This is a genomic window from Gimesia benthica, from assembly GCF_009720525.1.
Lineage (GTDB): Bacteria > Planctomycetota > Planctomycetia > Planctomycetales > Planctomycetaceae > Gimesia > Gimesia benthica.
Map to the genome: position 1 here is coordinate 173,015 of NZ_CP043930.1, position 57,671 is coordinate 230,685.

The following is a 57,671-nucleotide window of genomic DNA, read 5'->3' on the forward strand; positions in this document are numbered from 1 at the left end:
GCCGCAACCAGTCGACCGAACACTACTTCCTCGGCGATCGGAATTTCCCCGGTTGGGCCATCGGCCTCTCAATGCTGGGCACCTCCATCAGCTCGGTTACGTTCCTCGCCTTCCCGGCGGCCGCCTTCGCCCTCGACTGGCGACAGCTGATCTCCAACCTCACCTTACCCTTCGTCGCGGTACTGGCCATCATCGTCTTCATCCCTTTTTTTCGTCGGGGGAATACCACCAGTGCTTTCGAATACCTGGGCGACCGTTACGGCACCGTACCCCGTCTGTACGGCACCCTCAGTTTTATTCTGCTGCAACTGATCCGCCTCGGAAAAGTCCTCTTCCTGGTTTCGATTCCGGTCAGCCTGCTCACAGGCTGGGATATTCGTCTTGTGATTGTAGGCGTGGGCATCTTCATCTCTTTCTACACCATCGCCGGCGGAATCGAAGCCGTCATCTGGACCGACGTCATTCAGACCATCGTCCTCTGGCTGGGAGGCATCCTCTGTTTCACAATCATCGTCACGCGTCTGCCCGGCGGACTCTCCCAGGTTTTCGAAGTCGGTTCTGCCCAGGGTAAGTTCGGCATCGGCTCCTTTGACTTCAACCTGACCGAACGCACCTTCTGGACCGTCTCCCTGCTGGGCCTGCTCAACTGGCTGACGATTTACTCCAGCGACCAGAACGTTGTCCAGCGGTTCATCGCCGCCCGCAGCCTCCGCGAAGCCCGCAAGGCGACTACCCTCTATTCCGTCCTCGCCGTGTTGACCTGGTCCTTCTTCTTCCTGGTCGGCACCTGCGTCTTCGTCTTCTACCGCGTCTTCCCGGAATCCGCAGTCGCCAACCTCCAGGCCGATGAAGTCTTTCCCTGGTTCATCCTCACCCAGGTCCCCGCGGGTCTGGCCGGGCTCGTCATTTCAGGAGTCCTCGCGGCTGCCATGTCCAGCCTCGACTCCTCGATCAACTCCATCGCCACCGTCACCACGGTCGACCTGCTCAAACCCTGGCTCGCCCCGGGCAGGGACGACCGCTTCTACCTGCGGTTCGCCCGCCTGATCGCCGTTTTGGCCTCAGCTGCCATGATCGGCGGCGCCGTCTTCTTCAGTTCCGTCGAAAAGGAAAGCATGAACGACCTCAGCTGGATCATCGCCTCCGTCTTTGGCGGCTGTCTGCTCGGCCTGTTCATGCTCGGCTTTTTCACCCGCCGCGTTGATAACACCGCCGCCGTCATCGGACTGGCCGGGGCGATCCTGGTCAACCTCTATCTCGGCCTGAGCACCGGCGGCTGGCTGCCCGTAGCCTGGTCCATTCAAATTCACACCTACTGGGTCGGCCTGTTCGTCAATCTGGCCTTCATTTCACTGGCCCTGCTGATCAGCCTCTTCCGCAGCCCCAACCCCCGTGATCTCACCGGCCTGACCGTCTGGACGCAGGAGCAACAGCCATGAGCAGCACTCTGCAGACCGACATCGCCATCCTCGGGGGCACACCCGGCGGGATCGCCGTGGCCATCGTTGCTGCCCGCCTCGGACGCAGCGTCCTCTTGATCGAACCCCAGGCCCATCTCGGCGGCATGTCCACCAGCGGCCTGGGCAAAAGCGACGTCGAACGCCGCCATCTGATCGGCGGCCTGTTTCAGGAATTCACACAGCGGATCCACCAGTACTACCTCGATCGCTACGCCCCCGATTCAGAGGACATCGCTCTCTGCCAGGACGGCTATTACTTCGAACCCTCGGTCGCCGAAACCGTCTTCCACGACATGCTCCAGGCACAGCCGCAGATCACCATCCTCACCAGTCACACCCTGAACTCTGCGACCACCAGAGAAAACCGACTGAAGGCAATCGACATTCTCAGCCCTAAGCAACAACGCATCACCGTTCAGGCGCAGGTCTTCCTCGACGCCACCTATGACGGCGATCTCCTGGCTGCTGCGGGCGCCGACTTCCGACTGGGACGCGAAGCCCGCGACGAATTCGACGAACCCCACGCCGGCCAGATCTACTTCGACTACCAGCGGCAACAGTTCCTCCCCGGCAGCACCGGGGCGGGCGACGACCGACTCCCCGCCTACACGTACCGTCTCTGCCTGACCACCGATCCCGCGAACGCGGCTCCCTTAACAGAGCCGCCTCCCGACTATGACCGCCGCCACTACCTCGGCTACTTTGACGACTTGGCCGCCGGTCGTCTGGCCGGTCCGCTGCAGCTCAAACCGGGTCGGGGCTACGAACCGGCGCACTTTAACACTCTGGTCCGCGCCCTCAGTGTCACGCCGCTCCCCAATCACAAAACCGACGTCAACATCAACCCGCGTCCCCTCGGCTTCCCTTTTCCGGAACTGAACCGCGGCTATATCACCGGAGACGCCGCCACCCGCGCCGCTATCTCCACCCGCATCCGCAATCGCACACTCGGTCTGCTCTGGTTCCTGCAAAACGACACACAGATCCCAACGCAACATCGCCAGATCGCCCGACAATACCATCTCCCGCAGGACGAATTCACCGACAACCGGCATTTCCCCTGGCAGCTCTACATCCGCGAGGGTCGTCGCCTCCAGGGAGAATTCACCCTCACGGAACGGCACATCACCCATCAGCCGGAGCAGGGGATCTACCAGGCAGAAATCGAAACCTTCGCCGACACCATTGCCATCGGCGAATTCCCCATCGACAGCTTCCCCTGCCAGCCCAGACAACCGGGCGACACCATCGTCCTCGAAGGCTATCTCGGCATGCTGGATCAGATTACCCGCCCCTACGAGATCCCCTATCGGATCATGGTGCCGCAAACCATCGACGGACTCCTCGTCCCGGTCGCCGCCTCGACAACGCACGTCGCCTTTTCTTCGATTAGAATGGAACCGACCTGGATGGCCCTCGGGCAGGCCGCCGGCGTCGCCGCGCACCTGGCAATTCAGCAACAGTGTGCCCCCCGCAACATTTCGATTCACGAACTGCAACAGCAACTGGCCAGCGAAGGTCAGATCCTCAAACATCAACCTGAAATCAACCACGCTTCCACCAGGGAACCCCAGTCATGAAACAGCTGATTTATACGCTCACTCTTCTGGCATCGACCACCGCGGCCCTCGTTCCTACCGTCGCAGCAGAGAAACCAGACTCGCCGATTACCGTCCTGAACCTCCCCGGTTCCGGCACCGATCCCGCGGCCATCGATTACCAAAGTCTCCCGGTCCTCAAAGGCGAACATGCCATCATCAACCCAGCGGCCCTGGGCCCTTACCCGCGAAAATCAGACAAGATCGATCTCCACGACCTGCGACTGAACCTGCACAACTACCTCATCTATCATGACGGCAAGTTCTGGTGCATCTGGAGCGACGGCCCCCGCATCGAAGACGAACCGACCCAGGAAATCAAATACGCCACCAGCGTCGATGGTCTCCACTGGAGCCCGGCAAAATCGGTCACGGGCACTCCCGAAAAGCCCCACGCCTTCATCGCCCGCGGACTCTGGCTCCGCGATGGTCAACTGCTGGCATTAGCAGCGAAATACCAGGGACACGGCGCGTTCGGCCCTCCGGATAAAAAACACCTGGAACTGGTTGCCTACCGGTGGGAACCAAAGCAGGATAAGTGGGTCTTTGAAGGCAAGCTCTACGACAACGCCATCAACAACTTCCCCCCGCAGAAGCTCCCCTCCGACAACTGGATTCTCACCCGCCGCGATTCGCGGTTCAATGTCAGCGTACTGATCGGCGGCGTCAAAGCCCTCAACGACTGGCAGTCCTTTCCCGTCGTGGGCGTCAAACAGGTCTCCGGCTTCCGTCCAGACGAACCGATCTTCTGGGTCCTGCCCGATAACAGTCTGTATGCACTCTTCCGCGATAACGGCAAATCGCAGCGGCTCTTCTTCTCGACTTCCCAAGACGAAGGCCGCACCTGGGATACCCCGGTCCTCTCCAACTTCCCCAACGCCAAAAGCAAACTGTTTTCGCTGGCCACCAGCCACGGTTACCGTGTACTCGTCCTCAACGCGAATCCCCAGGTCAACCGCCGCGAACTCCACCTCGCAGTCAGCCCCGATAACAGAACTTTCACCCGTCTGGCGATGCTGGAGATCCCCTCTCCAGCCGAACTCCCCCCAGCGGTTGCCTCGCTGAAGAAGAAATTCAGCGAGGGCATCGCCAGTCTGCAATACCCGCACGTCATCGAGCACGACGGTTCCCTCTACATCGCCTTCTCGCGCAACAAACTGCAGACCGAAGTCTTCCGCGTAAAACTCGCCGACATCGATGCTCTGCTGAAATCAGACCACAACTAGACGGAACGCGTTCCGCAGGCCTCTAGTGAAATCACTTCAGGCCTGCGGTTTTGATCCGTTTCTGCCAGTCCGGGTGCTTGGCTTTATACTTTTGAAACGCCTCATATTCGCCGGCGACGATCTGTCCGTCGCTGTTCGTATCGATGATCTCGAACAGCCACTCATAGGGAGATTTCTTTTCATTCCATTCAGACTGGGAGACCGTCCCGTTGTCATCCGCATCACACTCCCGGAGCAGCCCCCGCATCGTATAGCGGCCCCCTGATTTTCCCATCCCCGAATCGGGTTGATCCGTCGCGGGATCCCACACCAGTTTCTGCCCGGCCCGCTCCAGGGCCCGTCGATAGGCTTTCGCATCGATGTCCTGCACGGCACAGTTTTCCGCCAGGGCCTGGCAGGCCGCGATCCCCGCCGACTCACCGCAGATCATAAACACCGGCTCCATTCGTGCCGAAGCGTATCCCAAGTGCGTCGCTGAAAAACAGACCGGCACCAGCAGATTTGTGCATTCGTCCTGCTGAGGTGTGATCGCCCGATAGGCAATCGGGTAGGGTTGATTCGTCGGTCCCCGGGAACCGCCGACAAACATCTTGCCCTCCAGGCCGACCAGGGTCTGTCCCTCCTGCTGTAACCAGATCCGCCGAACCGGGTACACGTCGATCCCGTACTGCGCCAGGCAGATCGGGTCCTCGATCTCTGTCTTGTTATACACATCGTGTGCCGTCACCGTATAACGCCCCGCCAGGCGGCGCGACACGCGCACATACAACTGATGCGGCCAGCCGGCCGTCTCGGGATGAGGGCGCCTATCCAGTCCAAGTTCAGCCACTTCCTGTCGATAAAAGTCAGGCACGCGGTCATCGGTACTCATGAAATGATGCAGCCCGCTCAAATAGTCTCGGTGTGCCTGCCAGATCTTCACGTGCGCGGCGACAGCACCGTCGGCATAAAACCGGCTGATACCCACCGGCGACATCGAAATCAGCGAACTCCGCTGATAGTTCCACTCGCCCGAGTTCTTCCAGCCCGGAAAGATCCCGATCAGCCGCTGCCGCAGGTTCTTCTCGCGGGGATGCTGCTGCTTCAGATACTCCACATACCGGCCCACCAGTTCGAAGTCTTCAGCCCGGTAATCCTCGGGCACACCAAACGGAGCCCGGTGTGCGGGATCGCTGGTCGTGTAATACCGAAAGTTGTACGCCTGCGTATAATCGTCCGCCGCCCCCAGCGGCTTCCCATGATCTTTTTCCACCCCGCGTAACGGGCCACTCTTCGGATCGCCAGGCGTCTTAAACGGATCCACGGAAGTCAACCCCACCGGAGGCTGCACACCGGCGAATTCCTCGCCAAACTCCTCCGACGATTCCCGCCCCACGCGATAGGACACGCCCGCTTTCGCCAGCAGATCCCCTTCGTAACTGGCATCAATAAAGATCCTCGCCGCGACGCGCAATGCTTCGCGGGCTGCGGGTTCCACAACCGGCGTCCCCAGTTCGTCAAAGGGAGCCCGATCGAACAGAGCCGCCTGAATCGCTGTTTTTTCTCCCGCCTGAGGCGTACAACCGGCAATGCGATGATCGAAGATCACCCTGATCTTGTGCGCCGCGAGCAGTTTCTGAAAGTCTTCGCGAATCGTCTTCGGACTGATCTCCGCCAGCACCCGGCGGTTCTCAGTTCGATCTTCGGTCCAGTTCGGCTGCCCCAGGCTTTTCAACAACCCCCGTGTCATCCCCCCGGTCGCCGCATAGTTGGGACAGTCCTGCATCGGCTTAAGCCCCGACCCCAGAATGCCCCCCACCCAGCGGCTCGGCTCCACAATCACCGCCGACCGCCCCGCACGCTGCACCGCGACCGCCGCCAGGATCCCCGACGGAGTCGCCCCGTAAATGCAGACATCCGCCTCCACGGTTTCAGGCTGTGCCACAGCAGTACTCGTTCCGGAAAAGGCGACCAGACATAGGATCGCCAGAAAAGACCATTGACGCAGGCAGGATAATATCATGATGGCAGACCAGGTTTGCAGGATCAGTTTTCAGCAGGAGTAAACAATCCTTATGGTTTACCGCCGGAGGCCAGACGAAGCAACACCATGCTTAACGTTCTTGAGAAATCGAACCGGGGTCAATCCTCATCTCCCTCTGCCTACTGGAGGTCCTCTTCATCCAGTGCCTCCCATAAAGCCTCATGCAATAACTCAGCATTCCGGACCTCTTTGCTCCAGGCAGGGGACTGATGCAGTCGCTGCTTGGCTTCCGCCAGCGTAAGGCCCCGACCGGCGCGTAGGGCCTTTATCGCTTCGATCGGTCCCGCACCGGCGCGATGCAGCTTCTCGAGAGCCACTTCCGTCGAAGAACTCTCACGCGCAATTTGCTCATACATGGTCTGCCTTCCACAATACGAAGCTGGAACTTTACCCACTCAACAAAACAGACAATGCCCGCCCAATAGACAATCGATCCCATCCGTCGCCAGATGCCACAGACAGCCTACCGCCACCGCGCGCCAGTGCCAGGAAGGAATACAGAGTAGCGCCGCATACACGGCCGCCGCCCACCAGGTATGCAGTGGATGAAACCCCAGGCTGCAGCGATGAGGATCAAAAATCGGATCGGCCAGCAGGTGATCGACGTCAATCAGCATCGTCGCCAGCATAATCAGCCCCGCCTGCACCCAGTGTTCCTTCCAGAACAGGCGCGCTATCAGAAAGGGAACCAGCAGGTGACACGCATAATGAATCAGATGCCGCACGACATCCGGAACAGCTTCCATGGAGTGGTGATTCCTTCGACCAGATCTTGCTACTTCGCCTCATACCCGGGCAGAAACTTCACCACGAATACGCCTTTGCCCTGTTCTTCGTGGCTCCAGGCCATGATCTCGGTCATGCATTCCATCAGCCGGTCGTAGTCGCCGACCGCATACGTTGACGTGGAGCCCGGGGTCACGCGGAGACCGGAATAGGTCTGCAGTTTCGCGATGAATTCCTTGATAAGCGGTTTGTATTCTTCCTGCAGGGGATAGAAACTGATTTCGGCAGTGCTGATCATGATGGGGCAGTCCTTTGATAATGAAGCGTCAACGAGGGCCGTTCCTGGGAGAACAGTCTTCTCAAATCGTACCAGACTCAAGGTGACTGTCAACAAACGGATCGAGCCACGACGAGTAACACAGACGCTAACCGATCCAGTATTCCCGACGGTTGAGTACCTGCGAAGATTCCACCTCCCCTGTAACGCGTCCCAGCACACCAGAACAGAGTTCCTGTACCATCCACGCTTCCGCGTATTCTGCCGGCAGAGGATGCGGTGCCTGCAAACCTCGCACGCCCGCCGGTTCAAAACCAAACCGTGAATAAAAAGCAGGGTCCCCCAGTACAAATACCAGTTCGACTCCCGTATCGCGCAACTGGGACAGACCGACTTCGATCAGCTGTCGCCCCACCCCCTGTTTCCGGGCAGAGGGAAGCACCGCCAGGGGTGCCAGAATCCGCGCGGTGACAGACTCGGTACCGTGAACAACCACGTTCGTAAACAGCACATGTCCCAACACATTTCCTGTCTCTTCAGCCAGGAGCGAGAGCAGCGGCGCTGCCGTCGGATCGGGGAACAGTTCATCCAGCAGCGCGACAATGATGGGGCCTTCTTCAGACCCGAATGTCTCGCGGTGGACCGCTTTGACCGTCTCAAGATCCGTTGCCGTCGTTGCCCTGATGTCCATCCTGGTCCTGTTTTCCTGAAGAGTGCGTCGCTAATCGGAGTTCACGGAGCATCGAACGTTTTTTGGTCTGATGCGCCTGCATCCGTCTTAAAATATCATCCAGCGTCTTGACCGCATGTAATACATGGGGTCCCTTGTTGAGCATCACGCATTCCGCCCGGTGCCCCATCGCGGCATCGGTGATTTCCGCGCGAGAGGGCATGCCTTCTTTGGCCAGCGTCTCCAGCACCTGTGTCGCCCAGATTACCGGAACGTGGGCGGCTTCACAGATCCAGAGAATCTCTTCCTGCACTTCCGCCATCCGTTCGAAACCGCACTCGACTGCCAGATCGCCGCGGGCAATCATAACGCCACAACAGGGGAACGCATCGCCGTCAACAGCATATCCGGCAGATTTTCAAAACCAAGCCGGGTTTCAATCTTCAGGACGATCGCCGGCTGCCGTCCGTCCAGCCGCTGCAGTTCGGCCTGCAACTGTTCGACATCACTCGCCCGATTGGCAAACGAGAGTTCCACCACATCCGCATGCTGCGCGACGAACGACAAGTCTTCCAGATCCTGTTGCGTCAGAGCGGGGAGACTGAGTTGACTCTCCGGCAGATTGATCCCTTTATCGGCCCTGAGCTTCGCCCCCTGCAGACGGGTCTGTGTGATCCGGACCTGCACCTGATCCGGTGCGACTTTTTCCACAACGCCGCCAATTTTACCATCATCAAACCAGATCGACTCACCTGACTGCACATCATTAAAGACACTGGGAATGGAACAGCCAATCCGGGCCGGCGTCAGAACCTGTCCGCCGCTATCCCGCACCTCGGGACGTCCCGGCGTCTGATCCCGGGTGACGATCAACTGATCTCCCGGATGCAGCAGCAGACAGTTTTCGCGGGGCGATACCGCGACGATTTCTGTCGCTCTCAGTTTCTTACCTTTATGACTCCGTAAGCGTAATGTCGTTCCGGGCACAATGTAAGTTGTCTTGTTCGCTTCGAGCCAGCAACCCTGATCCAGGCAATCGACCACGCGGAAACTCCGTCGCGAGTGGCGGGCATCGATCAGCCTGATTTTATCGCCCACTTCCAGGCGTTTCAGCCAGGACAACTCGACCGGCAGACAGGCATCCGCGGGGCAGGGGAGGTCGCTGGTTGCTCAGCCGGGTAGAGCCAGATGCGTGCGGGAGCGATCACCCGACCATACTCATCGCGGCGGGGACGCACCTTGACCACAGCAGCGCCCGGCTCAAGCGGACCGGTCCGCAGTTTAGGGCCTCCCAGGTCCATCACGACCCGGCACCGCTTTCCCAATGCATGCTCAGCCCGGCGGAGATGCGCAATCATCCGCGACCAGGCTTCCACATCATCGTGCGCGCAGTTAATCCGCATGCACTCCATGTCCTGTTGCAACAGGTGATAGATCAACTCGTAATCATTGGCGGCCTCGCTGGGCATCGTCACCATAATCCGCACGCCGCGTCCCGGGGCAGCAGGCCCTAACAGAGATTCTGCATGCGCCGCCAGCAGTCGTTCCCCTGTGTTGAAATCAATTAATGATTCGGTGGAGTCTGTGACATCTGTGGTCTTAGCAAGCAGTCTCTGCAGCATTTCCAGAACGGCATCGATGGTCGCCATGACATGCGATTCCGCCCGTCCCAGGGAAGAGAGTCCCAGAGCCGCCAGTCGTATCTGTAAAGGTCGCAGATCGCGGCGTCTGAGTGCCAGGTAGTACAACAGGTTCCGCGCACTCTCGCGATGTTGCACGTGAATCTGATCCAGCAGAGGCTGCGAGCAGACGACCTCTGACACCAGTCTGTCTCGCACGACAACCAGTTCCTCAAAGACCTGTTGATACTCCTGATGACCGGAAAGGAAATCGGAGTCACCTTGCTCTGCCGACAAATGACAACCTCGTGAAAAACCGTTGAGATCTCTGATTCAGAAACAACGACTAGGTCGCTGATATTACTCTGAACGATGAACACAGAATCGCAACGGATAGCAACAGGCAGTACGCCTGATTTCACTAAATCTTAACAGGACTGAACAGCGCGAGTCAGCCGCTCAACCCTCTACGATCATAGATCGCCAGGTAAAGCTGTCAACAGAATCTCGCACCGCGCAAAAGAAAAGGCAGATCAACACACCACAGTGGTTAATCTGCCTGGAACAGCCTTTATGTCAATGGGATCAATAAGCGTATTCGGGAATGTATTGATCGTAATAGCCGGTGCCAATCGGTCCGTTGTATCCCCAGTCGCTGTTGGCAGGAATAAACTGATCGAAGTAAGCGGTACCGATCGGACCGTCATACCCCCAGCTGCCATTGGCGGGGATGAACTGATCATAATACGCTTTCCCGATGGGACGGACGGCTCCCCAGCGGGCGTACTCGGGGATGAATTGATCAAAATAGGGCCCCAGCGGATTTCCCCCCGGCCGTGGCAACGGCGGTACTGTGTAGAAGGTCGGATCAGCCACTTTCCAGGCTCCGTCCTTATGGACCAGCCATTTGCCCTCTTCAGTCTGATACATCCAGTGGCCGTTCATGTATTGATAGCGAGCCCGGGTCGCGTCATCCAGATTCAGATGGGCTGTTCCCTCTGCCACAATCGGATCGAGTTTGACGTCAGAATCTGCAGTCACTTTCTGTGCGGACAGGAGCAGAGGACTGACTCCCAACGCCACAGTTACGGTCAATACTTTCAAACAAAGGTTTTTCATTTGAATTTCGTCCTTTTGTTTCTGGAACAAATTAAGTCCACCTGCCCGACCAGTTCACCACAAACAACACACATCGCCGGAACACCCCAGGCTACCCGAAGCAACACAGAAACTCGACTGTGAAATCATTATTTTCCCATCCGCGCACGAAAAAAGGCAGATCAGCTTCAGGGCTCGGCTGATCTGCCTTGAACATACTCCTTCATGGAATGATCAAACTAAGTTGACCAGATTCCTCCTTGTCGAATTAAGACTAGTCGGCAACTTCGGCACCGATTCCGGCACCAATGGCAGCTCCGGTTCGACCACCAAGTGAACCACCGATTGCGGCACCACGGCGGCGGTCAGACCAGCCACGGTATCCGGTTCCATGACGACCATTGTTCCAACCCTGGTTCCAACCACGATTGTTGTAACCACGGCCATAGTATCCGTCACCATAGTAGCCACCGTTGTAGTAACCGCGACCATTATAGAATCGACGTCCACGGTTGTTGTAATAGGGGCTTCCATAGTTACCACTATAGTACGAACCATTGTCGTAGTAGTAACCATTGTCGGATGAGTTGTCGTAATAGTAAGCACCTGAATCTACATCAACCTGGGCATTCCCGTCACTGTCGTTCTGAAACGTCTGTGGCGGTGCCATCTGCTGACGTGGGTTCCGGTAGGTCATGGGATCAAATGATTCCCAGCTTCCGTTATTGTCGAACAACCACTGACCGTTTTCGGTCTGATACCACCAGTGACCGTTGTGGTAACGGTACCGGGCACGGGTTGCTTCGTCGATATCGAGATGAGCAGTCCCTTCTCGAACCATGGGATCAATGTCTCCATTGACCTGTCCCTGCACGCTTCCTTCAGCATCCATATTGGGGCGGTTTGTCCGGCGACGCATAGGACCGTCGGCTTTCATCTTCCCCTGGATCCGGGCATCAGCATCGTTCTGCAGATTGACTCCATCATTCAGATCGGCGTCAGTCTTATTCTGCAGGTTTGCTTTCCCTAGCAGGTCAGCTTCACCAGGCGTCTGAACGTTCGCCTTGCCCTTCAGATTCGCATCTGATCCAGTCTCCAATTTAGGACGCGCCTGATCCAGCGCCTTACCGGGTGTCTTCGTTTTTGGCGGAGTAGGTGCGGCATCTCGGTTGGGCGTCTGCACGGCGCCTTTCGCACCGGCATCAGCACCAGCGGCAGCTTTGCTACCGGCTCCCTGAACAGCCTTGCCGGCTGCTTTGACCCCTGCGTCGAGTTGTGCACCTGTCTCTAACTGTGCGGACAGAAGCAGAGGACTGATCCCCAGCGCTGTCGCTGCTGTCAATACTCTTAAACTCAGGCCTTTCATTTGAAATCCTTCCTTTCAATTATTGTTATTAGTGGTATTTCCTGGCCACGCTTTTCGACAATCGCAACCGGCATACCAACTTGAGAAAAAGACCTGAAATCACCTTAAAAGCGACAGAATGTCGGAGTTTTGCCTCTCACAGACAGATCAGCAGCATTGAGCGGCGAACGATGAGCGGTCATGCCGGTCTGAAAACCGCCAGACTATTGTCCGTTGTAAGACCAGCCACCCGTTGATCTTGTCTGAACTCTGAACAACGAACCAGTAAGAGAGCGCAGGTGTCGGTTCCTCATTCGCAGATCAGATCCTCGCTGCGGCTCCCGGAGCAACGGTCAGTCTCCCCAGCCACACGTCCTGGATCCTTGCACTCCACTTCGCAGAAATGCACGGCAGACAGGATGAACTGACCATTGAGTTCATCCGCAGGGACACAGATTGAATCTCCTGTCAGAATCAGCGCAGCAAAAAAGGCAGATCAGCAACAAGCTGCTGGTCTGCCTTAAACACACTCCTGATTGTTATGACCGTCCGAAGTTCCTGATGAACGTTTCATCTGAGCTAGTCACTTCGTGCAGTCAGCAGCTCCTGAACTCCGTCAGCTGACCTGATTCCTGGCCTCGCGGCGCTATAGGCCCTATCAGGTCAGAGCCGGACAGGATTAAACTCAGTGAGCACTCCAGCCACGATAACCGGTTCCCCAGTGACCAAACTGTGCCCCACCAAAATGGTGGTGACTGAATGGCTTGTGGGCACCAGCCGATGTGTACTGGGTTCCATAGTAGTAATTACCACTCCCCGTGGTCTGGGCGTTACCCGAATTGTCGTTCTGAGTCGTTTGCGCAGTTGCAGATGGGGACTGAGAAGTGTAAGTCATGGGAGAAAACTCGACCCATTGACCATTCTGTTCCACCAGCCAGCCATTCTGGGCTGTCTTAAACCACCAGTGACCGTCATGGTAGCGATACCGGGCCCGGGTTGCATCGTCCAGATTCAGATGCGCGGTTCCCGCACGAACGACCGGATCAATCTGCATCTGATCGCCCGAATTCGGTTGTGCATCGGGAGGAGTTTGGACCTGGGCTGACAACAGCAGAGGACAGAGCCCCAACGCTGCAGTCACAGTCAACACTTTTAAACTAAGGCCTTTCATTTGAGCACCTTCCTTTCAAGTGGATGAAAAATGAATATTCCTGGCCGCGTTACTACTCATGAAAAGCAAACCCCATACCGCGTTTTAAAATGCAGGAATTCCCCTGAGTTCCTGCATAGGTATTTTTCCTATCCACCAGTCTCCTGACAAAACCTGACTCTCACACCTTAAACATGACCGAAGTAAATCAAATCAATATGGTTGCGATCTTTTTACCAGATTGCATACCAGAGCGAGTCTCACGTTAAGAACCTGTATGGATTCGTAGCTGATGTTACATTTTTTCTCTCTGCAATCGTAAAACTAAGGGGATTTTGACCAGACAACCATCTGCAAATTTTTGCTCTCCTCTGCAATTCTCTGCCCGGGACACTCTGGATTGTAAGAGAAGATTTGCACAAGGGCTGGCAATATCACCGGTTGGAAACAGACCATAATCTTCCGTTGATTTGTCACCACTCCCGGATTCTGCTAGATTCTCAGCCACAGAATTCAAGACATCCCATCACCATTCACATTCATTACCCAACACGAGGTTACCGTGGCACTCACATTAAATGATTTGACAATTAATCTGGAACAGGTCGACTGCAAGGTCCTCCTCGACGACTGGACCTGGGCCATGCCCGAATCGATGCAGGCCGTTCTGGTCACTGCCATGGGGGACGTCTTCGCGCAGGGGGAATCGGGGGCCATCTACTTTGCCGATATGGTCGAAGGCAAAATCACCCCGGTCGCCGAAGACAGCAGCGAATTTGAAACACTGCTCCAGGATCCCGATTTCGTCACCGACCTGTTCTTTCCCGCCCGTGTACTGGAACTTCGCGAAGCCGGCGTCAGCCTGGAACCGGGCCAGGTCTACGGCCACCAGACGCCTCTCGTCCTTAGTGGCGAAGATGAACTCGATAACATCGAACCGATCGACGTCGCGGTGCACATCAGCGTCCACGGCCAGATCCACGAACAGGTCAAAGACCTCCCCCCGGGCACCGTGATTACCGATATCGAGTTTGAAGAGGAAGCCTGACCCGGAACTGAGACGGGGCACATCAACAGACTCTAATCAGCCTGCCTCTTGAGAAATACACTCAGCCGTCCCAGTTGATCGGTATTAATATGATCCACGTCCGCGGCCACCAGTTCCCGCCAGACGGCTTCTGACTCCGGCGTTGCCCAGAACCGCACCCGCCGCCCCGCGGCATGCGACTGCTTCACAATTGAACGCAGTTTGGTGCGTTCCGCCTCAGACATCGTGCCTTTTCCCCGATATTTGAAATGGGACGTCCAGCGGTCGCTGATCAATGGCATCAGTTCTGCCGGCTGCTTCGAGTCCAGATCACTCAACCGCCCGTCAATCCCCATATACCGCGGGTTGGCGGCGGCGATCAGTTTCTTCGGCCGGTCTCCTGAAATTACAATCTGCACCGCCCCCGGAATCGATCTCCCGTCTTCAACCCTGCAAAGCAGCTGGGCATAGTCTTCCAGTTGCTGACGTAATACCGGATAAACCGCCGCCCCATCCGTTTTGATATCCACCAGCAGAGTGAAGGGGGGCGTTTTCTCCTGACTGGAAAAAGTGTGTTTTTGAAAATACGCCTGCAACGGATCCAGGTAAAGTTTCCGCAGCGTCCGTTCCGGCGTTACATCAGGCCGATCGTGGGCCACCAGCAGCTCACCATCCACCAGGTAAATGTCCGCTTCCACAGACCAGAACCCATGCTCCAGCGCATCGTGCAATGGTCGGGCATGTTCATAATCATTATGAGCATGCGCCTGAAACAGAGGCGCCTGTGCTTTCTCCTCTGCCTTCAATGATGTGAAGCTACAACTGATGACCAGCAACACAACGATAAACAAGCGGCTGAAACCCATTGACGCAAACCTTTGAAGAACCAGACTGATAAGGGAGTCAAGAGCTTAATGGTCACGCATCCGGGGTTCCAGTCGCACGCGCGGTGCTTCACCGTTTCTTAACAGGCTTTATGGTTCAGCAGACAGTAGAGAGATACGCACTGCATGTTGCCGCCGATTGACTGCGTTCACGATGACGGAACAACGCTCACCTGGTGTGAGTGAAATATTTTGCGAGCATAACATCGCATATGCCCCTGGCATCAGTTCAACCAGATAGCCAGGCCGCCCATCGCATCGATCTGCCTGATCGACACGACGGATCACTTTTGACGAAAAGACTGTTCCCACTTCGAACTGATTGGACTCCCAGGGGTCCGCATACATTCCTTTAATCGTACCAGCAATCCGACCGCCTGCCGCATCAACATGAATGATCTCAACCTGTAACAGGTCTCCCACAGATGCAAACTGCTCACACGAATTAAAAGAAGCGATCCAGGAGATTTCCGGGATGAGCACCTGGATCTCCTGCCTGTCATACATACAAAACATACCGAATACGCGCACAGCCTGGACCTCAACAGTCACGATATCCCCTGAAACCAGCATCGACCTACGCTCCCTCCTTATGGAAATGCCCCCAAACTATCATGCCGTCTAATTAAAAACCTACAGGGTATTCTCAAGATGTTAGCAATTCCGATTCAGAGACTCTTACCAACCCCATGCTCAATTCAATGAGTGATTCATTTTCCGAACCAGGCCGACGCGGAATCCATTATTTCCAGCGTATCATAGAACCACTCTTCCGCGACCAGCGGCATCTTATTGCTATAACCATTGAGGTGGCGATTCAAATCCAGGCGAAAATCTAGACAGCGGCGTTTCAGCTGGAGATTACTTTTAGGAGGTTCGCCTCCCTGACATGCAAGCTCCTCCGAAATTAATCGCATTTTTGCATCCGCTGATTCGATATACTTCATTAACACCAATGCATGTGTCAACGACAACAGCTCCATCTGTTCAAAAGCAATACCAGACAGAGGCTCAGCGGAATCGAGTTCGACTACGTTCTGTCCAATCGGCTGCTGCAAGTCGTCAATTACCAGTCCACGGTGCAGATTGAGATAATCACACAACCGTCGCTCCAGAGAACTAGCAACTGCTCCTGTCATGTATACAGGAATCGTGCCATCCGGATAGTCACTCAGATATTGAACCAGCGCATCCATCTGTAACAGTCCCAGGTCGTCGATCAAAGTTTGCCTGGAGTCAGAATTCATCCCACTGAACGGCCCCCATAAATCGACCAGATCAGACTCATATTCTGACACCACCGCCACGAAGTATGCGATCCGTAACAGAAAGCAGGTCTCAGGTTTCAATTCGCCTTTGAGTCGAGTTCGCACATAAGGAGACACAATACCAGCCAGGGCAGGGATCTGGTTTTGCCACCAGATCAATAAATCATGGGGGCTAACTTCCTCTGCCTGCATTAGAGTCCCTCTCTTAGATGTGAAAACAAGTACTTCCGGCTACTTCGATCATACTACAATCTGTTTTGTACATTACAATGATCACTCTACACTCTCGCAACCTAGTGAAGCGGGTGTTAGAGACTCCGATTTCCTTTTTTAAGATTTCATTTGTCCTACATGAGAAAATACCTGATGAATTTGAGCTACTCTGTTAAAATAGAATTTGAATAGCTTATTCCTCACATTCGTCTCTGAAAATGATTTCACCTAATTCAAGGCGCTCACCATGTTCCTCTTCAGCTCACTCATCCTCGCTCTGACCGGTGCAGTCGCAGACGCCCAGCCCACCACCGCCGAAGTTCGGTCCACCGTAGAGCGCAGCATCCCTTACATTGAAAAGCAGGGGCTGTGGTGGATTGAGGAAAAGAAATGTGCTTCCTGCCACCGCGTGGGAACCATGCTCTGGAGTCTGCAGAATGCGAAGCAGCATGGCTTCACCGTCAGCGACCGTCTGCAGGAATGGACCGACTGGGCCAATGACAAGGCACTGTCCAAAAATGACAAAGGCCAGATTGCAGGAACGACTAATAAAGAAGGCGTGGTCCAGCAATTGTTCGCGTTTACTCCGGCCAACTCAGATCCGGAAACCCGCAAAAAACTGATCGGTCTGCTCCGCGTCGATCAGAAGCCCGACGGTTCCTGGAAAGCAGGCGGGCAACTTCCCTTTCAGAAGCGAGCCAAACCGGAAACCGACGCCGTCAGTACCATGTGGCTCACGCTCGGTTTGCTGACCGCCGCCGATAATCCCCAAAATCAAAAGACCATCCAGCAGGCCCAGACTTTTATCGACAAGAGCACTCCGGGCAAAAGTACCGAGTGGTACGTCATGAAACTCCTGCTCGCGACCAGCCAGAATCAAAACCAGCAGCGCGACCAGATGATCCAGCAGTTGCAGAGCCTGCAACACGAAGATGGTGGCTGGGGCTGGCTCACCAGTGATCCCAGCGATGCCCTCGGCACCGGCATGGCGTTGTTCGCCCTCCGTAAAGCAGGCGTTAATTTACAGGCCGAACCAGTCCGCCGGGCGGAACGGTTTCTGATCTCGACTCAGAAAAAAGATGGCTCCTGGCCGGTCAAGGGCACCAAAGCCAAGAAGAAAGATCGCATCGAAGAGACTGCCGTCTACTGGGGGACCACCTGGGCGGTGCTGGGTCTTCTCGAATGCCTGCCGCAGTAAGCGATCGCCGATTCACATCGTTGCTTCGGAATCTGCTTGATCCCGACTGAAAAACCGTATATCGTCGGTAACAACTGTGAAACGACATCCGCGCGTCCCGTCACCGAAAGCCTGCTGCCGACCTTGTCCGAACCCGAATCGAATCAGACCACCTCTCGCTCCAGTCACTGGTGTCGCTGGGCCCTCGCCGGGATTGTCATCCTCTTTCTGATCTGGCGGGTCCCCCTCGTACTCCGCGAGGCAGGGGGGCAGGATGAAGAATGGTTCGCCATTCCCGGCTGGACGATTCTCGAGACAGGCATACCCCACGTCCCGTATGCCCCGCAACGACAGACCGGCAGTGCCTTCTATCAGGCTGACGAAGCGCTCTTCGCACTTCCGCCACTTTACTTTTATGTCTCCGCACCGCTGTACGCCGTCCTGCCTCCGACTTACAGCACGACGCGGCTCGTCTCCATCACGGCTGGGGTCGGAATCCTGATTCTGATGTACCTGCTCGCCATTCGTATATTCAAAGACCCGCTCGCTGGACTGATCGCCGCGGGTCTCTTCAGCCTCTCCCGGCTCCTTTATTTCCCGGCTGTTATCTCCCGTCCCGACATGCTCTGCTGCCTCTGGGGACTGCTGGCAATCCTGATGATGTACCGCTGGCATGCCAGCGCACGACGCTACCGCGACCTGGGCCTCGTCGGCCTCCTGCTGGGACTGGGCATGCTCACGCATCCCTTTGCGCTGGTCTACTGCATTCAGCTCGGCTGCTGGGCACTGCTCGTCAACGGGACCTGGCAACAACGCCTGTTGCGGGGCACCGTGATCACCGGTTGCGCCCTGGCGGTCTTCGCCTTATGGCTCCCTCTGATTCTGGCTTACCCCGAACCCTTCCGCTATCAGTTTTTCACCAACGTGCTTGACCGCTCCGGTCCGGGACTCGTCTCCCGTCTTCTGTTTCCCTGGCCTTACTTCGCCACGCAGTTTCAGTTGCTCCGCGAACACGCGGGCACGATTCAGCTCTCACTCATGGCCGCAGGATTAGTCATCGGCACTCTCCTGGCCTGGCGCTCCCGGGACCATCGTCAGCGCATCCTGCTGCTGCTTACCTGGTCCTCTATTTACCTGCTCATTGCCTGCCAGGGACACCACCCGACCAAAGGCTACTGGTCGTATCCCGGCTTGCTCCTGTTCCTCTGCCTGGGCTGGGGGCTGAGCCGCCTCGCTACGCTACTCTGGAACCGCAGTGTCGTCTGGCGTCTTCCGGTACTAATCGGTGCAGCCTGTCTTGTGCTGGCAATGCTTCCCGGCTCAGGAATCCGCACATGGCGCGCTCACATTGCGAACTGGTCGAATGTGAATTACAATGCACCTCGATTTATCAGTCGGATCATTCAGGAGTTACCTGCAGACGCCCGTTATACGGTCGATCGCGCCTATGTCTTCAACTTTGCAGCCGCGGGACGTCAGACGCTCCTCGGGGACAACCGCGAATTCGCCTTTGATGCACGTCCTTTTCCCTACGATTACCTAATTGTCAGCCATGACATGCAGGACAGGGGGTTAAGTAAAGAGTTCAAAGGGCGTCTCGTGGGAACCTGGGGAGATCCGGATGATCCCTTCAGCTGTTTTGTCGAAGTTTATGTGCCGGAAGACAGCCCGGTACAGAGCCTCGATCAGACCAGTCAGAAATGACAACCATCATCACCAGCACAGGAGTCACCGGTTGAACGCACATGAGGGACAGACAGAGACGACACAGGTGCAACATCCTCTCCGCGTGGCCATCATCGGGGGAGGCGGTCATGTGGGACTCCCTTTCGGCCTGGCCTTGTGTGACTGCGGACACACGGTGACGCTCGTCGATCTCAACGAGGCGCAGCTCGATACGATCCGCTCTGGCCAGATGCCGTTCCAGGAAATCAACGCTGACCAGCTTCTGCCCCGAGTTCTCGAATCCGGTCGCCTGCATTGTTCCACGAGCTTCACGGCGCTTTCCGAACAGGATGTGATCATCGTCACCATCGGCACCCCGGTTGATGAATATCTCGACCCCAGTCTCAGAGCCTTCGATCAGGTGATGGAAGATGTCTTCCAGCACTGCCGCCCCGGTCAGTTATTGATCATTCGCAGTACGGTCTTCCCCGGAGTCACCCAGCGTCTGGGGCGACTCGTCGCCGAACGTGACCTGCAGATCGAGGTCTCTTATTGCCCCGAACGGATTGCCCAGGGCCGGGCACTGCTGGAACTGACACAACTCCCCCAGTTAGTCAGCGGCTGTTCCCCACAGGCAGCACAGCGGGCGGCCCGCTTCTTCTCCGATTTCGGTCAGGAAGTGATCGAGCTTTCCCCCGTCGAAGCCGAACTGGGTAAGCTGTTTACCAATTCCTATCGCTACATTAACTTCGCGATCTCGAATCAGTTCTACATGCTGGCCCAGCGTTACGAGGCCGACTTCGACCTCATCTATCATGCGATCACCTACAAATACCCCCGCATGAACGGCTTTGCCCGCGCCGGATTTGCCGGCGGCCCCTGTCTGCTCAAGGACACCATGCAGCTGGCTTCCTTCAATCACAACCTGCTCACCCTCGGTCAGACCGCGATGGCGGTCAACGAGGGACTCCCCGGCTTCATTGTGGAACGACTCAAGAAAAATCACGACCTGACCGGCTTGACGGTCGGGATTCTGGGAATGGGCTTCAAGGGGAATTGCGATGACCCGCGGAGTTCTTTATCTTACAAACTCAGAAAAGTGCTGACGCTGGAATGCCGGCGGGTGCTTTGTACCGATCCCTTCATCGACAGTTCCGATTTTGTTTCGCTCGAAACCATTCAGCAGGAGTCAGACATTCTGATCCTCGGGGCCTGTCACGACGAGTATCGCAGTTTACAGACCACCAAACCCCTGATTGACGTATTTGGATTTACAACAAGGCAGGAGCCATGAAAGTTCTGATTACCGGCGCCGCCGGGTTTATAGGCAGCTATGTCGTCGGAGAACTGCTGGAGGCCGGCTACGATGTCGTCGGGCTGGACAATTTCTCCAAGTACGGCGAATTGAGTCCCGCTCACCAGGGACATCCCCGCTACGAATTCCTGCAGGCCGATGCCAAAGACATCGACCTGCTCAGTCGGCTGCTCAAGGGCTGCGATCACTTCATCGCCGGCGCCGCGATGATCGGCGGTATTTCCTACTTCCATAAATTCGCCTACGACCTGCTCGCAGAAAATGAACGCATCACAGCGGCCGCTTTCGACGCGGCTCTCGCCGCCCATCGCGAAGGACAACTACAGAAAATCACCGTCATTTCCTCGTCGATGGTTTTTGAATGTGCGCAGCAGTTTCCCAGTCAGGAAGGGGACCAGCGCACCTGCCCGCCTCCCGAATCGACCTACGGCTTTCAGAAACTCGCCGTGGAGTATTATGCCCAGGGAGCACATCAGCAATACGGTCTGCCTTACACAATTGCCCGCCCCTTTAACTGCGTCGGCATCGGTGAACGCCGGGCTGTCACCGATGAAGATGTCAAATCGGGCGATATTGAACTTGCTCTCAGCCATGTCGTCCCCGACCTCGTCCAGAAAATCATGAAAGGGCAGGACCCGCTGCAGATTCTCGGCGACGGCTCTCAGGTCCGTCACTACACCTACGGCGGAGACCTTGCCCGGGGTATTCGGCTCTGTGTCGAACATCCCCAGGCCCTCAACGAAGACTTCAACCTCTCCACCCCCCAGGCGACGACGGTCCTCGAACTGGCCGAGACGATCTGGCAGAAAATTCATGGGCCCGATAAACCTTTCCGCTATCAAAGCGAACAGCCATTCCCGCACGATGTGCAGTATCGCTCTCCCGCAGTCGAAAAGGCAAAAGACATGCTCGGCTTCACCGCCGACACCACTCTGGATCAGATGCTGGACGAGGTCATCCCCTGGATCAAAGAACAGATTGCACGCGGAACCATCTGATGGAGCAGGCAGCCACTCCTCTCTCGGTCATCGTCCCTGTCTACAACGAGGACGAAAACTTCCCCCGCCTGATCGATGCCATCGACCAGCGGCTGCCGCAACCTTTCCGCGTGCTGGTTGTCTACGACTTTGACGAAGACACCACGGTTCCCGTGGCCCGCGAACTGGCGACCACGCGTCCCTATCTCTCACTGGTCAAAAACGAACTGGGCAGGGGACCCGCGAATGCCATCCGGGCCGGCTTCCAGGCAGCAGACAACGGACCGGCCCTGGTCATCATGGCCGACCTCTCCGACGACCTCAACGATGTCGCACCCATGCTCGAGCTTTATCATTCTGGATGCCGGATCGTCTGCGCCTCACGTTATATGCAGGGAGGCAGGCAACTCGGCGGTCCGCTGCTCAAACGCACGCTCAGCCGCCTGGCGGGACTCTCACTCTATTACCTGGTCGGCTTCCCCACCCACGACGCGACCAATAATTTCCGCCTGTATGACGCCGCCCTGGTCAATGAACTGCAGATCGAAAGCGAGCAGGGCTTCGAAATCGCCCTGGAGTTGACCGCCAAGGCCTTTGTCCGCGGCGAACAGATCGGCGAGATTCCCACCACCTGGAAAGACCGCGACGCCGGCGAGTCCCGCTTTCAGCTCTTCCGCTGGCTCCCCAAATACTTCCGCTGGTATCGCTACGCCCTCTTCGGCCGCTGGTTCGGCAGGAAAAAACAGCGCTGATTGAAACTTACTTTTTAATCAATGCCCTGCCAGGTAAATTCCACGTGCCCGGTATCCTTGTTATAAATCAGCTCTTCCCGTTCGTGCACGAAGTATTCTGAAAACTCGCGATGATAACGTTCCAGAAATCCCATATCTTCCTGCCGCTGGAGACCACGTTTCAGAATCCGCTGCACCGTCTCACGGCTCCCATTAAACGACAGCCGGATCTGTCCCGCATCCCCCAGGATCCATGTAGAAGACTTCAACTCGCAGACATCAGCTGGTGGGGCAAAGCCAAGCTGCCGTTCAAAGACGGCGGCTGGACGTGATAACCCGTATTGCCAGATTCCCAGGGCACTGCAGTAAATCACAAACGCCCCCAGCAGCCACCGCCACTTTCGATTGACACGCAATAGAGATAACGCCCCCATCAAAATCAGCGCAATGATTGCAAATCCGATCGTGAATAAAATCAACAGAAAGATGATGTTTGCGAATACAGCCATCCCGTCATGATAAAAGAGCAGGGGAGACTGTCAATTGCTGTTCGCTGCAGCGGATCTTTCGACATCTGCTCTATTTCGACCTGTCGATATTCTCCCGGCCTGCTGTGTAGCGTAAAATAAGTCCCAGCGCGAATTTTCCTCTCTGCAGATCAAGCGAACTCATGAACGAAACAGCCCCCGTAACGACCAAATCTCCCAAAAGTAATCTCAGAATTTATGTAATCATCCTGCTCATTATTCTGGGAGTCGCCGGCTGTGTGCAGTTGAGCCATTATTATGTCAGTCTGCCGGAAATCGATCGGCTGGGAGCTTCCGGCCATATGAAACAAGAGGCAGAGCGGGCAGTCCGGTTAGCGCAAGACGTATTTCAGGTCGACCTGGATTACTCACCCGAATCCGTTGAGCAAGTAGAACAGATTCTGGCCAAATCGCGGGAACACTATCTTCAGGATCCAAACGCGGACCGCTCGATCACGCCGTCTGCGCGGAGCTATCTCTGGGGAGCCTATCTTGGCGAGGTGATTAAAACAGTCAAGCCGAGTGAATGGAAATACGATCCCGAAACAGAAGCCGTCACACTCCAACTCACTGAGGAGGCCGGACAGCCTGTAATCAATCCCATGCGCTGGTGTTATCAGCGCATTGCCAGAGGCGAGCCGGAAGATAATGTGTGGTGCAACTTCCTGCTGGTCACGGTCGAGCCCGACCCCAGCCAGTTGCGTAACACGCCTCCGCAGCAGGGGGTACCAGGCCAATAGCCTGTCTGTTGCAAGGCGCCGATTCAATCAATGTTCAGAGGGCTCTCGATTTGACTGCGCCTTCAACGCAGGCCACTCAGCGAAGGCGATAAAGAACAACAGGACGACATTCAACATCGGAACCAGAATCAACAGGCTGATCCAGCCCGGAAAGCCGGCATTGCTGCAAATCATCCAGAAAGGAACCACTCCCAGCACTGCCATCGAACAGACAATCAACAGCTCAAAAAAACCAGGCATAAATGCAGCGACGCACATGGGATACCTCCGTTGGGCACAGTCATACATCCGCCATCATAGTCCGTGCAAACCGGCATTCAAGAACTATTTCCAGCCAGCATCCCCCAGACACGTCCAAACAGCGATAGACAGATTCGCGCTCATCCGACTATGATTCCGGCCAGTAAATTTTCAGCACGGAGGTTCTCTCATTCCACTAACCCCGTTTCATTTCAGTCCCGGCCTGCTCACCAAAGCCTGTGGTCCCCGTTCATTCTGGCTGACCTCCTTCATGGCGGCCAACGTGCTGATTGATGTGGAAGTGCTCTACTATATGAGCCGCAATGAACTGCCGCTCCACCGCAGTCTGCATACCTACCTGGGAGGCAGCGCTGCAGGTCTCGTGGCCGGTCTGCTGATGTGGGGACTCATACTGTTCCTGGCCCGACTCATGCCCCCAACCTCACGCTGGAAACAGCGACTCGCGCAAACTTCCCAGACACGGCTGCTTTTACAGTCCCTCCTCGCTGGCTTGATCGGCGGAGTCTCTCATGTCTTCCTCGACAGCCTGATGCACGCCGACATGCATCCCTTCTGGCCACTCGCTACCGGCAACGTGCTCGCAGGTTCGATCAGTGTCGCGGCGCTGCATCTCGGCCTGGGACTGCTCGGCCTGTTCTCGATTTTTCTCTGGTTATTCCTGCGAGATCCGTAGTCTTAATTTGCACTGCACATTCATCTGAACAGGCTCTTCAAAAACCGTATTCTCAGCCGCCTTGCTGATCGATTGGCAGCCATTTCTCTGACGTCCCTGTCAAACCGCTGCACTCCCACACCTCACATAACCCACTGAAATACAGTCACTTACAACACACCCGACACTCAGTGGTCGTGAATGGCATGCGGTTCGCTTTTGCGAAAAGCATACAGAGAAGATTTGAAGCGCATCAAAATGATCGCAAGCTGATTCAGAGCAATCTGAGAAAAGGACATTCAACGATGAACAGCGATAATGCTAATCTGGGTGAAACCAATCGTAATTCAGATGAGGACGATGAACCGAGCAGTTTTCCGATCGTGGGCGTCGGTGCGTCAGCAGGTGGACTGGAATCCCTGGAGGAGCTGTTCACGAAAGTTCCCGTGAATAGCGGCATCGCTTTTGTCGTGGTACAACACCTGTCCCCGGATTTCAAAAGTGTAATGGATGAGCTTCTGGCGCGGCGGACTGACATCCCCATCCAACAGTCGGAAGATGGACTGCCGATCTCTCCCAATCGGATCTTTCTGATCCCGCCGAAGAAAGAGGCGATCCTCGCTGATGGACGTTTTCGTCTGCGAGACAAAGATCCCAAAGAAACCCTGACGCTACCCATTGATTATTTTTTCCGCTCACTGGCTCAGGAAGCAGGCTCCCGATCGATTGCGGTCGTGCTCTCGGGCAGTGGCAGCGATGGTTCGCGCGGTATTCGCGACGTCCACGATGCGGGAGGACTGGTGATCTGTGAAAGTAATGAAACTGCAAAATTTGATGGAATGCCCCAGTCGGCACGAGAAACGGGACTGGTTGATCTGATCCTGAAACCAGCGGAAATTGCAGGGGCCATTGAAAAGCATGTCACCTTTCACAGCAACAGCCTGACTTCGAATCAGGTTGAAGAAAAACCGCTGGACGAGGGAGTCGAACTGATCTTCGGGCTCCTGAACCAGGAATACGGCATCGATTTTTCCCATTACAAGTCCAGCACCGTCGGCCGGAGAATTCAGCGTCGTCTGCTGATGCAGCAGGTCGATTCGATCAATGACTATGCAGAACAGCTGCGGGAGAATTCCCAGGAACTGAATTCGCTTTACATGGACCTGCTGATCGGCGTCACCCGTTTCTTCCGCGATCCGGAAGCGTTCTCGATTCTGGAAAAGAAGATCATTCCGAATCTGCTCGACAGTATCCCGCCTGAAGAAGAAATCCGTATCTGGATCGCCGCCTGCGCAACCGGGGAAGAAGCATATTCCATCGCGATTCTTTTCCACGAACAACTCGAAGAACGCAGCCGCCCCATCAACATCAAGATCTTTGCCACCGATGCACATAAAGCCTCACTCGAGTTTGCCAGTGCGGGTAACTATGAAGAAGACGCCTTCAAGGAAGTTTCCGACAGACGTCTGAAACGCTACTTCAATAAAACACAGAAGGGTTACTCTGTCGATCCGGACCTGCGTAAAATGATCGTCTTCGCACCCCATAACGTGTTGAAAGACGCTCCCTTTACCAAGCTGGATCTCATCTCCTGCCGGAACCTGCTGATCTATTTCCAGAGCCGGGCACAGAAACGGGCTCTGTCCCTGTTCCACTTTGGCCTCAAAGCCAACGGCATTCTCATGCTGGGCCCCAGTGAGTCCCCCGGGGAACTCTCAGATGAGTTTGAAGTGATCGATGGACACTGGAAGCTATACCACAAACGTCGTGATATCCGTCTGCCCGCGGATATCCGAGGCCCGTTGACCCACACCAGTCTGACTTCAACCAAAGTCGAAGAAACCAGGCAGCCCGCAACTAAGAAACGCGAACTGATGGATATCAGTCTGCTGGGTGCTTACGACTGGGTCCTCGCACATCACATGCCGGCTGCTGTCCTGATTGACGAATCCCGCGAACTGCTGCACGTGTTCGGCGACGCGGAAAAATTCATGAAGATCCGCAAAGGCCGTCCGAGTAAAGACGCACTCGATCTGTTTACAGACGATCTCCGCACAGCGCTGCTGGCAGCCATGCAGAGCATCAGCAAAGACCAGGTTCCCGTCTGCTATAGCGGCATGCGCGTCGACTCGGGTAGTGCAGAGGGCCTGTATCGTGTCTCCATCGAGCCTGTCGAAAACAAACACGCGACTCAACAGCAGTTGTTGATTATGTTTGAAAAGATGGATGATGATGAAGCGGATACCAGCCGCGATTCGAGCTCCCACATGAAAGATTTCAGTTCGGAGCGCATCGCCCGGGAACGCATCAAGACTCTGGAAACCGAATTGCAGCACACCAAGGAAAGTCTGCAGGCCACTGTTGAAGAACTGGAGACATCCAATGAAGAACTGCAGGCAGCGAACGAAGAATTGATCGCCTCCAACGAAGAGTTACAGAGCACTAACGAAGAGCTCCATTCGGTCAATGAAGAACTCTATACCGTTAATGCCGAGTATCAGAACAAGATCAATGACCTGACGGACATGACCTCCGACCTGGACAGTCTGATGGAGAGTACCGATGTCGCGACCGTCTTCCTGGACGAAAACCTCTGCATTCGGAAATTCACTCCCCAGATCGGACCCATTTTCAAGCTGATGTCGCACGACATGGGCCGCTGCATTGACAGTTTCGCCCATCATATTGACCGCCCCGGTTTAATCAAAGAGATTCGAAATGTATTGCGGACAGGAGAACCGCTCGAAGAAGAAGTCCAGGATGATGAGGGACGCTGGATGTATCTACGCGTCCTGCCGTACCGCTCCAAGCGGGATCTGAAGGGCGTTGTACTGACTCTCATCGATATTAACACTCTGAAACGGACCCAGGATTCGCTGGCTGCGGCAGTCAAAAATCGCGAACAGTTCCTGGCCATGCTGTCTCATGAACTTCGCAACCCCATCAGTGCTGTCTTCAGTGCGTCTCGATTATTGAACAATCGCATCAGCGAAACTGAAGAATCGCAGAAAGCGGTTTCCGTCATCCAGAGACAGGCCGCTCACATGGCACGCCTGCTGGACGACCTGCTGAATATTTCACGCATGACCCAGGACAAACTGGAACTCCGTAAGAAGAAGTTTGATCTGCATGATCCCCTGCAGGAAGCCATCGAGTCGATGCTGCCTTCCATCAAACAGCAGGACCAGGAACTGGAACTGAATATCACAGACGATCCGCTGAACCTCTATGGGGATGAAGACCGCTTAAGGCAGGTCGTCGTGAATTTACTCGACAATGCAGTAAAATACTCATTTCGGGGCGATGTCATTCGAATGAATGTCCGCAAGGAGTCGGATGGTGCCGTTCTGGAATTAAAAGATAACGGTAAAGGGATCTCTAGCGAGATGATGGAAACCATCTTTGAACCGTTCGTCCAGTCGCATCGCACTCACGATGATCAGGATGGCGGCATGGGCGTTGGTCTCTCCCTGGTCAAATTCATCATCGATGGGCACGATGGCGACATTCAGGTCAAAAGCAAAGGCATCAATCGGGGTAGTGTCTTCTCGATTCGTCTGCCATTGCTGGAGCAACAGGATCTCAGCCAGATTGATGAAACATCCAATGGGGGGAACGGCAAATCGAAACCCTCAGAGGGGAACGGAAAATCGAGCAGTCACTCTCATCGCGAACAGTCCAGGCAACAGATCCGCAGCGTTGTGGTCATTGAAGACCAGCAGGACAACCGCGAGATGCTGAATGCCTTACTGGGCATGGAAGGTTTCGACGTGAGTACCGCGGAGAACGGTAAAACAGGTCTCCAGCTCATTCGAAATACCGATCCCGATGCAGCAGTAATCGACCTGGGACTCCCCGTACTCAATGGTAATGAAGTCGCCCGCACACTACGATCCGAACGCGGTGACGACCTGTTTCTAATCGCCTTAACGGGCTATGGTCAGCCAGAAGACATCCAACGTGCAAAAGAGGCGGGATTCGACGAATACCTGGTCAAACCTTTGGACCTCGACCGACTGTTAGCCTTGCTCAAAAAAAGCGGTAATTAGACCGTAGTGATTGAGCCAAACGTTTCCTGGCGAATCTGCCCGATCATACGTGCGGGATCCAGCGGCTTCTTGAACCAGCCATCCACACCTTCAGGACCGATGGCTACGCCGGCTTCACGAGGATCAGCACCACTGACGCCGAATACTTTCAGGTTTCGCATCCAGGGAGTTTGGCGGATGTGACGTACCGCCAGGGGACCATCACAGACAGGCATCGCCATATCCAGCAAAACCACATCCGGCAGTTGATGTTCCTGCAGGTATTCCAGTGCCTCAACACCATCGCCGGCGGTCTCGACATCATAACCGAACGATTTCAGGCAGGACGCTAAAAGTTCGCGTTCGTTGCGATCATCGTCGACCAGCAGGGCACGCAACTTCTGTGGCGAGCGTTGCGCGGCCATGATTTTCTCAGCTTCTTTAAAGCCTTCCACCACGGTCTCCAGAGTTTTAGCTGCCTCAGCGTTATCGCCCTGATGAATCTGTAACTGAGCCAGGTAGACTGCCAACCGTGCTGTGTTCAACCGGTTTCGCAGATCATGCTGACTCTTATTGACGAGCATGGAAGGTCGGTCAGCAAATGAGGTCGCGCTTCCTTGATTGGTAGCAACTTCCTCTCTCAAAATTTCCAGTTCACGAGGGGCATCAATGCCGATTTTGGCAACACCGCCTCGGATCTTAAGCACATTGATCGTGACACCGATGGAGGGAAAAACGATCTTTTGATCGGGACGTCTCGACAGTACGAGCATTGTTCGGTTCCTTTCCTGATCGAAATCGAACCATCTGGTTTCAACTTCGCATCTTTTCTTCGGATCACTGACCTGTGACGAGCGAGGTAAGCGGCGACGTCTTGTCGGCTTTCTCGCTATCAGTGAGCTTGAAGGGAATCCGTTCCGTTACACTTACCGCGTCTGGAGTTTATGCCTCAGAATCAGATTGTCAATACAGGATCGTAAATAACCCTGAATCAAACTTATTTTCTGAATTCACAATCAGATTCGTTACTCTCTCCAGTCATCTACCAAAATCATACCGATCACACTTTGAGTCTGTTATGACAGCTTGAAGAATGACTACATCTGTAGCAGCTCGTCTCGTTTGAAATCAATAGGGCTGCACTACGACATTCTTACGCAGTGATCAATTTATTGATTTTGTTTTTTTTCAAGTACGGTCAAAACACACGATCTCAAAGACGATGTCCAACAGTTTAAGAAACACACACTCGAAGCAAGCGTGTTGACAGCTGAACATTCTACGACCAGAATAGCGTTCATTGTCCTTTCTGAATTCCCCGATCCATTCGCAGGACCAGTCATGAGCGATCCGCAGCAGCCCATCAACTACCGCCTGTTTATTCCCCTGATGATGATTTTCATGAGCGGTTACCTGTTCATGAAAGGTCCCTCCGCTAACACTGCCCAACTCCTGTTCCGCGTAGGTACCCTGGCCGTGGGACTGATGCTCCTGCTGTTTCTCAATCTCCCCAAATCAAAATCAAATGCAGAGAAAGATAAAGGAGAGTGACATGTCCCCCCACAGGTACCGACCGACACCAGGCCTACGATCTGGCGACCCCTTATGTCGAACATGCCTCCCGCTATAAATTTCGCAACCTTAAAGATCACACAGCACTCGTGCCCGGTTAAATCACTTACTTCGTCTTCTGATAATCCCGATGGACAATCTCACCTTCAACGACGAACTCCTCGCACGCCAGCCTGCTCGTGGTATTGATGTTGAAACCACGCTCGCGCACTTCGCCATCATCACCTGTCTGATCGACCCGGCAGTACTTCGTCCGTTGATCCATCCCCGCTTCCAACTCGACCTGGTGGAAGTCGATGGACAGGAGAGGGCACTACTCTCAGTGGTCCCCTTCATGGATCAGGACTTCCGCTTCGTCCGCTTTCCCTGGATCAGATGGCGTTTCGGCCAGACGAACTATCGAGTATACGTCACTGATACCCAAACCGGCGAGCACGTTGCATGGTTCATCGGTACGTCCCTGGACTCCTGGACCGTTTCCATCCCCCGACATCTCTGGAAACTCCCCTGGCATCGGGCGCATATCAGCTTTGACTGTAACTACGACGAGACAACACGCCGTTATACTCGCTATCGCATGCAGACAACTGACAGTTGGGCCGACGCGGAAGTCGAACTTCAGGATACCGGCCAGCCCCCCCACCGAACTGTCAGGCTTTGATGACCTGGAAACGGGACTGGTGATCTTAACCCACCCCCGCAAAGGTTTTTATTATCGCCGCGACGGGCGACTGGGCACATATCAGATCTGGCATGACCGGCTGCAGCCAACCGTCGGCAGGATCACCTCGCCGCGCTTCTCACTTCTCGAGGAACGGGGATTTGTTGCATCAGGAGCAGAACCAGCCATCCACAGTGTTCTATTACAGCACGAAACTGAGTTCACGATCTATCTGCCTCCACACACCTTATAATCGGTAGTTTTACTAATTGAGATGAGTAGTCCCGTTCCCCCCTGACGATCACGACATTATGTCTCACCTCATGCGACTAATTTGCTTCTCTGCCATCAGCTAAAATGAGGCATATTCCTCAAACCAGACTAAAATCAAGAAATATAATCAGTACGATCTTGTATGATTATACTTCGCTAGATAGCTTCACTTCACATCCAAAAAAGAGTCCTCATAGTTGTTCTCAGCAATATTTTCTGGGTATCCAGATCTCCCCTTACGTATCATCACAAATATTTTTTATCTCTGATATTCTCTAGTGTTAGCATTGGGTTTGTAGCAGGACATAGCGCACTGCACGAATCAGTAATGCCAGACTGATTTCTTTCAAACCGCACGTCGATTGTTTATTAACATAACAGTTTCGCGTCCTATGATGTCATAATCTCACTTGAACACATCACATTATCGCTAATTTTATACCGATCCTCTCTGCGCCTGAAACATTGAAGTCACTCAGTCCCGCCTGACTATGCACCGTTTCATACTTCCTTCGTTTTCATGTATCCTATATTTTCAAAGTGAGTCTGCCGATCACACGACAGACTCAGTTTTCGGAGGATTTAGCCATAAATTCTTTTCAATACCACGCCCTGATTGTTGATGATGAACCATCCCTGCGGCAATTGCTGGCCCGGGCACTGAGCAAGGTTGGTATTCGCTGTGATACGGCAGAAAACGGTATGGCTGCCCTGGATATGTGCCAGCGCCATACTTATGACCTGGTGATCGTTGACCTCAAAATGCCGCAAATGAATGGACACGCCTTATGTCTGCAGTTGATCCAACGGCAGGACCAGCGACCGGAAATCTGTGTGCTCACCGGCATCATGCAAGACTTAATTGACGAAGATCTGCGGAAGCGGGGTATCAAACACCTCTATCGCAAACCCGTTGATTACAAAGAATTTTCGCAGAACATGCTGGAGATCCTGAAGAAAAGTGCCGCTGCTCACACAAAAGATTCGAAACCGATTCAAACGGCCTCTGCCGCCGCAACCCCCTCCAGCTCGAAGCACAATGTCGTTGTCCTGAGTCCCGACACGTCGTTCTGTCACCGTATTGTACTGGCTTCCGCTGAATCGCCCCTGGATGTAATCATCGCCCTCAGCACTGATCACCTGCTGGAGATTGTAAATGAAAAACGAGTTGATCTGCTGATCATTGATCAGGAAATCTCGGGATTCCTGCGGGGAAATCAGATTGTCGAGCGCCTGCACGCAGACCTGATCAATATTCCCGCATTCCTGAGAGGCTCCCGGGATTCCATCGAACGACTCAACATCGATAACTGCCAGGGAGTGGAACGGACCATTGAAGAGGACACCAACGAAACCGAAATTCTGAACATGGCCTACGGCTTCATGTCGCGTCTTTCACACCATTGTCTGATGATTGATTCCGCGGCCCGCCGCCTGGTCACCGAATTCAGTGATGTACCTCCCATTCCACATGTACTCACCAGGCTTGCCGAACATGCTGCCCGCTCGTCTCTGGAAATTTCGATCCCGCAACTGGTCAGCGAAATTGAAACCGACTCGCGATTGACTTCCGAGTTGATCAAGGTCGCGAATTCATCACAGGTTGCCGCTTCATCAAAACAGAAAGATCTCAAAGGCATCGTCACCCTGCTGGGCCCCCGACAGGCAATTGCCATCTGTCTCTCGCTGGGACTGCGGACGGTCCACTCCAAACTGATGAAGCCCTGGGCGGAAGAATTTCGTCACTGGTATCTCAAACGCACCTCGCTGATCGCTGCCACTGCAGAATCAGTCGCCCGTTATTATGATTCTGTCCCACCGGAAACGGCCTACCTGCTGGGGATCCTGCAAGATATCGGCATCCTGGTGCTGGCTGAGCACTACGGGGAAGTCTATTTTGAGCGGGTCGTGAAACGAGTCCGTAATATCCCGACCTTACAGTTCACCACTTCCGAGAACATGGTCACCAATACCGACCATGGGATGGTCTCGGCAGCCGTGCTGCAATCCTGGAGTTTCCCGTTTTCCATAGTGCAGCCCGTGTATGCGCATCACAAGGATGACAGCGACATGAACCTGCCTATCATGACACAGGGGCTGGTCCGCTGCATGCGGGTCGCGGAAGCCTTCGCAGAGATGTGCGATCAGCCCGTCCCACAACGGATTTTAAAAGTAAATCAACTGCTATCTGAATATTACGATAAAGGAAGAATGGATTCGCAGGATGTCTTTCTGACCGCGATTGAAAAAACAAACAAGATGACGGAAGTCCTGCACACACCGCCTTTGTCCTCTGATGAACTGGAAAAAATTGTCAGTCAACTTCGGGAAAGTGATCCAAAGCATTCATGAATTTCTCATTTGAAAATTCGATCGACGTCAACACTCTGAAACAGGTCATCGAGAAAACCATCAATGCCGTGGTTGTTACGGACAATCGTGGTCTGATCACCTGGATCAACAAAGGCTTCGAACGGATGACCGGTTTCCAGTTCGATGAAGTCATCGGGAAAAAACCGGGGGATCTCCTGCAGTGTGAAAAAAGTGATCCCGAGGTGATCCAGACAATGCGCACGGCCATCGAGACTGCAGAACCCTTCGAGGTCACCATCTATAACTACACAAAGCAGGGAGAGGGGTACTGGAACTGCATCGAATGTATGCCCCTTTACGAAGCAGACGAACACACCGGCTTTCTGGCCATTCAGACCGATGTCACTTCCCGCATCGAATTTCAGAATCAGTTGATTGAAGCCAATCGTCGAGCACAGGAAAACTCGGAACGGTTGCTGCTCGCGTTTGCCGGTGGGCAAGTCGGCAGTTGGGACTGGAATCCAATAGAAGACGAAGTCTATTTCCATGAGAGTTGGGAGAACCTGGTGGGTGCCAGACCTGGCTCCCTGGAGCATAAACTCGAAACCTGGGAACAGCGTATCCATCCCGATGATATCGACAGCTTCACGCAGAAGTTGGCATTCATCACACGTGATAAACATGACACATTTGTTTCTGAGCACCGCCTACTCTGCAAAGAGAAGCATTACCGCTGGACCATGGCCCGCGGGCAGGTAGTAGATCGCGATTCGGACGGCAATCCCACCCGTCTGGTGGGAGTCCATCTGGATATTTCTGAACAGAAACGTACACAACGGTTACTGGACGAAAGAAACGACCTGCTGCAGACCATTCTGGATGTCATTCCATTTGCCGTCTCCTGGAAGGATGCTGACTCCAATTACCTGGGCTGTAATGATCGTTTTCTTGAGTTTTGGGGATTTGATTCCTCTCGAGATGTTATCGGCAATTCAAATCTGAATTTATCGCTGACAGGCATTCATTCTGAATCAAACATCGATGAAGATCAGCGAATTATGCAATCTGGCGATCCGGTAATGCACAAGATCGAGACCAGTGTGTCAAAAAACGGTAGGCCTATGATATTAGACACGAGTAAAGTTCCCCTGAAAATGCATAATGCTGAAACAGGATTACTTATCATTTCAATCGACATCACGGAACTGGAAACGGCGCGAGAGACGTTACGACAAAATGAACTTAAAGTTCGGCACAGAGGACGCATGGAGGCCGTTGGGGAACTGGCAGGGGGCATCGCTCACGAATTCAATAATCTGCTACAGGCAATTGGTGGGTTTGTTTCATTTGCCCGCGATGATATCAGTTCCGATTCGCAGGCTCATACCGATTTAAATCAAAGCTTGACTGCCATCAGTCGCGCGACTCAATTGACCAACCAGCTTCTGCGATTCAGTCGCATCGACGAGGTTGAAAAATATGAATGTAATTCCCTCTCGATCATCGAAGATCTGAAAGTATTACTCCGCCCCTTACTCCCCGAGAATATTAATGTCGACTATCAATTAAACGGCACCTTGCCCCTCATCATCGCGAACCCCCTCCTGCTGGGACAATCACTTCTCAATCTCTGTTTGAATTCCCGTGATGCCATGCCTGCCGGAGGAACCATCACTATAGGCAACCGGCTCATCACGAGCCAACAAAAAACCTTCATTGGCTTTTATGTCCAGGATAACGGTTTGGGGATCCCGGAGTACTTACAGGATCGGATTTTTGATCCTTTTTTCACCACCAAAGAGGTCGGGCAGGGAACCGGGCTGGGGCTCTCCATGGTCTATTCCACTGCCCAGGAGCACCGAGGGTCCATCGAATTTGAATCCCTTCCCGGCCAGGGGGCCCGCTTCGAATTGCTGATCCCTGTCATTTCAGACAATCATCAGCCTGAAGATTCAAATCAGACTGATTCGGTCGATATGAAAAACACAAACATCAAATCCATTCTGGTGGCGGAAGATGATTCAATTGTCATGCGGGTCACTTGTCGTATGCTTGAGAACCTGGGTCACCAGGTCTTCTCTACGAACAACGGTCGGGAGGCTCTGGAAATGTATCGTCAGGAGCGGGACAATATTCATTGCCTGGTATTCGATGTGTGCATGCCACTCATGACCGGCACCGAAGCATACGACGAGATCTGTCGCCTGGGCAATCCTCCGCCGGTTGTCTTCTGTACCGGCTATGATTCCGACCAGAAGCTCAAGAACAACCTCTCCCAGAAAGGTTATCGCCTGATCAACAAACCGTTTGACCAGTCGACCCTCGAAGGGGCCATCAACGAAGCACTGCACGAAGCCGCTGGAGAGGAATGAGCGGCCCTTTCCTGTGCAGGACTTTGTTATCCTCCGTCTCTCTTGAATTAATCCTCATCAGCCCGATCATAAGGGTGCACAGGATCAATATTTCCCTGAACCAGACCGAAGAACGGATCATCCATTTCTGTCAGTACGCCATGCAGTAAACGGTGGACTCGAAACACATTGTCATAATCCATCGGTGGATGACGGCCAATATAATTTCTCTCCCGCGTGTCTTCATCGTCGTAACAATAAAACAGGCCATAGCTTCCCGGGCCGTGTGTCTCGATCCAGTCGAGCATCTCCCACACTGCAGACGTTCTGTGATTACGTGAAACGCACCATGTCAGCAGGCCTTTTTCATTATTTAACGACTCACACAGTTGCCACTGGATAAAACATTCTGCAGACACATCCATCCATGTTCGAAATTCGTTCCATAATTTCTGATCTGCGGCATCGATTTCTGCATCGATCCGATCAATGTCAGACAACCTCGCCTCCCTGATTGCTTCACGACTGCTCCGCAGATGACACCAGCCAAACCCCAGTAACATGGTCGTTTCCCCTCTTTGTTATTCCGAAATTCTTTAAGCCAGCGGCGTTTACCCACAGGACTTACCGCAGCATTGACAGTTCACCGCCATTCGATATCTTTAGACATCCACTGAACCTCTCTGGTTCGACACATACCGAATTTCGCAAGACGTCTCTTGATACGGGGTACTGCAAATCATGTTAACCTGTTATCTGGCTCTGGGAGTGGCAATCGTGCTGGAAGTGATCGGCACGTCTGCGCTGCAGGCTTCGCAGCAGTTCACACGCCCGGTCCCCACGGCAATCACGGTGGTCACCTATCTGAGCGCCTTCTATTTTCTCTCCCTGGCTTTGAAGATGATCCCGGTCGGCATCGCTTATGCCATCTGGAGCGGGGTGGGCATTGTGCTCATCTCCTGCGTTGGCCTGATTCTCTTCAAGCAGAAACTGGATTTGCCCGCCATTCTGGGATTGGCACTGATCATCGCCGGAGTTCTCGTGATCAATCTGTTCTCTCAGACTGTCTCACATTGAATGCGCAACAGCGTCTATACAAACCGCTCACGCTTTATGGTTCCTGTTGAACCAGCTCTTCCGGCGTATTGACGTAGCGGGGCTCCCCCAGTTGTACCAGCAGATCAGCCGGGTATTGTCCCGCATCCGCACCGCTTCGGAAGACCGGCGTCGTTTCATCGGAGTAAAACAGCATTACATCCCCCAGCTGCAGCACTTGAAACAACCGTTCCAGAAATGCGGGGTGCCGGATCGGACGGGCGACCATGATCCCAGCGACATCGCCGCTGTCAGCCGCTTCTTTCCCACCCAGATAAATATCGACTACATCATCGGGCTCCTGAAACCAGACCCGCAGACAGCCGTACTGATCCAGAGACTCTGTCTGGTCAGTTGAAAGTATTTCGCATACTGTCGCATAATCAAACCCGATCGGCTCGCCATCACGATAGTTCCAGATGAATGCTTCTATGCTCATTTACAATCTTAACCACATTCAAAGACCGAGATTGTCTCCAGACATTCAAAGCAGAAAAAGACAAAGATCATCCCCACATCGCCAAACATCCATTTCTGATCCTCAGATAAGCTATCAACACGATGAGGATTCGAATCCCAGTCATGCTCAACAGAGTCGATCTGTGCTGTGAATCGCATCTTGTTCTTACAATGGGGACAGCCCGGCCATTCCTCTTCATTCCCCTGTATCCAGTCAGGACTGCCCCCCAGCTTGGTCCGCTGTCCGTGGTATTCATAATGTGGTATATCTTCCCCCTTCGGATAAGCCTCTTCTCCTTCTTTCACACGCTCCAGAGAGACTCGAAACTCGGGTAACTGATTCACTTTATCCATTCGTTTTCCCACCGATCATGGTACCTAAAATACTTGTCTGAAAAGGCCCTTCATTTCTAACAGACAGCTCCCCCTCAATTAAGTCTGTACCGAATGGGCCATCACACCCACCAGACTGCCGGCCTCAGTCAACCCGACCACAAGCCGCGGGAACACACAGCCGAAATTCGTAGCACTCATTTTATTGCCATCTCCCACTGCAACGAATACGGGGGAGTGGATCTGTTCCGTGCGTTCACACCAGGTAACCAGTTTCCGCCACTGGGCAAGCCAGGCGGCATCTTCGGCGACAAAACTTTCCCACAGCAGGCTGTATTCCTGAAGCACGGAACTCTGAATTTTAGCCTGTGGATAGATCGCCCTATTGAAAGCGGTGCGAATCAGGGAGGCGGTAATCCGCGTCGGCTTTTCCACTCCGCGATTGATGGTCACAAAAAAGGGATCAAAGGTGCTGGAACCTTCTGAATAATTCACCGACACACCTTTGAGAATGGAAGCCATCGCTGCAGACAGTTTTTCACACAACACGATCTCCTCTGGATCATGTTCGTGCACATTGGGTCTGCCCGGCACAAAGAGACAACCACAGGAGTAAACAGCCAGGTGCGGGTGCAGGGTGCTATGATTCCATTCGTCTCGTGGAAATTCCGGACCACAGCACATCATACAGGGTTCAAACGGCTTGAGACGTTCCGCCACCAGGTGACACCCATTAACGGTTACCGGGGGCGTTTCCACCTTTTCAGTTGAGCTCAATTCAAGAGCGGTCTCCTGATCAGCCGACTTACAGCCGCTGATCATCGAACCGGCAGCCAGTGCCAGAATCGTCCGTCTGGAGATCAGCATTGTCTCTGTGAGTTCCATAGCCGGCCTTTATTTGCTTCAGAGAGACGTCAATCTGCTAACTGTGACTCTGTCGGACCATTCTACCGCGTCTCTCATCAGGCGGAAACCGAAATCACTTCCCTGAGACAGGTTCGATAAAACCACCGTCCCACTCGATGCGACAGCGGGGCAGCGCAGCCGCCAGTTTGCGGACGCCTCCTTCTGTGACGGGGCAACGCACGACATCGATTGCGACCAGTTTTTTACAGACATGTAATTCTTCAAGGCCGGCATCGGTAACTCGAGTGCCACTAAGCCCCAGCCAGACCCAGCGAGGCGTCTCAGCCAGCACGCGGCAAGCTGCGTCGTCGATATTCCTGCATTCCTTCAGGAGCACGCCGTGATTGCTCAAATAACGCATCTGCTTCAGCCCCTCAGCTGATATCTTCGTCTCAGACAGAATCAATCCAAAGAAATGATCGGTCAGATGCCGTAACTCAGCGACAGCCTGATCGGAAATTGAAGCCCCCTCTGCATTCAAATTTGACAGGTAAGTAATCCCGGGAAAGGACATCAGTCTGGCAAATACCAGATCGTCAACAGAAGCCCCGACAAAGACCGCATTCCGAACCCTGGGAGTATTTCGTAAATTCTCTACATTTTCAGCATTCAGTAAACGGATTCCTTTCAAATCGACTGCATGTAGAAAAGTGATCTCTTCAGGCAAAGTACCGCCTGGACTGACTTCAACTCGCTGATCACCGACAAAAACCGTAACATTCCCTCCATGTAAAACCACCCATTCTAATGACGAGCGTTGTTCTGGTGGAATTTCAATACGAATCTCCGGTGGAGGCATATCTGCACGCACTCGAACCAGACGAAATCCCGCCTTGATCGAAACGAGGCCTGGAGGTTCCTTTCTATAATCAATTGCGCGGCACCGATTCGAACTTTGCTGCCAACTCCCACCACATTGCACATATTCCTGCTGTCCCTCAGGAGTTTTTACTCCCAGGCACCATTCCGATACATTCCCATGCATATCATGTAGACCAAGTCGATTTGCCGAATAATATCCCACTTCCTGAGTCCGATTCAGACCGAAATCAATATTGGCTTCTCCCGTTAAGAGTTGATCGACGGGCTTTTTCAGATAGAAATCATGACTGCCGTTTGAATAAGTACCCCGTGGTCCTACCCGACATGCATATTCCCATTCAACCCGGGTTGGCAGGCGGTAGATCCATCCCTGATCCGCATATTTATCATTCAGTACATCGATAAAATACTGAATATCGAAACAGGAGACGCTCTCGACAGGTAGATCCCCCTGTTGTTCTACTGAAAGCGACGCGATCGCTGCTTTACCTGCTCCCTCAGCAGAAAAGTGGCTGTGATTCTTACCCACCACAGCCAGCCATTCCCGTTGTGTTACCTCACAGGCCCCCATATAAATATCTTGTGAGAAGCTCACATGCTCCCAACCTGCCAGTCCTCCATAGCCACCAAGATACGCACTCCCGGCCGGGACTTTGATGAAGTTCATTCCAAGCTGATTCTCAAACTGATCGGGAAGTGAAACCTCAGTTGTACTTCTCTTGGTGGGGGCTGCCGATAGTGGCACCTCCCGACTGACACGAACCACTTCGCGCCCATCTCGTGTAACAGTTATCAGCTCCCTCTTCAGAACTTCCCCGCCTTTTGTAGCCTCGAACTGATACTGTCCCGGTTTCAGTCGAAGCTCTTCGACTCCAGTCCCCTTGATTACCAGTTCCTGACCGTCGATGGAAACACTCACACCGGGATCTTCGACTTCAATCACCAGAGTTCCCTCGGGTGAGAAATAGCGGATTACAGTACTGTGCAAGCGGGTGATGCCGGTTGCGTCGGTAAAGCCAAAACTCGACAACAGCACGATGAGGATCGCCGCAACCTTCATCCACGATAACCGACTCTGCCTCAGTTTTTTTAATTTTGCCGAAGTCGACTCATCCCTGGTTTGACGCATCGGTACTGCTGCTTCCGCACCTCCGGCTAATCGCTCAGCAACATCCTGTGCAGACTGAAATCGATGATCGGGGTCTTTTTCGTGCAGTTGACGAATGATGGCAACCAGCCAGTCCGGCACTTCAGGAATGATCTCCCGGATACTCCGGGGTTCCTCATCCACGACCCGCTTCAGCACAGCCAGAGTCGACGGGGCACGGAAAGGAGGGCGTCCGGAACACATCACATATAAAACACTCCCCAGGCTGAACAGGTCACTCTTCCGGTCCAGCTTGAGCCCCTGAACCTGCTCGGGCGACATATACATCGGCGTACCCGCGATGATACCGCTCTGAGACCGGCTCGCGTCATCTGCGGCGCGTGCCAGACCAAAATCGGTAATTTTGACACGTCCCGTTCCGGACTCGATCAGGATATTCCCTGGTTTAATATCCCGGTGAATCAATCCCTGCAGATGGGCTGCTTCAAGACCATCTGCGATCATCCGCCCAAACTTCACGATGGTAGTCAGATCGAGCGGCCCATTGTCATCAATCATCTGCTGCAGTGTCTTACCGTCAATGTATTCCATCACCAGAAAGGGCAGGGGGGCTTCCTCGACCGCGTAAATATTAACGACGTTCTCATGACGTATGGCCGCGGTGGCCCGCGCCTCGCGCAAAAACCGCTTGCGAGCAGGAGAAGTCGCCGCCATGGCCGGGGTCATCACTTTGATGGCGACAATCCGGTGCAGTCGCTGGTCAAACGCCTTAAAAACGATACCACAGCCCCCTCGGCCAATCAGATCCTGAATATCATAGTGCCCCAGTGCTCCCAGCGATCCAGCTTCCGTCGCCGGCTGTAGAAATCCCAGGTCGAGATCATTCAGTCCAGGCTGGGCCCCCGCATCTTCCCCCGCGACGCGTGTTGCTTCGCTCGACCGTCGCATCTGCTCCAGCACAGGGACGCCGAGAAATTCGCCTGACTGTTCCGTCTCATTCAGCAAGGCAGCCACCTGTTCCCGCAACTGACGATCTTCGCCGCACACCTGATCGAGGTAGGCCGCCCGCTGCTGAAGATCTTCAATCTCCAGCGCGGCAATAAAGATTTCCTGTTCGTTCATATAAGACTTTTCTCTGAAGAAGTGAAGCGCTTAAAATTCTAGTTTGCCCACCGACCATTTTTGAAGTGACGCCAGGGATAATAACCATGTTTCAGTGAAACCCGGTCGTGATATAATCGGAGTCGCGTGTCTGTTGTATTGTCTTTTAACTCGATGTAATCCGGCTTGCGGGCCACTTCAGTAAAGCGAACATGATTCTTACCCCGGTTTTTGACTTCCAGCCAGCTTTGATCCGCCTGGATTGTGAATATCCCGCCACCCCCGCGAACGTATTTGCGCCGCCCGTCAAATACGCAGGGAGACAGCTCATTATGGGCCTTCGTCTTCAGCAGGGATGCCTTCGCCTGATTTCCATTCCGTGCACACTCCGCGATTTCATGCTGGTAGGCTTTCTGCATCGCCGTCACCGCGACGACCATCTCTTTTTCGAAGTGAGTGGTATTGATGACCGAGGGTAAAACCCGTTTCTCCTTAAACCGTCTGCGTTGACGTTCAATCAAATCGGCAGCATGTGTATTCCCCTGTTTGATGGCAATTGCCTTCTGTTTGTCAAACAGTTCGTTGATCGCCTTCATGGCAGTCTCAACCCGCTCCTGAAACTCTTCCCGGGCAGCATCCAGCTCTGGCTTCGCCTGACCGGGACCCGCTTTAGCCAGGATAATAATCACCTTACTCCGATTTTGACTTGGAAAATTGGCCCGTTGCACATGCCCCGACTTTTCACTTGAGGAGGGCAGAGTGGTAACCTGCGAACCGGCTTTGCCGTTCTGCGTTTTGCCATTCCAGCCGGCCCCCGTCTTCACTGCTTGACGGGGTATTTGTCTGAAATAATCGGCAGCCTGCAAAGCCGTAACATTCAGAACCAGGAACAACAGACAGATCAGATTTCTGGTTTTCAAAGACACGATTTGACCTCATGCAACAGGGGGGAGTCTGTAAAACAGAACAAAGTGGATCCAAATGGCCCTCTTTGAACCTCGCTACCCCTCAGTGCGAAAACCAGCAGCAGAGGACGTCATCAAATCTCAGATATTTCTGAATTTCTCCGCATTTCTCTCCGTAGCCAGGCTTTGGCATAGGCCCATAATCGATCAGCTGTGCGGGGGGAAACCCCCATCACTTCTGCAGCCTGACTTAATGTAAGGCCAGAAAAATAAAGCAGTTGCACTAATTCTGTAGCCCGGGGATCTACTGTAGAGAGCCTGTCGAGGGCTTCGTCCAGCGCAATCAGATCTTCTACGGGTTCAGGCAATGTGGATGGCAGCACCTCTTCCAGATCTAGACGAACTGCATTTCCACCACGCTTGAGACTTCGGCGGGCCCGTGCATTTTCAACCAGAATGCGGCGAATCGCGATTGCGGCGGCCCCGAAGAAATGTCCTTCACCATTCCAATCCTCGTCATTCCCAATCAGCCGCAGATAAGCTTCATGGACGAGGGAAGTGGCCTGACGCGCATGTCCTGTCGGCTCATTCGCCAGATATCCTGCAGCCAGCTTACGGAGCTCGTCATAGACTCGGGGCAGCATTTTTTCAGCTGACTCACGGTCTCCCGCCTGAACGGCACGCATCATTTCGGTGAATTCAGACATCGCAGACTCGAACTTTCAGATTGGGAGGTCATCCAGACTTTGCTTTACGGGTGAAGGACAGGCACACCAGTCATTTCAGACAACTCGCAATGGATTCTCGCTCCCAGGGTCCACACTCGACAACAGATCACCCCATGTTACAATACTGTCTTCTGATTCACAAACCTCAAAATCTTCGCTGCGGAGACATCATGCGGAACGCCAGACAGATCTCATTTCTGTTACTACTCATTTGTTGTACTGGGTGCCAGGACCAGGAAAATGCGAACGTTCCGGGACCCACGCCACAACAGGAAGCTACCAACCAGGCAATTATGCAGGAGATCCAGAAACTGGAGCAGGAATCGGCCAGTGCCGAACCGCCTCCCCCGGTGTTTCCACTCCCGAACCTCCCCGACTGGAAACGCTCCGCTCTCCGAGCCTTACCGGCCGCCGACCATGGCTTCTCAGTGTCCTACGATCACGCGGGGGGCATGAGGGTGACCTTCTATCAGTTTACGCGCGGCCTGAAAGAGATTCCCGACAATCTCAACAGCGAGCCCGTGCAAAATGAAATGAAGCATGCCAAAGCCAGCATCGAACAGGCAGTGGAACTTGGACTCTGGAACTCGGCGACAGAAACCGATCACGGCACCGTCTCGCTGGGTGACTCACCACAAAAAGCACTCTGGTGCCGCTACCAGCTCGCTACTGACCAGGGTGAGGTCAACTCCGACACTTATGTCTGGTCCCATGCGAACACCTTCTTCAAACTCCGCTGTACCGGCCACGCAAAGAACCCACTGGACGATGTGAAGACGCTCACTCCACTGTTGACCGCCTTGGGCGATGCCTGCAGTGAGAAGCAGAAAGCCCCCGCGGAGAAGTGAACTTCACACTGGAATACTTCATCCTAAAAAGATGCCCAGCCGCTCTCGTCACACAACCAACCCACAAAAGGGATGATTTACCCCGCTGGAACTGAATGGATTTCAAACCTACCTGTCACTGTCGCCTGGCTTACTCGGACGGATACCCTGAGAGCCTTTCCTGCCTTTCGTATCAAGTGCAACCGTCAGTGCCTCTACCGACTTTCCCCGTTTAACCACCATCTCTCTGGAGATTAGGATCATACAAAACGCAGTTAAGGCGAACGCACCTCCGATCCCCCCAGACGTAGAATGACAGAGAACATTTGGAACAAGGCATCAATCCCCACCCCTCTCCGACCTATAAGCATGTTGGAGATCGAAACATAAATTGCATAGACTGTTATCACTGGCAGAATCAATGTCGCCACCAAAGACAAACAGGACGCCCATTCCCAGAATCTCCTGGATTTCTTCATCTGCGATAATCGCTCAGACCGGAATGCTGTCTGTTGCGCCTGTCTCATCAAGCTTTGTTTCTCTGGTTGTCGCCTACTGTTATTCATTGTCTTTCACCAACGGCAAAATCAGTCTGTGTGGATCGGGCAGTTCAAATGTCTCAATCCGCAGAGGCACTTCCCTTGTGAGCAGCAATCGGTCGTTTTCTTTCCTACCCGCCGCGGAGAACTCGCTTATCGGTTTCGTCTTTCTCGGGCAGGTAACACTGCAACTGTCCCTCCAGATCATCAACATAAAGCCTGCCACAACTCGCACATTGCCACATCCCTCGGACTGGAGAGCAGATCAGTTCTCTCAGCTTCATGCAGGCCGCTTCAAACGAAAGCGTTCCCGCAGCCAGACGTTCCACAACCTGGACCTCCAGCGCATCAAACATCGCCAGCCAGTCCTGATCCGGTATTAAACGCCCCTTTTGAGGCAGATTGTCCGTCGAGTCAAATATTGTCTCCCCGCAGTAGCAGCTAAATTTCATCGCAACTCCCGTTGATCCTGGTATCGTTTCAGTGAATCCTGATAATTTTAATGTCACTTGCGTTTCAGCCCTGAAGTGGGTTCTGTTTCAAGTACAGTATCCGCTGATAATACATCTCAAATATGCTCTCTTTCACTTCGGCTGTGCCGGCAGCGGCACCTTCGCCTGCTGCAACACACTGTTAAATGCGTCTGCTGGTGAATCCGTAGGATTGAAGGCAGACTCAGGTTTGTCATGCGGATACCACCTGATATGGTAACACTGAAAGCAGATTACAAAATCATGTTGCTCACCATTCTGCTTCAACCGGATCCCGTGCCGGGGCGAGAAGCAGGCAGCGACGACCCCCGGATTCGCAGCTACACTCGCTCGCAGCGAATCCAGTAGCTTTTGACGGGTTGACTTATCTTTGATCTCCACACTCCCCAGCACTTTCCAGCCATGAAAGGTCTCGGGGTCTTCTTCGTCCAGTTCCACATCCGGGTCGAGCGAATACAATTCCCACACCGGTGCCTGTTGCAACGCCGCGTCCGCCTCCACAGGAATCTTGTCTCCCGCAGGGGGCAGTCTCTCCTGACACCCCCACAGCATGACGCCGATTAACAACAGTCCGGTTCTCATTTATTTCTTCCTGTCGTCGTGCATTTTTACATTCGAGCCAGCCTCTGCGTCAGCAGCCTTACCTGTTTCTTAGTAAATGCGGGAGGACTCTCAAGACTTGGTGGCAGCTCTCCCCATACTAAGTTATTCAGCACAAAAATAAGACAGCACATTAATCGAAGAACACACTGCCTCGACGCACGAACTCACAGTCTTCGAGGTCAAACGAAGTCTCGGGCTCGGTATCACCGCCTTTCGGCAGTTGGATCGTCACTGGTTGATCGGTCACGGGAACCCGGCAAAGATAGACCGTGTAGCCCCCTTCGACTTCGTGGGTGTACTCGAAGAGTAACTCCCCCTCTTTGTGCCCCAGCGTTTCCACAGTCACCGATCCCAGCGAGAAGCCATAACTGATTTTTTGCTTTGAATCGACAGCCGGATTGATCGTAATCACGCCGGAAGCTTCATCAAACGAGATCGCAGGCCCGGCAGAGGGAGTGCTACCTGAGCATCCAGCGAGCAAGAGTAACAGTAGGATGATTCGTCTTTTCATAACGAAACCCGCTAACACAACTGCAACAACTCAATCCGTGTTTTCCGCGATCCGCCACAATACACCGGAGGGGTCATATAGTACAAAGTCCCGCATCCGCCAGGGGCGTTGTTCCGGTTCGGTCACTGTCACGCCATACTTCTCGGCAATCTGCTGTTCTCGCACGTGCTCCCGCCAGTCATCCACATTCTGGACCGAGAGATGCATCATGAAATTCTCAGCCAGCTCTCTGACGTAATATTTCTGCAGCAGAAACGTGCAATTACCACAATGCAGATAGGCCAGTTCATCCGAAGACCAGGGAACCTGAAAACTGAGATCCGAGTAAAAGCGTTTGGAAAGTTCGAAATCCTTCGCAGGCACAAAGGCTTTCAGTTCGAGCGTTTCCAGATTCAATTCGTGTTCCGCATTCATCCCGCCGGCTCCTGTTTCAGATGGATCCTATGTCAGCATCCTTTCATCGTACCGCGAGTTACAGGTCCAGCAACAGAATTTCAGCAGGATCAGATCGGTTCATCGAAGTGATCAACTCATTTAGAGTTGAACCCTGAGGCATTGTCCCTGAGTTGGACAGAGTTGCGAGGGACAGAACTCGGTCTGCAAATCCGTGCGGGGAGTCACAAAGATCAGACAGCCTGCATACCGCACGCGGACATACGCATGCAATCTCCGCATCCCTGCCAGATCCATGCCCATCGTGTCATAGAGCAGGACTTCGGGGTCTTTTGACAGGGCTGCAGCCATGCCGAGAAAGCGGCGTGGATTCGCAGCGTTTTGTGAAAGCAGGGGAGCGACCCGGACGGGGAAGTCGCCGATAGTCTGTTCGGCTGAAGTTTGAGAGAGACTGGAATTCTGCACCAGCCAGTCGACCGTAGCGGATTCTTGAAACAGGCGTTTTCGCATCGAACGCGGGTCAGCTTCTTCAGCGACTACGACCTGTCGCCCCTCAGACTGAAAACGTTCGTACAAACGCTGCTGCAGTCGCTTCACACCATCCCCGGGATCTGCATGCAGACACCAGACAAAGCCGGGACAATACAGGATATCGTTTGTACCGTAGAACTCAGACATGCGCTCTTCCCATGCCCCCAACGCAAACGAGCGGGAATATCAAAAGACATTCCCGCTCGGCATCGTTTTCTGGTTAAAAAGTGGGCACGGGCGGGATCGAACCGCCGACACCAGGATTTTCAGTCCTGTGCTCTACCAACTGAGCTACATGCCCTTCGTTTCCGCTTTGAAATCACTGGCGTTAACTCCCTGTGAATTCATCGCTTAATGGAAGCGAGATGGAAATATAAGCCATTCCGCGATCAGTTTCAAGCATAACCACCGTTTCTGATTCAGGAATCGTCAGTTTTCCCGGAGAAGTGGATCTGGCTCTGCAAATATCGACAGTTTCACGGCTTATGAGGTTCGGATTAGCAGCAATTTAACGGTCAGGGCAGCTTAAACCTGCCCGTAAAACAGTTCTGATGACAGATCGATCTCATCTTTGCCGGGGGTGGGCAGGGCCTGATCTATTTGCAGATCACTCTGGCGGAGATCAATAATGCAATTCGGATCCAGGGGATCGGCCTGTTTGCCGTCCGCGGTCTGGATGATCTGTACGATCGGACTCGTATAATTTTCCCCGTTACGACGAATCACCCGGGCCGCACTCCCGTCTGTCAGGGTGACGAAACTTCCCACCGGAAACAGCGAGAGCAGGTTCAACAGGGCCCGCATGGAGGAAGAATCGATCGTTTTCGTGTTAGTCATCCGCAGCATGTATTCCATGGCCGCATATGGCATCAGGGCAGGGCGGTCCTCCCGGGAACTGGTCAGTGATACATACCAATGCGCCACATTTAAGATCCGGGCGAACAGGTGAATCATATTCTGAGTCCGTTGACGAGGATACCCGGCACCATTTGGCTGTTCGTGTACCTGGTAACAGACGACCGGCACAATACTCGGAATCCCGGCCACATCTTCCAGTATTTCCAGAGAAAAGATAGGATGCTTCTGCAATTCCATCCGCTCCAGCGGATCGAGCTTGCGACGCCATTTACCGATTTTGGCCTGCACCTTGACCATGCCCCAGTCGTGCACCAATCCACACAGACCGATGTTTCTTACGTTGGTTTCATCCAGGTTCAGTTCGGAACCAATTGCCATGCCTAACAGCGACATCTGCAGACAGTGCTGCGAAAGGGTTTCGTCGGAGCCAGCTTCCATGGCAACTGAGATCACACAATCGGCATCGGAAGTCAGTTGAGTCAGGTAATTGGCAGCGATGCCAGCAATTTCAGACCCCTTCGGCGTGCTTCCCTTGAGAGCACCACGCATCATATTATCCAGTGACTCGCCGAAGGACTGCTGCTGAGCGAACAGGTTTTCCCGATGTTCCCGGTCATATCCTTTACAGCCATGCACCACCATCGAATCACGGAGTGCTGGCCCCGTATTGGCGACGAACATCGACCCCGATTCGATCAGCTTATCCAGCTTCTCTGTCAACTCGGTCGAAAAAATCCCCCGATTGGGATCATCGACCAGCGGATTACCCACCAGCGCATTCAGACTTACAGTAGCAGCATCGTCACCGTGCAGTTCCACATGGCTCTGTTTTCGCTCGCGCAATAAATCTTTGAAACGTGAGGTAATCACGGAACCTTCAGCCAGCAGGAGCACACCATTCGCGTCATGGATCGGATTTTGAATCGTGCGTCCCACGATCAGATCTTCTACACGAATCGCAACGGTCTCCTGATTTCCCGCTGCATCACTGTGAGTGAGTTCTGGTTTTTCCTGAATTTCTGTAATCATAATCGGAACCTGAGCGAACCATAAATAATAATTGATGAAACCTGACGGCTTTGAGCGTCTGTGTGAGCTGCCGATCACACCATGGTTCACCTGAGTAGAGACTTATTTCAACTCTAGGTCAGAATTCTGCTCCCTCACCCGAGGAGGGATGTCCATGGCAAAAATCTCATTCAGGTCCTGACGGTTATAACAGTCATGCTGTTTCGCCAGAAATCACCTAAGGGTTTTACCTGCTAACAGATAGGCAAAACAGGCGTGAGCAGGCTTTCGAGTTGCTGCAGCACCTCTGCTTCACTGGGCTGAGGCGTGGCAATCAGTGCACGTAATGGAAGCGGTGTTCCATCAAAACGGTAGAGGGAACCGGCTGAATGGATACCAGAGATCCCCGTCGGAAGGAAGACTTCCGGCTCAAGGTCGCTCAGAGGAGCAGGGCCGACATGAATCAGCGGGATCTGTTGTAACTCCTGCAGGGCCAGTTCCGAAAGTCCCGTCAAAGGTGCATCACCAATCAGCAGACAGACATCAGCCTCTTTCTGTTCCAGCATGCGAACAGTCGCATATTCACAGGGAGAAAAACGGGGATACCCGACTGCAAAGTTCACAGCCGCTGCGTAACCTGTCTGCCAGGCCAACACCGGTTCGGCTCCTTTCGCAGCCCCTGCAGCAGGAACATTCATGGTATGACAGCGACGTTCAGACTGAATCTCCCGGGCCAGTAATGAAAGTGCTTCCAGCTTACGATGGAACAGGCGATCTTCAGAGACAGCAGGTCCGAAAAAAATCACGATGTAGCGACTCTGCCGAATCAGCGCTGCCAGTGATTCCAGTTCTCCTGCTGACAGACCTGAGGGGACATCACCATTCAGAGCAATCCCCCTGAGTAGTGCCCGTAACCGCCAGAGGGTTTCAAATTCCCCCTCAACAGGAACACGGAGTGCAAGATCAACATCAGCACTTGCATCTGACGCGGAAGCACCAACGGTGACGAATTTCCTTGAAATCGCGTCGGTCCCGGAATTCAGGCTCTGCTGGTGATGCGGATTCGCCCGTAGACTCTCCGCGTTCCAGTAGATAATCAAATCAGCACGACTACGCACTTCTCCTAAAGTGCAGGAGGCTTCTCCCACCTGCTGGAGTGCACGCGTGGAGGCTGAGGCACCGCTGTCGATCGTGGCTCCGATTCGATCCGCCAGACTGATGGCAGCCCGTTGAGCTTCGGTCGCGGATTGTCCCATGCCAAAGAGCAGGGGAGAGGTCGCATTTTGAATCAGCTCTGCAGCGCGAGTCAAAGCATCTTCCCGAGATGCTTCAGCGCCACTGATCAGGGGCTGTAACTGATTCGTCTGGCGGGAGCGCGCAAACCACGCCTGCCCCTGGGGGCAGGTGGTCTGCACGTCTAGTATCTGTTGGCCGTCTGTCGTGACCTGGATGTTATCGCAGACGCAGCAACATCCGGCACAGGTCACATCTTCAAACACGTTCTTCACAGACAGTCTCCGCCAGCAGTTTCAGGAGAAACAGGCAGCATTCAGGCCAGCTGTTCTTTCAGCTCTGTCAACAAAGCGACCGCTTTGCCGATATCAGCCTTCTGCTGATCCCGCTGCTCGGGAATTTCCCGTTCAATGGTCAACGGGCCAGTGTAACCGATTTCATTGAGAGTCCGCAGGTAAGTTCCCATGCCAACATCGCCGTCCCCCAGAGGCACTTCTGCTCCCCAGGCCACGCCACGTTGATCTTCAGGAGCCCAGGTGGCATCCTTGCAGTGCACACTGCCGACCAGATGGCCAACCCGTTTCAAGGCAGCAATCGGATCGCCCGTCCCGTACAGAATCATGTTCGCGGGATCAAAGTTGATTTTCAGATTGTCACGAGCCACATCACCGATGAAATCAAGCAGATGATCGGCGCTTTCCTGCCCGGTTTCGAGGTTCAGATTCTGGCCGTTCACTTTGACATGATCCAGCAGATCCTGGGTGGTTTTCACCAGATCCTTGTAATCGTCGCATTCACGATCTTCGGGAACGAAGCCAATGTGCAGCGCCACGGTATCACAACCCAGCAGTTTGGCGAAATCGGAAATCTCTTTCATCTCTTCTGTGCGGGCGGCCCGGGTTTCGGCAGGAACCAGCCCCACGGTCTTCTTCGTTGTTTCAATATCTGCGTAGCTTTCGCCATCAAAACCACCGAAGACGCAGGTCAGCTGAATGCCGGCATCGTTGCATTTCTTGATGAAATCTTCTGCAACTTCTTTCGTCCGAGTCTCCGCATGGGGGGCATGAATCTGAATCGTGGGGATTCCTAACTCCTGGACGACATCGAAGTGTACCCCCAGTCCCGCGTCGACGGATGCGAATACACCAATAGGCCATTTTTCCATTCTTTTGCCTCCCCGATTGATTGTTTCTCTAGGTCTCAAATTGTTCGGTTTTCATTACAAAACAGGCCCCCGCCTCTCGGGAGCCTCAACTCATCATAAGGAGATCATCCCGGTTTCACAAACCACGACCTCGGTTTCTTAACAAAAAAAAGAAACACTTTTTCGAATGTCGTTTCCCGCTTCCCCCGTCTATTGTTTCCAGCACGACTCCCCTTATAATGGAGCCTGCTTGCAATGATTGCCCCAGAATAATTTAGTCGGCCCGGCCACTGAAAGGATACCGCTCATGATTGAAATCAATAAAATCCTCATCCCCACAGACTTCAGTGAACCCTCTCAGGCCGCTACTCAATACGCCGTCGAACTGGCAAGGAAATTCGATGCCCAGCTGCACCTGCTGAACGTGATTGAAGACCCCGTGGTCTACATGCCCATGTTCGAAAGCTATGCACTGCCGCCCAAGGAAGACTTCGAAAACTTCTCCAAAACCCGTCTTGAGAACTGGATCCTGGACGAAGATAAAGAAGGGCTCGATCTGGTTACCCACTGGGTACACGGCAATCCGTTTGTCGATATTCTGAAGTACGCGAAAAAAGAAGACATCGACGTCATCGTGGTCGGCACACACGGTCGTTCCTTCACCGCGCACCTCCTGCTCGGAAGCGTGGCAGAGAAGGTCGTGCGGAAAGCCCCCTGTCCGGTTCTGACCGTCCGCCCGAAGGGACACCAGTTCATCCATCCGGCACAGGACTAAGCCTGATTCGGCACGCTGATTCAACCTGTTGACAGTGCCTGCTCCCCAGTGAGCGCGCCTGCTGATAATCCAGGGACACTCTCTACGTGATTGGCGACTCATCACATACTTCAGAAAGTCGGATTCCCTTCTACGGTAAATTGTTCAGCCTGATTGCGTTTGTCATCATTCTGAATCTGCCGACGCCGGACGATATGTCCTCTGCTGCGCAGCGCCTGGCTGCGGTGACCGCACTGATGGCGATCCTCTGGATGACGCAGGCACTGCCCATTGCCGTTACCAGTCTGGTTCCGCTGTTTGCCTTTCCTCTGTTCGGTATCCAGAACCCGGCGACGGTCAGTCAGGCTTATATTAATCAGAATATCTTTCTGTATATGGGTGGGTTCATTATCGCGCTGGGCATCGAAAAATGGGGCGTCCATCGCCGCATTGCCCTGCATACAATTAATGTAGTCGGGTCGAGCCCCCGCCGGGTCGTGCTGGGGTTCCTGTTTGCAACCGGCTTTCTTTCGATGTGGATCAGTAATACCGCCTCTACGCTGCTCATGCTCCCCATCGGCATGGCGATCATCGGTTCCATGTCCGAACTCGCACTGTTCGATTCCAACGTCGATTCTTCTAAAGCCATTCGCCATTTTTCGGTCGCGCTGCTGCTGGGCATCGCATATTCCGCCAGCATCGGTGGAGTCACCACGCTGATCGGCACGCCCACCAATATCGCCTTTCAGCAGATCTGGCTGGCTCAGTTTCCGCAAGGCCCGCAACTCTCGGCAGGGGAGTGGATGATCATGGTTGTCCCGTTCGGGGTGACCTTCATTATGATCACCTGGCTGGTTCTCTGCTGGAGAATGCCATCGCTCTCCAGTTCCAAAACATCCTCTCGAGATATTATTCAGGAACAGATTCAGAAGCTGGGACAACCCACCCGCGCGGAAGCCCTGATGCTGTTCGTCTTCGCGACCACCGCCATCCTCTGGGTCACGCGCAAACCATTGATCTTTGGTGAATGGGAGCTGCTGGCTGGCTGGGAACAGTTACCCATTCACTTCCTTAAGAAATGGGGCATCCCCGCAGACCAGGCCTCAAGCTGGGTCCACGATTCGACCGTTGCCATGGGGATGGCGATTCTGATGTTTGCTATTCCTGCCCGGAAATCCGAAACGGGGCAGACGGAATATCTCATGGACTGGGAGACCGCGGAACGACTGCCCTGGGGCGTCCTGCTGCTGATTGGCGGCGGCTTTGCCATCGCGGGCGCATTCAAATCGACCGAACTCTCCGACTGGGTCGGGCATGTCTTCTCGCAGGTAATCGCCGGCTGGCCCGCCTGGGCTCTGGTTCTGGCCGCCTGCCTGATGCTGACCTTCCTGACCGAATTCACGTCGAACATCGCAACCGTGAATACGGTACTGCCGATCCTGGCTGCTACCGCGGTCAGTCTGGAAATTGACCCTCGGTTGATCATGATCCCCGCAGCGATCTCCGCCAGTTGTGCGTTCACCATGCCGATCGCTACGCCCCCGAATGCGATTGTCTTTGCTTCGGGAAAGATCAAGATGTCCGACATGCTGACTTACGGCATCATCCTGAATCTGATCGGCGTATTCCTGCTCACGGCCTTCATGTTCTTCTACTTCATTCCGCAGATGGGCATTCAGCCGGGAACTGTGCCGGACTGGCTTCACGCTCGCTGACAGTCTGATGCGACAGTTTATTTACCGATGCAGAACTTGCTGAAAATTCGATCGAGGATGTCATCGGTGTAAACCTGGCCGACGATCTGCCCCAGATGCTGCAGGGCTTCGCGTATTTCAATCGCCACCAGTTCTTCTCCGAGTTGCAACTCGGCAGCTTCTTCCGCAGCCCCCAGAGATTCACCCGCTGCCCGCAGGCTTTCCCGACACCGTGACGCGGTGGAGCCGATCAGATGCCTGCCCCCGCGATGCGTCTCAGACAGCCGTTCCAGTATCTGATCCTGCAGAGCTTCCAAACCAGTCCCCTCCGCAACACTGATCTCCAGGTCGGCCTCTATCGAATGAGAATCCACAGGGGCAGGAGAGAGATCGCTTTTCGTACGCACCGTCAGAACATTGCGAACGGCTGCCAACTGATCGCGCTGACTGCGGTCCTCGGCACTCATTTCAGGCGTCAAATCAGCGGCCGTGCACCAGACCACCAGATCCGCCTGTTGCGTCTGTGCCTGACGAAAATTCTGAGCACTGACTGAAATTTCATGTGCTCCCGTTTCCAGGCCGGCGGTATCAATCAGGTGGATACTCTGACCTTTCCAATTCAGCGGTGTCACCAGGTAATCGCGGGTGGTACCTGCGACATCCGATACGAGTGCGGCTTCCGCATCCCCGACCAGCGCATTATACAGTGTGCTTTTCCCCGCATTAGGGAGCCCCGCCAGCACCAGCGACAGACTCCCGGTCGACTCCATCCGCTGTGCCGAATCGGCATATAGCTGTTCGCAGAACTCGCGAATGCCTTCCAGACGGGTGACCAGCGTCACGCGGTCTATGAATTCAATGTCTTCCTCGACAAAATCGAGCCCCGCTTCCAGTTCGGCCAGCAGTTCCAGCAGTTCAATGCGTGCCCGCCCGATCCGGGTTGAGACACCTCCCGCCAGCTGACTGAGTGCCAGGTTCAGCTCTTCATGATCGTGCGCATCAATCACCCCCAGCACCGCCTCGGCCTGCATCAGATCGACGCGTCCTGCCAGAAAGGCACGCAAGGTGAATTCTCCGGGCCGCGCCATGCGGGCACCGCGGGAAGCGATCTGCTCGATGGCGGCTTCCAGCAGAGGGGGAGAACTGACGGTATGAAATTCCGCCAGCGGCTGACCGGTAAAGCTCCGCGACGTCGGCCAGTAATAGAGTGCCCCCGGCAGGCGGGTTTCGGAACCTGCCAGTTGCAGTGTTCCCGGATACCGCTGCGAGTGTATGCTCTGCTGCCAGTCCGTTTCCGCTTCAAAACAGGCTGACAGACAGGGTAGAATCTCGCGACCACTGATGCGAATCAGGCCGGCTGCGCCTGCTCCGGGAGCAGACGCCAGTGCCACAATCGTATCGTCAAACTGCAGATTCATGTCGCGTCTCTCAGGACGTCCTGACTATCGACGTTTCTTGGACTTCTTCCCGTTGCCTTTGTCGCGGGGATTCTGATCACGCTGTTTTTCATTCAGCGCTGCCTGGGCCTGAGCCTGGTCGGCAATCTCCTGCAAGCGGGCAAACCAGCCTTTTTTCGCAGGCTGTTCATCCTCTTTGTCCGTCTTCTTGTTCTTGTTCGGCGAAGACTTCTTCGTCTCCGCTGTGACTTCGATCACATTCGGATCGGCACTGGTCGCAGGATGACGTTTGGCCTGGAAATCCAGCAGTTTCCGCTCGCAGATCCCCCACAAACTGGAAGCAATGAAGTACACACACAAACCGGCCGGCACGCGGTAGAACAGGAAGCCCATCGCAATCATCATGTAGTTCATGATCTTGTGCTGCAGCTCCTGATCTTTGTCGGTTGGAGGCGGCATGAACAGCTTCTGCTGTACCACAAACAGTCCTACAGTAATCAATGGCAGCAGGTTGAAGTTATCTCCCAGAACCGGCAGATTGAACGGCAGCTTGAACAGGGCATCCGGAGCAGCCAGGTTGTCGATCCAGAGGAACGGGGTTCCTCGCAACTGGACGGCATTGTTCAACGCGGTGTAGAGACCAAAGAAGATTGGCAGCTGCAGGAAGATCGGCAGACAGCCAGCCAGTGGGTTGTAGTTATTCTTGCTGAACAACTCCATCTGCGCCCGGCCCAGCTTCTCGCGATCGTCGCCGTATTTCTTTTTCAGCTCGGCTATCTGCGGCTGCAGCTCTTTCATCTTCTGAGCGCCTACAGCCTGCTTCCGCGACAGGGGATACAGACTTCCCCGCACGATCACAGTCAGGCAGACAATGGCAATCCCGTATGACAGACCAATGCTGTGCAATGTCGTCAGCAACCAGAGCATCAGCTTAGCTACGGGACCGAAGAAACCGAAGTCCATGATCTCGGTCGCCTTCAACGGCGGTCCGAGCAACGATTCCCGTTTGGGGCCGGCATACAGAGCATAGCTGTGCTCGGTCTCACCGCCGGCGGGCAGTTCGATCTCATCAGAATTGATTTTGACCGTGATGCGGCTCTGTTCTTCAGTTTTCACATTCTGCTGGATGAGCACCGGCTCGACACTCGCAGAATAATTGGACTGCATCTCACCGTTGACCAGTTCCGGCTTATAGTTCTTGCCATCCGGAGTAAGCAGGGCGGCAAAATATTGAACGTCCACACCGGCGAACTGAAAAGCCCGTGTGTATTTCTCGACGTTCTGTTCCTGAATTTCTTCGATAATGTCTGCAGCGTATAAGGTCGTGGTGTCGACACTCATATCGTCCTGCAGGAATCCAATGCGAACATCGCGGAACTTACGCGTATTGTCTGCGTTCTCCAGCGGAATTCCCACGGGACCCAGCAGCTGATAATCCAGCACCTGCCCTTGTGAGCTTTCGTTAATCAGTTTGAGATCGAAGTGAATCAGGTAACCGGCCTGCTGGGTATTGCGGAACTCGCGAAAATCCTCTCCCTCAGGTTTGCGGTATTTCTTCAGGCTGAATACCTTCTGAACTTCAATACTCCCATCCGGAGCACTGAGTCCCAGGCGGACCGAATGAATGATTCCGTCGGCATCTTTCACTTCTTCCAGCACCTTCCAGTCAGCGCGACGGGTATTGGTGAGGAAGGGGGCCAGTTTCTGGTCCAGCTGTTTCATCTCGATCTGTAAAGACCGCGAAACCTCTTTGGCACCACTGAATTCCCCCAGGATCTGCAACTGTTTCTTGTTATCGTCCAGGTCTCTGTAGAGTGGATCGTTCAGAGAGGCTTCCAGGACAGCAGCCCCCTGAGTCGTGATTTTCGCCTGCAGAAAGTAGCCTGAGTCCGGGTCCAGTGAACCGAGTACAATTGTCCGATTGGGATTGCGGGCAAAACCGGCTTTCTGTTCTGCCGGCTGTTCGGGCAACGGCTTGACTTCGCCATTAGTCGGCGGCTTTTTCGCGACCAGGGGCAGATCGGGATCCTGCTCATCCTGCGCAGGCGCGTTCTCAGCCTGCTGTTCTGCGACAACCTGAGGACGGGGAGCAATGCGGGGGACAATGAACATCTGCCAGAAAAAGATGACTGTGGCAGACAGTACTACAAAGAGTAAAAGTCGTTTTTGTTCCATGATTATCGACCGTCACGCAGACGATCGCCCAAAAAGTTATCTAAATCAGGGATATCGTAAATCTTCTCGGCGGTCGTGTTGAAATCGTATTCAACCCGGCAGAAGGTCACCTTCTCATCATCGATAATGACATAGGAAGAGCGGCTATCCGCATCACGGGGCTGTCCCACCGAACCGACATTCACCAGGAATTTTTCCTCGCCGAATGAGTAAACGTAATCAATCTCAT

56 protein-coding genes and 1 tRNA gene (2 of these 57 running past the window's edge) are annotated in these 57,671 nt (G+C 54.0%); 21 read left to right on the forward strand and 36 right to left on the reverse strand.

All coding sequences use genetic code 11. From position 1 onward, the window contains the following. The 3 genes in view from F1728_RS00800 to F1728_RS00810 are tightly spaced (each overlapping or abutting the next) and all read left to right on the forward strand, a layout consistent with a single transcriptional unit that may run on beyond the window. On the forward strand, positions 1-1,439 hold the 3' portion of the coding sequence (locus tag F1728_RS00800) for a sodium:solute symporter (RefSeq protein ID WP_155362485.1). Its footprint begins 106 nt before the window's first position; the window shows 1,439 of its 1,545 coding nt (coding positions 107-1,545); the start codon falls outside the window, past its left edge; it ends in the stop codon at positions 1,437-1,439. After that, positions 1,436-3,040: an FAD-dependent oxidoreductase gene (locus F1728_RS00805; protein WP_155362486.1), complete on the forward strand. Its 1,605-nt coding sequence runs from the start codon at positions 1,436-1,438 to the stop codon at positions 3,038-3,040. Before F1728_RS00800 ends, F1728_RS00805 begins: the two co-directional genes overlap by 4 nt. After that, positions 3,037-4,284 (forward strand): exo-alpha-sialidase, encoded by a 1,248-nt coding sequence (locus F1728_RS00810; RefSeq protein WP_155362487.1) that lies wholly within the window; start codon positions 3,037-3,039, stop codon positions 4,282-4,284. Before F1728_RS00805 ends, F1728_RS00810 begins: the two co-directional genes overlap by 4 nt. A 31-nt stretch (positions 4,285-4,315) precedes the next feature. Here the strand turns inward: F1728_RS00810 and F1728_RS00815 are convergent, their stop codons facing one another. From F1728_RS00815 to F1728_RS00855, 11 genes are all read right to left on the reverse strand, one after another. Further along, complete coding sequence (locus F1728_RS00815; RefSeq protein WP_155362488.1) at positions 4,316-6,286, reverse strand: FAD-dependent oxidoreductase; 1,971 nt, start codon at positions 6,284-6,286, stop codon at positions 4,316-4,318. A gap of 140 nt (positions 6,287-6,426) precedes the next feature. After that, positions 6,427-6,663, reverse strand: a complete 237-nt coding sequence (locus F1728_RS00820; RefSeq protein WP_155362489.1) for a hypothetical protein — start codon at positions 6,661-6,663, stop codon at positions 6,427-6,429. Between the two features lie 39 nt (positions 6,664-6,702). Then, positions 6,703-7,053: a DUF6122 family protein gene (locus tag F1728_RS00825; protein WP_155362490.1), complete on the reverse strand. Its 351-nt coding sequence runs from the start codon at positions 7,051-7,053 to the stop codon at positions 6,703-6,705. 29 nt (positions 7,054-7,082) lie between these two features. Further along, the gene (locus F1728_RS00830) at positions 7,083-7,331 is read right to left on the reverse strand and encodes a histidine kinase (RefSeq protein WP_155362491.1); all 249 of its coding nucleotides are present in this window, start codon (positions 7,329-7,331) and stop codon (positions 7,083-7,085) included. Positions 7,332-7,458: 127 nt separating this feature from the next. Beyond that, the gene (locus tag F1728_RS00835) at positions 7,459-8,001 is read right to left on the reverse strand and encodes a GNAT family N-acetyltransferase (RefSeq protein WP_155362492.1); all 543 of its coding nucleotides are present in this window, start codon (positions 7,999-8,001) and stop codon (positions 7,459-7,461) included. Beyond that, positions 7,967-8,347: a pyruvate kinase gene (locus F1728_RS32025; protein WP_261344495.1), complete on the reverse strand. Its 381-nt coding sequence runs from the start codon at positions 8,345-8,347 to the stop codon at positions 7,967-7,969. Before F1728_RS32025 ends, F1728_RS00835 begins: the two co-directional genes overlap by 35 nt. Continuing rightward, complete coding sequence (locus tag F1728_RS32030) at positions 8,344-9,102, reverse strand: pyruvate kinase (RefSeq protein ID WP_261344496.1); 759 nt, start codon at positions 9,100-9,102, stop codon at positions 8,344-8,346. The genes F1728_RS32025 and F1728_RS32030 overlap by 4 nt, the downstream gene beginning before the upstream one ends. Next, positions 9,090-9,896, reverse strand: coding sequence for a pyruvate kinase (locus F1728_RS31435; RefSeq protein ID WP_228030442.1), 807 nt, complete (start codon positions 9,894-9,896; stop codon positions 9,090-9,092). Before F1728_RS31435 ends, F1728_RS32030 begins: the two co-directional genes overlap by 13 nt. A gap of 288 nt (positions 9,897-10,184) precedes the next feature. Then, positions 10,185-10,718: a hypothetical protein gene (locus F1728_RS00845; protein WP_155362493.1), complete on the reverse strand. Its 534-nt coding sequence runs from the start codon at positions 10,716-10,718 to the stop codon at positions 10,185-10,187. A gap of 253 nt (positions 10,719-10,971) precedes the next feature. Next, on the reverse strand, positions 10,972-12,063 hold the full coding sequence (locus tag F1728_RS31160; RefSeq protein WP_194242625.1) for a hypothetical protein: 1,092 nt from the start codon (positions 12,061-12,063) through the stop codon (positions 10,972-10,974). 664 nt (positions 12,064-12,727) lie between these two features. Further along, complete coding sequence (locus F1728_RS00855) at positions 12,728-13,213, reverse strand: hypothetical protein (protein WP_155362494.1); 486 nt, start codon at positions 13,211-13,213, stop codon at positions 12,728-12,730. A gap of 541 nt (positions 13,214-13,754) precedes the next feature. Here F1728_RS00855 and F1728_RS00860 point away from each other — a divergent pair. After that, positions 13,755-14,240, forward strand: coding sequence for a T6SS immunity protein Tdi1 domain-containing protein (locus tag F1728_RS00860; protein ID WP_145440129.1), 486 nt, complete (start codon positions 13,755-13,757; stop codon positions 14,238-14,240). 32 nt (positions 14,241-14,272) lie between these two features. On the opposite strand, the gene F1728_RS00865 is transcribed toward F1728_RS00860, so the two are convergent. The 3 genes from F1728_RS00865 to F1728_RS00875 form a co-directional block, all read right to left on the reverse strand. Further along, positions 14,273-15,085, reverse strand: coding sequence for a phosphatidylinositol-specific phospholipase C/glycerophosphodiester phosphodiesterase family protein (locus F1728_RS00865; protein WP_155362495.1), 813 nt, complete (start codon positions 15,083-15,085; stop codon positions 14,273-14,275). Positions 15,086-15,193: 108 nt separating this feature from the next. Beyond that, positions 15,194-15,676: a S1 RNA-binding domain-containing protein gene (locus F1728_RS00870; RefSeq protein ID WP_155362496.1), complete on the reverse strand. Its 483-nt coding sequence runs from the start codon at positions 15,674-15,676 to the stop codon at positions 15,194-15,196. 137 nt (positions 15,677-15,813) lie between these two features. Further along, positions 15,814-16,563, reverse strand: coding sequence for a hypothetical protein (locus F1728_RS00875; RefSeq protein WP_155362497.1), 750 nt, complete (start codon positions 16,561-16,563; stop codon positions 15,814-15,816). 268 nt (positions 16,564-16,831) lie between these two features. Here F1728_RS00875 and F1728_RS00880 point away from each other — a divergent pair, with 268 nt between their 5' ends. The 5 genes from F1728_RS00880 to F1728_RS00900 are packed head-to-tail and all read left to right on the forward strand — an operon-like array spanning position 16,832 to position 22,470. Continuing rightward, positions 16,832-17,782 carry a prenyltransferase/squalene oxidase repeat-containing protein gene (locus F1728_RS00880; protein ID WP_155362498.1) on the forward strand — a complete coding sequence of 317 codons (951 nt, stop codon included), beginning with the start codon at positions 16,832-16,834 and terminating at the stop codon, positions 17,780-17,782. 36 nt (positions 17,783-17,818) lie between these two features. Continuing rightward, positions 17,819-19,465, forward strand: coding sequence for a glycosyltransferase family 39 protein (locus tag F1728_RS00885; protein WP_194242626.1), 1,647 nt, complete (start codon positions 17,819-17,821; stop codon positions 19,463-19,465). A gap of 31 nt (positions 19,466-19,496) precedes the next feature. Then, positions 19,497-20,720, forward strand: a complete 1,224-nt coding sequence (locus tag F1728_RS00890; RefSeq protein WP_194242627.1) for a nucleotide sugar dehydrogenase — start codon at positions 19,497-19,499, stop codon at positions 20,718-20,720. Next, positions 20,717-21,739 carry an NAD-dependent epimerase/dehydratase family protein gene (locus tag F1728_RS00895; protein WP_155362501.1) on the forward strand — a complete coding sequence of 341 codons (1,023 nt, stop codon included), beginning with the start codon at positions 20,717-20,719 and terminating at the stop codon, positions 21,737-21,739. Before F1728_RS00890 ends, F1728_RS00895 begins: the two co-directional genes overlap by 4 nt. After that, on the forward strand, positions 21,739-22,470 hold the full coding sequence (locus F1728_RS00900; RefSeq protein WP_155362502.1) for a glycosyltransferase: 732 nt from the start codon (positions 21,739-21,741) through the stop codon (positions 22,468-22,470). Before F1728_RS00895 ends, F1728_RS00900 begins: the two co-directional genes overlap by 1 nt. A 14-nt stretch (positions 22,471-22,484) precedes the next feature. Here F1728_RS00900 and F1728_RS00905 read toward each other — a convergent pair whose 3' ends face one another. After that, positions 22,485-22,958 (reverse strand): hypothetical protein, encoded by a 474-nt coding sequence (locus F1728_RS00905; RefSeq protein ID WP_155362503.1) that lies wholly within the window; start codon positions 22,956-22,958, stop codon positions 22,485-22,487. 161 nt (positions 22,959-23,119) lie between these two features. On the opposite strand from F1728_RS00905, the gene F1728_RS00910 reads away from it, so the two are divergent. Continuing rightward, complete coding sequence (locus F1728_RS00910) at positions 23,120-23,716, forward strand: hypothetical protein (protein ID WP_155362504.1); 597 nt, start codon at positions 23,120-23,122, stop codon at positions 23,714-23,716. A gap of 27 nt (positions 23,717-23,743) precedes the next feature. On the opposite strand, the gene F1728_RS00915 is transcribed toward F1728_RS00910, so the two are convergent. Beyond that, on the reverse strand, positions 23,744-23,974 hold the full coding sequence (locus tag F1728_RS00915) for a hypothetical protein (protein WP_155362505.1): 231 nt from the start codon (positions 23,972-23,974) through the stop codon (positions 23,744-23,746). A gap of 172 nt (positions 23,975-24,146) precedes the next feature. Between F1728_RS00915 and F1728_RS00920 the strand changes: the two genes are divergently transcribed. Both F1728_RS00920 and F1728_RS00925 read left to right on the forward strand, forming a co-directional pair. Then, positions 24,147-24,650 carry a DUF4184 family protein gene (locus F1728_RS00920; protein WP_155362506.1) on the forward strand — a complete coding sequence of 168 codons (504 nt, stop codon included), beginning with the start codon at positions 24,147-24,149 and terminating at the stop codon, positions 24,648-24,650. 284 nt (positions 24,651-24,934) lie between these two features. Beyond that, positions 24,935-28,678 (forward strand): CheR family methyltransferase, encoded by a 3,744-nt coding sequence (locus F1728_RS00925; RefSeq protein WP_194242628.1) that lies wholly within the window; start codon positions 24,935-24,937, stop codon positions 28,676-28,678. Here the strand turns inward: F1728_RS00925 and F1728_RS00930 are convergent. Next, the gene (locus F1728_RS00930; RefSeq protein WP_155362508.1) at positions 28,675-29,430 is read right to left on the reverse strand and encodes a response regulator; all 756 of its coding nucleotides are present in this window, start codon (positions 29,428-29,430) and stop codon (positions 28,675-28,677) included. The genes F1728_RS00925 and F1728_RS00930 overlap by 4 nt on opposite strands. A 568-nt stretch (positions 29,431-29,998) precedes the next feature. Here F1728_RS00930 and F1728_RS00935 point away from each other — a divergent pair. The 5 genes from F1728_RS00935 (at position 29,999) to F1728_RS00950 (ending at position 35,848) form a co-directional block, all read left to right on the forward strand. After that, entirely contained in the window at positions 29,999-30,208 is a 210-nt protein-coding gene (locus tag F1728_RS00935) for a hypothetical protein (protein ID WP_155362509.1), read from the forward strand. Then, positions 30,205-30,330 carry a hypothetical protein gene (locus F1728_RS32035; protein WP_261344497.1) on the forward strand — a complete coding sequence of 42 codons (126 nt, stop codon included), beginning with the start codon at positions 30,205-30,207 and terminating at the stop codon, positions 30,328-30,330. The genes F1728_RS00935 and F1728_RS32035 overlap by 4 nt, the downstream gene beginning before the upstream one ends. Before the next feature lie 29 nt (positions 30,331-30,359). Continuing rightward, entirely contained in the window at positions 30,360-30,890 is a 531-nt protein-coding gene (locus tag F1728_RS00940; protein WP_228030443.1) for a DUF2071 domain-containing protein, read from the forward strand. A gap of 813 nt (positions 30,891-31,703) precedes the next feature. Next, a complete protein-coding gene (locus F1728_RS00945; RefSeq protein ID WP_228030444.1) occupies positions 31,704-33,515 on the forward strand; it encodes an HDOD domain-containing protein in 1,812 nt (603 codons plus the stop codon). Continuing rightward, positions 33,512-35,848, forward strand: coding sequence for a PAS domain-containing hybrid sensor histidine kinase/response regulator (locus F1728_RS00950; RefSeq protein ID WP_155362510.1), 2,337 nt, complete (start codon positions 33,512-33,514; stop codon positions 35,846-35,848). The genes F1728_RS00945 and F1728_RS00950 overlap by 4 nt, the downstream gene beginning before the upstream one ends. A gap of 47 nt (positions 35,849-35,895) precedes the next feature. Here F1728_RS00950 and F1728_RS00955 read toward each other — a convergent pair whose 3' ends face one another. Next, a complete protein-coding gene (locus F1728_RS00955) occupies positions 35,896-36,390 on the reverse strand; it encodes an Imm7 family immunity protein (RefSeq protein ID WP_228030445.1) in 495 nt (164 codons plus the stop codon). A 178-nt stretch (positions 36,391-36,568) separates the two neighbouring features. Between F1728_RS00955 and F1728_RS00960 the strand changes: the two genes are divergently transcribed. Then, positions 36,569-36,904, forward strand: coding sequence for a DMT family transporter (locus F1728_RS00960; RefSeq protein ID WP_155362511.1), 336 nt, complete (start codon positions 36,569-36,571; stop codon positions 36,902-36,904). A 34-nt stretch (positions 36,905-36,938) separates the two neighbouring features. Here F1728_RS00960 and F1728_RS00965 read toward each other — a convergent pair whose 3' ends face one another. The 6 genes from F1728_RS00965 to F1728_RS00990 form a co-directional block, all read right to left on the reverse strand. Beyond that, positions 36,939-37,361 carry a hypothetical protein gene (locus F1728_RS00965; protein ID WP_155362512.1) on the reverse strand — a complete coding sequence of 141 codons (423 nt, stop codon included), beginning with the start codon at positions 37,359-37,361 and terminating at the stop codon, positions 36,939-36,941. A gap of 8 nt (positions 37,362-37,369) precedes the next feature. Beyond that, positions 37,370-37,735 carry a hypothetical protein gene (locus tag F1728_RS00970; RefSeq protein WP_155362513.1) on the reverse strand — a complete coding sequence of 122 codons (366 nt, stop codon included), beginning with the start codon at positions 37,733-37,735 and terminating at the stop codon, positions 37,370-37,372. 78 nt (positions 37,736-37,813) lie between these two features. Next, positions 37,814-38,599 (reverse strand): hypothetical protein, encoded by a 786-nt coding sequence (locus tag F1728_RS00975; RefSeq protein WP_155362514.1) that lies wholly within the window; start codon positions 38,597-38,599, stop codon positions 37,814-37,816. A 94-nt stretch (positions 38,600-38,693) separates the two neighbouring features. Beyond that, a complete protein-coding gene (locus F1728_RS00980) occupies positions 38,694-41,672 on the reverse strand; it encodes a bifunctional serine/threonine-protein kinase/formylglycine-generating enzyme family protein (RefSeq protein WP_155362515.1) in 2,979 nt (992 codons plus the stop codon). Between the two features lie 38 nt (positions 41,673-41,710). Further along, a complete protein-coding gene (locus F1728_RS00985) occupies positions 41,711-42,577 on the reverse strand; it encodes a hypothetical protein (protein ID WP_155362516.1) in 867 nt (288 codons plus the stop codon). Positions 42,578-42,690: 113 nt separating this feature from the next. Beyond that, on the reverse strand, positions 42,691-43,263 hold the full coding sequence (locus F1728_RS00990) for a sigma-70 family RNA polymerase sigma factor (protein ID WP_145040775.1): 573 nt from the start codon (positions 43,261-43,263) through the stop codon (positions 42,691-42,693). Between the two features lie 191 nt (positions 43,264-43,454). On the opposite strand from F1728_RS00990, the gene F1728_RS00995 reads away from it, so the two are divergent. After that, the gene (locus F1728_RS00995) at positions 43,455-44,132 is read left to right on the forward strand and encodes a hypothetical protein (RefSeq protein WP_155362517.1); all 678 of its coding nucleotides are present in this window, start codon (positions 43,455-43,457) and stop codon (positions 44,130-44,132) included. Positions 44,133-44,781: 649 nt separating this feature from the next. Here F1728_RS00995 and F1728_RS01000 read toward each other — a convergent pair. The 9 genes from F1728_RS01000 to F1728_RS01040 all read right to left on the reverse strand — a co-directional run bounded on the left by F1728_RS01000 (position 44,782) and on the right by F1728_RS01040 (position 51,443). After that, complete coding sequence (locus F1728_RS01000; protein ID WP_155362518.1) at positions 44,782-45,102, reverse strand: hypothetical protein; 321 nt, start codon at positions 45,100-45,102, stop codon at positions 44,782-44,784. Positions 45,103-45,234: 132 nt separating this feature from the next. Next, positions 45,235-45,723 (reverse strand): hypothetical protein, encoded by a 489-nt coding sequence (locus F1728_RS01005; RefSeq protein ID WP_155362519.1) that lies wholly within the window; start codon positions 45,721-45,723, stop codon positions 45,235-45,237. 151 nt (positions 45,724-45,874) lie between these two features. Further along, positions 45,875-46,255, reverse strand: coding sequence for a hypothetical protein (locus F1728_RS01010; RefSeq protein ID WP_155362520.1), 381 nt, complete (start codon positions 46,253-46,255; stop codon positions 45,875-45,877). A gap of 30 nt (positions 46,256-46,285) precedes the next feature. Beyond that, complete coding sequence (locus F1728_RS01015) at positions 46,286-46,669, reverse strand: VOC family protein (RefSeq protein ID WP_155362521.1); 384 nt, start codon at positions 46,667-46,669, stop codon at positions 46,286-46,288. 120 nt (positions 46,670-46,789) lie between these two features. Then, positions 46,790-47,326, reverse strand: a complete 537-nt coding sequence (locus F1728_RS01020) for a hypothetical protein (protein ID WP_155362522.1) — start codon at positions 47,324-47,326, stop codon at positions 46,790-46,792. A gap of 81 nt (positions 47,327-47,407) precedes the next feature. Next, a tRNA-Phe gene (locus tag F1728_RS01025) sits at positions 47,408-47,480 on the reverse strand. Positions 47,481-47,704: 224 nt separating this feature from the next. Next, positions 47,705-49,066 (reverse strand): HD-GYP domain-containing protein, encoded by a 1,362-nt coding sequence (locus F1728_RS01030; protein ID WP_155362523.1) that lies wholly within the window; start codon positions 49,064-49,066, stop codon positions 47,705-47,707. Between the two features lie 233 nt (positions 49,067-49,299). Next, a complete protein-coding gene (locus F1728_RS01035; RefSeq protein WP_155362524.1) occupies positions 49,300-50,553 on the reverse strand; it encodes a hypothetical protein in 1,254 nt (417 codons plus the stop codon). A gap of 41 nt (positions 50,554-50,594) precedes the next feature. Next, positions 50,595-51,443 carry a sugar phosphate isomerase/epimerase family protein gene (locus F1728_RS01040; RefSeq protein WP_155362525.1) on the reverse strand — a complete coding sequence of 283 codons (849 nt, stop codon included), beginning with the start codon at positions 51,441-51,443 and terminating at the stop codon, positions 50,595-50,597. A 286-nt stretch (positions 51,444-51,729) separates the two neighbouring features. On the opposite strand from F1728_RS01040, the gene F1728_RS01045 reads away from it, so the two are divergent. Together F1728_RS01045 and F1728_RS01050 are read left to right on the forward strand one after the other, a co-directional pair. Further along, positions 51,730-52,197, forward strand: coding sequence for a universal stress protein (locus F1728_RS01045; protein ID WP_155362526.1), 468 nt, complete (start codon positions 51,730-51,732; stop codon positions 52,195-52,197). 86 nt (positions 52,198-52,283) lie between these two features. Further along, positions 52,284-53,891, forward strand: a complete 1,608-nt coding sequence (locus tag F1728_RS01050; protein WP_155362527.1) for an SLC13 family permease — start codon at positions 52,284-52,286, stop codon at positions 53,889-53,891. Positions 53,892-53,908: 17 nt separating this feature from the next. On the opposite strand, the gene F1728_RS01055 is transcribed toward F1728_RS01050, so the two are convergent. The 3 genes in view from F1728_RS01055 to F1728_RS01065 are tightly spaced (at most 24 nt apart) and all read right to left on the reverse strand, a layout consistent with a single transcriptional unit that may run on beyond the window. Beyond that, positions 53,909-55,288, reverse strand: coding sequence for a tRNA modification GTPase (locus tag F1728_RS01055; protein WP_155362528.1), 1,380 nt, complete (start codon positions 55,286-55,288; stop codon positions 53,909-53,911). Positions 55,289-55,312: 24 nt separating this feature from the next. Beyond that, positions 55,313-57,442 (reverse strand): YidC/Oxa1 family insertase periplasmic-domain containing protein, encoded by a 2,130-nt coding sequence (locus F1728_RS01060; RefSeq protein ID WP_155362529.1) that lies wholly within the window; start codon positions 57,440-57,442, stop codon positions 55,313-55,315. A 2-nt stretch (positions 57,443-57,444) separates the two neighbouring features. Next, positions 57,445-57,671, reverse strand: partial view of a metallophosphoesterase family protein gene (locus tag F1728_RS01065; RefSeq protein WP_155362530.1) — the end only. 520 nt of this gene lie beyond the right edge of the window; only the last 227 of its 747 coding nucleotides appear in the window; the start codon falls outside the window, past its right edge — the gene reads right to left on this strand; its stop codon occupies positions 57,445-57,447.

Bases quoted from the DNA above. Each gene is read 5' to 3' on its own strand.
- F1728_RS01000 (WP_155362518.1), bottom strand. From the start codon at position 45,102: ATGAAATTTAGCTGCTACTGCGGGGAGACAATATTTGACTCGACGGAC.
- F1728_RS00900 (WP_155362502.1), top strand. From the start codon at position 21,739: ATGGAGCAGGCAGCCACTCCTCTCTCGGTCATCGTCCCTGTCTACAAC.
- F1728_RS00925 (WP_194242628.1), top strand. From the start codon at position 24,935: ATGAACAGCGATAATGCTAATCTGGGTGAAACCAATCGTAATTCAGAT.
- F1728_RS01005 (WP_155362519.1), bottom strand. From the start codon at position 45,723: ATGAGAACCGGACTGTTGTTAATCGGCGTCATGCTGTGGGGGTGTCAG.
- F1728_RS01055 (WP_155362528.1), bottom strand. From the start codon at position 55,288: ATGAATCTGCAGTTTGACGATACGATTGTGGCACTGGCGTCTGCTCCC.
- F1728_RS00990 (WP_145040775.1), bottom strand. From the start codon at position 43,263: ATGTCTGAATTCACCGAAATGATGCGTGCCGTTCAGGCGGGAGACCGT.
- F1728_RS32025 (WP_261344495.1), bottom strand. From the start codon at position 8,347: ATGATTGCCCGCGGCGATCTGGCAGTCGAGTGCGGTTTCGAACGGATG.
- F1728_RS01020 (WP_155362522.1), bottom strand. From the start codon at position 47,326: ATGTCTGAGTTCTACGGTACAAACGATATCCTGTATTGTCCCGGCTTT.
- F1728_RS00930 (WP_155362508.1), bottom strand. From the start codon at position 29,430: ATGCTCGTACTGTCGAGACGTCCCGATCAAAAGATCGTTTTTCCCTCC.
- F1728_RS00895 (WP_155362501.1), top strand. From the start codon at position 20,717: ATGAAAGTTCTGATTACCGGCGCCGCCGGGTTTATAGGCAGCTATGTC.
- F1728_RS00810 (WP_155362487.1), top strand. From the start codon at position 3,037: ATGAAACAGCTGATTTATACGCTCACTCTTCTGGCATCGACCACCGCG.
- F1728_RS00950 (WP_155362510.1), top strand. From the start codon at position 33,512: ATGAATTTCTCATTTGAAAATTCGATCGACGTCAACACTCTGAAACAG.
- F1728_RS00995 (WP_155362517.1), top strand. From the start codon at position 43,455: ATGCGGAACGCCAGACAGATCTCATTTCTGTTACTACTCATTTGTTGT.
- F1728_RS31160 (WP_194242625.1), bottom strand. From the start codon at position 12,063: ATGAAAGGCCTGAGTTTAAGAGTATTGACAGCAGCGACAGCGCTGGGG.
- F1728_RS00965 (WP_155362512.1), bottom strand. From the start codon at position 37,361: ATGAGCATAGAAGCATTCATCTGGAACTATCGTGATGGCGAGCCGATC.
- F1728_RS01015 (WP_155362521.1), bottom strand. From the start codon at position 46,669: ATGAATGCGGAACACGAATTGAATCTGGAAACGCTCGAACTGAAAGCC.
- F1728_RS00830 (WP_155362491.1), bottom strand. From the start codon at position 7,331: ATGATCAGCACTGCCGAAATCAGTTTCTATCCCCTGCAGGAAGAATAC.
- F1728_RS00935 (WP_155362509.1), top strand. From the start codon at position 29,999: ATGAGCGATCCGCAGCAGCCCATCAACTACCGCCTGTTTATTCCCCTG.
- F1728_RS01010 (WP_155362520.1), bottom strand. From the start codon at position 46,255: ATGAAAAGACGAATCATCCTACTGTTACTCTTGCTCGCTGGATGCTCA.
- F1728_RS00835 (WP_155362492.1), bottom strand. From the start codon at position 8,001: ATGGACATCAGGGCAACGACGGCAACGGATCTTGAGACGGTCAAAGCG.
- F1728_RS00845 (WP_155362493.1), bottom strand. From the start codon at position 10,718: ATGAAAAACCTTTGTTTGAAAGTATTGACCGTAACTGTGGCGTTGGGA.
- F1728_RS00870 (WP_155362496.1), bottom strand. From the start codon at position 15,676: ATGCTGGTTTCAGGGGATATCGTGACTGTTGAGGTCCAGGCTGTGCGC.
- F1728_RS00820 (WP_155362489.1), bottom strand. From the start codon at position 6,663: ATGTATGAGCAAATTGCGCGTGAGAGTTCTTCGACGGAAGTGGCTCTC.
- F1728_RS00905 (WP_155362503.1), bottom strand. From the start codon at position 22,958: ATGGCTGTATTCGCAAACATCATCTTTCTGTTGATTTTATTCACGATC.
- F1728_RS00825 (WP_155362490.1), bottom strand. From the start codon at position 7,053: ATGGAAGCTGTTCCGGATGTCGTGCGGCATCTGATTCATTATGCGTGT.
- F1728_RS01030 (WP_155362523.1), bottom strand. From the start codon at position 49,066: ATGATTACAGAAATTCAGGAAAAACCAGAACTCACTCACAGTGATGCA.
- F1728_RS00975 (WP_155362514.1), bottom strand. From the start codon at position 38,599: ATGGAACTCACAGAGACAATGCTGATCTCCAGACGGACGATTCTGGCA.
- F1728_RS00865 (WP_155362495.1), bottom strand. From the start codon at position 15,085: ATGGGTTTCAGCCGCTTGTTTATCGTTGTGTTGCTGGTCATCAGTTGT.
- F1728_RS00955 (WP_228030445.1), bottom strand. From the start codon at position 36,390: ATGTTACTGGGGTTTGGCTGGTGTCATCTGCGGAGCAGTCGTGAAGCA.
- F1728_RS00815 (WP_155362488.1), bottom strand. From the start codon at position 6,286: ATGATATTATCCTGCCTGCGTCAATGGTCTTTTCTGGCGATCCTATGT.
- F1728_RS00970 (WP_155362513.1), bottom strand. From the start codon at position 37,735: ATGGATAAAGTGAATCAGTTACCCGAGTTTCGAGTCTCTCTGGAGCGT.
- F1728_RS00960 (WP_155362511.1), top strand. From the start codon at position 36,569: ATGTTAACCTGTTATCTGGCTCTGGGAGTGGCAATCGTGCTGGAAGTG.
- F1728_RS00875 (WP_155362497.1), bottom strand. From the start codon at position 16,563: ATGCAGGCAGAGGAAGTTAGCCCCCATGATTTATTGATCTGGTGGCAA.
- F1728_RS00855 (WP_155362494.1), bottom strand. From the start codon at position 13,213: ATGAAAGGCCTTAGTTTAAAAGTGTTGACTGTGACTGCAGCGTTGGGG.
- F1728_RS00805 (WP_155362486.1), top strand. From the start codon at position 1,436: ATGAGCAGCACTCTGCAGACCGACATCGCCATCCTCGGGGGCACACCC.
- F1728_RS01060 (WP_155362529.1), bottom strand. From the start codon at position 57,442: ATGGAACAAAAACGACTTTTACTCTTTGTAGTACTGTCTGCCACAGTC.
- F1728_RS01045 (WP_155362526.1), top strand. From the start codon at position 51,730: ATGATTGAAATCAATAAAATCCTCATCCCCACAGACTTCAGTGAACCC.
- F1728_RS00910 (WP_155362504.1), top strand. From the start codon at position 23,120: ATGAACGAAACAGCCCCCGTAACGACCAAATCTCCCAAAAGTAATCTC.
- F1728_RS00880 (WP_155362498.1), top strand. From the start codon at position 16,832: ATGTTCCTCTTCAGCTCACTCATCCTCGCTCTGACCGGTGCAGTCGCA.
- F1728_RS01040 (WP_155362525.1), bottom strand. From the start codon at position 51,443: ATGGAAAAATGGCCTATTGGTGTATTCGCATCCGTCGACGCGGGACTG.
- F1728_RS00980 (WP_155362515.1), bottom strand. From the start codon at position 41,672: ATGAACGAACAGGAAATCTTTATTGCCGCGCTGGAGATTGAAGATCTT.
- F1728_RS00940 (WP_228030443.1), top strand. From the start codon at position 30,360: ATGGACAATCTCACCTTCAACGACGAACTCCTCGCACGCCAGCCTGCT.
- F1728_RS00915 (WP_155362505.1), bottom strand. From the start codon at position 23,974: ATGTGCGTCGCTGCATTTATGCCTGGTTTTTTTGAGCTGTTGATTGTC.